This is a genomic window from Duganella aceris, from assembly GCF_011090165.1.
Taxonomy (GTDB): Bacteria; Pseudomonadota; Gammaproteobacteria; order Burkholderiales; family Burkholderiaceae_D; genus Rugamonas; species Rugamonas aceris.
Genome location: NZ_JAADJT010000020.1, coordinates 1 through 56923, shown reverse-complemented (window position 1 = coordinate 56923; position 56923 = coordinate 1). Strand labels below are relative to the sequence as shown.

The following is a 56923-nucleotide window of genomic DNA, read 5'->3' as shown; positions in this document are numbered from 1 at the left end:
TGCTGCCTAACGCGGTGTACGATTTCGCCTTCAGCAAGGCGCCGCACAAACCTCGCAAGACCGCATCATGACCAACTTATCCGCAGCCGCCATCACGGCCCATTGCGCCACCAGCGCCAGTCACGTCGCCATCGAGACGGTGGCCGAAACCGGCTCCACCAACGCCGACCTGCTGGCGCGCGTCGACACGCTGGACGGCCCGGTGCTGCGCATCGCCGACAACCAGACGGCGGGCCGTGGCCGCGCCGGCCGCGCGTGGCTGTCGCAGCCCGGCGCGGCGTTGATGTTCTCGCTGGCGTGGCGCTTCAAGGGGCCGCTGCATCGCATGTCCGGCCTGCCGATGGCGGTCGGCGTGGGGCTGGCCGAGACCATCGCCTCGCTCGGCGTGCCGGTGCAGATCAAATGGCCCAACGACCTGCTGCGCGACGGTAAAAAACTGGCCGGCATCCTGGTCGAAACCCAGACCGCGAAACAGGACAGCGACGGCGCCATCTGGGCCGTGATCGGCGTCGGCCTCAATCTGATCATGCCGGACGAACTGGAAGCGGCCATCGGCCGCGAAGTGGCGGCCGCGCCATGGCTGGCGCAGATGGACCGCAACCAGCTGATGGCCGCGCTGCTGAGCCGTCTGGCCGCCGTGCTGGCCGAATTCGACGACACCGGCTTTGCGCCTTTCGCCGAACGCTGGAACACGCTGCACGCGTGGCAGGGACAGCACGTGGTCCTGCTCGACAACGGCGCGGTGACGCAGCAAGGCGTGGCCGCCGGCGTCGACGCCATCGGCCGCCTGATGCTGGACACGCCGCAAGGCCGGGTCGACGTGCTGTCCGGCGACGTCTCGCTGCGCCTCTCCTCACCTATCGGAACATCATGATTCTACTCATCGACGCCGGCAACACCCGCGTTAAATGGGCGCTGGCCGCACCCGGCGCGGCGCTGGGCGAATGGACCGCGCACGGCGCGGTGGCCCACACCGATCTGCCGCAACTGGAACTGGCGTGGAGCGAAGCGACCGCCGGCCGTGAGGTCAGCGGCATCCTGATCGCCAACGTCGCCGGCAACGCGCTGCACGTACATCTGGAATACGTCCTGCAGCGCACCTTCCCCGCCATGCTGCCGCAGCTGGCGATCGAATGGTTCGCTTCCGTGCCGGCGCTGGCCGGCCTGACCAACGGCTACCGCAACCCGGCGCAACTGGGCTGCGACCGCTTCGCCGCCGCCATCGCCGGCCACGCGCTGGCGCCGGACCGGCCGGTGATCGTGGCCAATTGCGGCACCGCCACCACCATCGACGCGGTCACCGCCGACGGCGTGTTCCTCGGCGGGATGATCCTGCCGGGACTGGGCCTGATGGCTAGTTCGCTGGCGCGCAACACCGCGCAGTTGCCGCAGATCGCGCAAGACGGTAAGCTGCCGGACGGATTCGCCGACAACACCGACGACGCCATCCTGAGCGGCTGCATGACCGCGCAGAGCGGCGCCATCGAACACGCGTTCGCGCTGCACGGCGCGGCCGAGTGCATCATCTCCGGCGGCGCCGCACCCTTCATCGCGCCGATGCTGAAGGTGCCGTACCGGATCGTCGAGAATATCGTGCTGATCGGATTGCATGCCGCCGCCGGCGGCGCCGAATGAGGAAGCCCTTGTGCTGAAATTTATTTTCTGGTCGCTGTTAGCCGTCAACGCCGCGCTGTTCGCGTATGGACAGGGCTATCTCGGCCACTTCAGCGGCAACGAGCGCGAGCCGGAACGCCTGCTCAAGCAGCTCAACGCCGACAAGCTGGTCATCATCCCGGCCGAGAAAGCCAACAGCGCGGCGGCCGCCACCGCCGCTACCGCAAGCGCAGCCGCCGCAGCCAACGGCGCCGCCAAGGCCGCGCCCGAGGTACTGGCCTGCGTGGAGATCGCCAGCTTCGTGCTGGCCGACGCGCGCCGCTTCGAAGCCCAGCTGGCGCCGCTGAACCTGGGCGACCGCCAGTCGCGCCACAACCTGCCCGGCACCGAAGTCTCCGGCTACATCGTGCATATTCCGCCGCAGGGCAACAAGGAAGCCGCTGACAAGAAGGCGGCCGAGTTGCGCGGCCTGGGCGTCAGCAACTACTTCATCATGTCCGACAATTCGCCGCTGCGCTGGGGGATTTCGCTGGGCGTGTTCAAGACCGAAGGCGCGGCGCAGAACCAGCTGGCGATGCTGGTCAAGCAAGGCGTGCGCACCGCGCGCATCACGCCGCGCATGAGCGGCAGCAAGCTGCTGGGCTACCAGTTCCGCGAGGTCGACGCGCCGCTGAAGGCCAAGCTGGAACAGATCCGCGCCGGCTTCCCCAACACCGAAACCCGCGCCTGCAAATAATCAGCGCTGGATCACAATCGGCTTCAGGCTCAGTGACGACGGCAGGCCTTGCGCCGCCAGCAGCGCTTCCTGGCGCGTGGCGAACGGGCCGCTGAACAACCGGTGCACCGAGCCGGCCTGCACCACTTCCAAACCATTCAAGCCAGTGCCGGCAAGCTTGCCGCGCACCGCTTCGGCATTCTCGGCGCGCGAGTACGCGCCCAGCTGGATGTAGAAGCCGGCGGCGGCCGGCGCGCCCAGGCCGGGCATCGCCGGCGTGGCGGACGCGGACGGCGCCGTCGACGCCGTCGGCATGCTGGCCTCGTCCGGCGCCCGGTCCGACAACATCAGCGCCGTGACCTGCGGCGTCAGCGCGCTGGGCACCGGCTGCGGCGACAGCACCAGCGGCTGGATCAGCGACGGCGCCGATGGCGGCGGCGTCGCCGTCACCAGCCGGTCCTTCGACTGCGACTGAAGGCGCGGCTTGGTGGTGCCGGACACGCCTTCGCGCGACGCCTGCATGCGGTCGATCTCGTCGGGCAGGATGCGCTCGATCTTCAGCTCATGACTACCCTTGCCCAGCAAACCCAGTTTCAACGCCGCCGTGTACGAGACATCGATCGCACGGCTGGCATGGAACGGCCCGCGATCATTGATGCGCACCACCACCACCGCCCCGCTGACCATGTTAGTCAAACGCGCATAGGAAGGAATCGGCAGCGTCGGATGCGCCGCCGTCATCTTGTACATATCGTACAGCTCACCGGACGAGGTGCGCTGGCCATGGAACTTCTTGCCATACCAGCTGCCGACACCGATCTGCGAATACGGCTGATTGTCGGTCAACGGCGTATAGGTCTTCCCGAACACCACATACGGACGATTGGAGCGCGGCAGCAGCGGATCGTTGCGCACGTCGGCGTCCGGCACATCGGCCAGGTTGGCAGGCGGCGCATCGCCCGGACCATCGTCCTGGTAGTAGCCGCCGCGCCCGGAATTCGCCGGCGGCAGCACCGGCAGCGTGGTCGCCGGCTTGGTGGTGGACGGCGCCTTGATCACCGGCGGATGCACGCGCGACGACTTGGACAGCGGGCCGCTTTCCTCGGTCGGCAAACTGCCGCAGCCGACCAGCGCCAGCGCCGCCGTCAAGACGGAGACTTTCAACATACAACTTCGGTCCATCCGCATGGTGATCATCCTCATGGTTTCTTCTGCGCCGGTGGCGGCGCGCGCTCCAGCTCAATCGCGGCGGCCTGCTCCTCCAGCGTCTGCCCTTCCACCGGCAGCACGGTCTCGGCGTCTTCCTTCTCCACCTTGGTCGTATCCTTGCCCGCCGGGCGCTTGCCCAGCAAATAATAATCCAGCGCCTTGCGCACGATGGGCGCCGCATGCTCGCCGCCCTTGCCCGCGTTCTCCACCACGATCGCGATCGCGATGCGCGGCTTGTCGGCCGGCGCGAAGGCCGTGAACAGCGCGTTGTCGCGCAAGCGTTCCGCCAGTCGCGCGGCATTGTACTTCTCGCCCTTCCTGATCGTGATGACCTGCGCCGTGCCGGTCTTGCCGCCCACCGTGTAGCCGGCGCCGCCGAAGGCGCGGAAACCGGTGCCACCCGGCTCGCTGGTCACGCCGACCATCGCGTTCTTGACGAAATCAATGTTCTCCCGCTTCAGCGGAATGCGATAGCTTTCCTTCGCCACCGTCAGCGTCCGCGCCCGCGTCGCACCGTCTTCGACGATCTTGACCAGGTGCGGCTTCATCACCACGCCGTCGTTGGCCAGGTTGGCCACCGCATGCGCGATCTGCAGCGGCGTGTAGGCGTTGTAGCCCGAACCGTTGCTGACCGAGATGGTATCACCACCCACCCACTTGCCCGCCGCACCTTTGAAGCGCTTGCGCTTCCATTCCTGCGACGGCAGCACGCCGGACTTCTCGTTATCCAGGTCGATGCCGGTTTTTTCACCGAAGCCGAACGGCTGCATGAAATCGTGGATCGCGTCGATGCCCATGTCGTGGCCGAGCGCATAGTAGTAGGTATTGCAGGACACGATGATCGAGCGGCGCATGTCCACCGAACCGTGGCCGCCGACCACGTCGTCATTGAATTTGTGGCCGCCGAGGTAGTAGTAGCCGGGATCCGGCGTGGTCTGGCCCGGCGTGCGCTTGCCCAGCTCCAGCGCCGCCAGCGCCATGAAGGGCTTGAAAGTGGACCCGGGCGCGTAGGTGCCCGACAGCGGCCGGTTGACCATCGGCCGGTCCAGCGAAGTATTCAGCTCGTTCCAGCTTTGCGCGTCGATGCCGTCGACGAACAGGTTAGGGTCGTAGCCGGGCCGCGAGACGTAGGCCAGGATGTCGCCGGTCGACGGCTCGATCGCCACCAGCGCGCCGCGCCGGTCGCCGAAGGCCTCCTCCACCACCTTCTGCAGCGCGATGTCGATCGACAGTATCAGGTTGCTGCCCTGCGTCGCTCCGGTGCGCGACAGGGTGCGGATGGCGCGGCCGCCGGCCGACACTTCGACTTCCTCGTAGCCGGTCTTGCCATGCAACTGCTGCTCGTAGCTTTTCTCCAGGCCCTCCTTGCCGATATGGTCGGTGCCCTTGTAGTTGGCGGCGTCGTCGCCGTCCTCGATGGCGGCCGCCTCGGCGCGGCTGACGCGGCCGATGTAGCCGATCACGTGCGACGCGGTTTCGCCCAGCGGATACTGGCGGAACAGGCGCGCCTGCACCTCGACGCCGGGGAAGCGGAAGTGCTGCGCCGCGAAGCGCGCCACCTCGTCGTCGGTCAGCCGGGTGCGCAGCGGCACGCTCTCGAAGCCCTTGGATTCCTCCAGCAGCTTCTTGAAGCGCTTGCGGTCCTTGACATCGATCTCCACCAGCGCCGCCAGCTCGTCGATGGTCTGGTCCAGCGACGCCGTCAATTTCGACGGCGTGATCTCCAGCGTGTAGGCCGAGTAATTGCTTGCCAGGACCACGCCGTTGCGGTCGAGGATCAGGCCCCGGTTCGGCACGATGGGCACCAGCGCGATGCGGTTCTCCTCCGCCTTCACCGCGAAGTCCTTGTACTTGATGATCTGCAGCCAGATGAAGCGCGCCGTCAGCAGCGCGAAGCAGATCAGCACCATGCCGCCCAGCGCGGTGACGCGGGCGCGGAAGCGCCGCAGCTCCTGCTCGTTGTCCTTGATCTCCATCATGCGCGCGCTCCCGAGCGCACCGCGCGGCCATGCCGCTGGATGCTCATCAGGATGCCGCCGCCGAGGCCCAGCGTCATCAGCGCGGTGCCGCCGTAGCTCATGAACGGCAGCGGCACGCCGACCACCGGGATGATGCCGCTGACCATGCCCATGTTGACGAAGGCATAGGTGAAGTAGATCATCGTCACCGCGCCGGCCAGCAGCCGCGAGAAAAAGGTCGCGGCGTTGACCGCGATGTGCAGGCCGCGCCAGATCAGCAGCAGGTACAGCACCATCAGCACCAGGTTGCCGGTCAGGCCGAACTCCTCGGAGAACACAGCGAAGATGAAATCGGTGGTGCGCTCGGGGATGAACTCCAGGTGCGCCTGCGTGCCGTGGGTCCAGCCCTTGCCGGCAAAGCCGCCCGAGCCGATGGCGATCATCGACTGGATGATGTGGAAGCCCTTGCCCAGCGGGTCGTGATACGGGTCGATCAAGGTCAGCACGCGCTCGCGCTGGTAGTCGTGCATCACCGCCCACAGCAGCGGCAGCGAGGCGCAGCCGGCCGCCGCCAGCCCGACCATCACCTTCCACGACAGGCCGCTGAGGAAGATCACATAGCAGCCGGCCGCCGTCACCAGCAGCGCCGTGCCCAGGTCCGGCTGGCGCGCGATCAGGCCGGCCGGTATCGCCAGCAGCAGCGCCGCGACGGCGTAGGCGTGCCAGCGCATCTGGCCCTGCTGCCGCTGGAAGAACCAGGCCAGCATCAGCGGCATGGCGATCTTCATCAATTCGGAGGGCTGGATCTGGACGCCGACGTTCAGCCAGCGCCGCGAGCCGCCCTTGACCACGCCGAACAGCGCCACCGCCAGCAGCAGCGCCACGCCCAGCGCGTAGGCCGGCACCGCCAGCCGCATCATCGCCTGCGGCGGCACGTTCGCCACGATCCACATGATCAGGAAGGCAAACAGGATATTGCGCAGCTGGTCCTCGACCTTGCCGGGGATGGCCATGCCGGCCGAGGCCAGCGTCACCAGGCCGACGCACAGCAGCAGCGTGATGATGATGGCCAGCGGCGCGTCGAACACCATCACATAGGGCCGCATCCGCTGCAGCAGCGGGCGGCCGTCGGCGAGGCGCATCAGGTCTGCACCAGTTTGCGGTGCCGTTGGATGCTCATCAGGATGCCGGCGCCCAGGCCCAGCGTCAGCAGCGCGGTGCCGCCGTAGCTCATGAACGGCAGCGGCACGCCGACCACCGGCAGGATGCCGCTGACCATGCCCATGTTGACGAAGGCGTAGGTGAAGTAAATCATCGTCACCGCGCCGGCCAGCAGGCGGGTGAAGAAGTTGGGCGCGTTCCCGGCGATCATCAGGCCGCGGCCGATCAGCAGCAGGTACAGCACCATCAGCAGCAGGTTGCCGGCCAGGCCGAACTCCTCCGAATACACGGCGAAGATGAAGTCGGTGGTGCGCTCCGGGATGAATTCAAGGTGGGCCTGCGTGCCGTGGGTCCAGCCCTTGCCGGTGACGCCGCCCGAGCCGACCGCGATCGTCGACTGGATGATGTGGAAGCCCTTGCCCAGCGGGTCCGAGGTCGGATCGATCAGCGTCATCACGCGCTCGCGCTGGTAGTCGTGCAGCACCGACCAGATCACCGGCAGGCTGGCGGCGCCGGCGATCAGCAAACCCGCCAGCGCCTTCCACGACAGGCCTGCCAGGAAGATCACGCAGAAGCCCGCCGCCACCACCAGCAGCGCCGTGCCCAGGTCGGGCTGGCGCACGATCAGGCCGACCGGCACCGCCAGCAGCACGGCGGCGATGGCATACGATTGCCAGCGCAGCTGGCCGGCGCGGTTCTGGAAGAACCAGGCCAGCATCAGCGGCGTGACGATCTTCATGAATTCGGACGGCTGGATGTCGATGCCGACGTGCAGCCAGCGCCGCGCGCCCAGCTTGATGGTGCCGAACAGCGCCACGCACACCAGCAGCAGCACCCCGATCGCATAGGCCGGCACCGCGATCCGCATCATCATCTGCGGCGAGATGTTGGCCACCACCCACATCACGAAGAACGACAGCACGATGTTGCGCAGCTGGTCCTCCATCTTGCCGGGGATGCCGATGCTGGCCGAGTACAGCGTCACCAGGCTGACCGACAGCAGCATCAGGATGATGAGGGTCAGCGGCCCGTCGAACACGGTGAAGTACGGCCGCAGGCGGCGCCACAGGGAACGCCTTTCGTTGATGCGCATGATGCAGTGGTCCTTATTGTTTTTTCCGCGCCGGCACCGGCGACGCCGGCGCCGTCACGGCGGCCGGGGCTTGCGCCGGGGCCGGGGCGGGTGCCGGGGCCGGCTGCGCGGGTTCGCGCTTGGCTTCGACGGCGGCGGCCGCGGCTTCCACCGCCGCCGGCTCCTCGATCGGATCGAAGGCCACCGCGTCCTCCTTCGGCACCTTGGTGGTTTCCTTGTCGGTCGGGCGCTTGCCCAGCAGGTAGAAGTCGAGCGCCTTGCGCGCGATCGGCGCGGCGATTTCCGCGCCCCAGCCGGCGTTCTCCACCACCATCGCCACCACGATGCGCGGCTTGTCGGCCGGCGCGAAGGCGGTGTACAGCGCGTTGTCGCGCAGCCGCTCGGCCAGCGCCGCCTTGTTGTACTTCTCGTTGGCCTTGATCGCCACCACCTGCGCGGTGCCGGTCTTGCCGCCCGAGGTGTAGCCGGCATTGGCGAAGGCGCGGAAGGCGGTGCCGCCGGCTTCGCTGTTGACGCCCACCATGGCGCTCTTGATGATGTCGATGTTTTCCTGCTTGAGCGGGATGCGGTAGCTTTCCTTCGCCACCGTCAGCTTGCGCGCGCGGGTGCTGCCGTCCTCCAGGATCTTGACCAGGTGCGGCTTCATCACCACGCCGTCGTTGGCCAGGTTGGCCATCGCGTGCGCGATCTGCAGCGGCGTGTACGAGTTGTAGCCCGAGCCGTTGCTGACCGAGATGGTGTCGCCGCCGACCCACTTCTGCGTCGCGGCGGTCTTGAAGCGCTTGCGCTTCCATTCCTTGGACGGCAGCACGCCGCTCTTTTCGTTTTCCAGGTCGATGCCGGTCTTTTCACCGAAGCCGAAAGGCCGCATGAACTGCTCGATCGAGTCGATGCCCATGTCGTTGCCGAGCTGGTAGTAGTAGGTGTTGCAGGAGACGATGATCGAGCGGCGCAGGTCGACGTTGCCGTGGCCGCCCACCTTATCGTCGCGGAACTTGTGGCCGCCCAGGTAGAAGAAGCCGGGATCCGGATAAGCCTGGGCCGGATTGCGCTTGCCCAGCTCCAGCGCGGCCAGCGCCATGAAAGGTTTGAAGGTCGAACCCGGCGCGTAGGTGCCGGACAGCGGACGGTTCACCATCGGCCGGTCCAGCGAGGTATTCAGCTCGTTCCAGCTTTGCGCGTCGATGCCGTCGACGAACAGGTTCGGGTCGTAGCCGGGCCGCGAGACGTAGGCCAGGATGTCGCCGGTCGACGGCTCGATCGCGACGAAGGCGCCGCGCCATTCGCCGAAGGCTTCCTCGACCACCTTCTGCAATTCGATGTCGATCGACAGGATCAGGTTGTTGCCCGGCGTGGCGGGCGTGCGCGACAAGGTGCGGATGGCGCGGCCGCCGGCCGATACTTCGACCTCCTCGTAGCCGGTCTGGCCGTGCAGCTGCTTCTCGTAGCTTTTCTCCAGGCCCTCCTTGCCGATATGGTCGGTGCCCTTGTAGTTGGGCGCGTCGTCGGTGGCGTCGATGGCCTTGATCTCGGACTGGTTGATGCGGCCGATGAAGCCGATCACGTGCGACGCGGTTTCGCCCAGCGGATACTGGCGGAACAGGCGCGCCTGCACCTCGACGCCGGGGAAGCGGAAGCGCTGCGCGGAAAAGCGCGCCACTTCCTCGTCGGTCAGGCGGGTACGCAGCGGCACGCTCTCGAAGCCCTTGGATTCGTCCAGCAGCTTCTTGAAACGCTTGCGGTCCTTGACCTCCACCGACACCAGCTTGGACAGCTCGTCGATGGTTTCATCGAGCGTGGCGCTCAATTTGGACGGGGTGATCTCCAGCGTGAAGGCCGAGTAGTTGCGCGCCAGGACCACGCCGTTGCGGTCCAGGATCAGGCCCCGGTTCGGCACGATGGGCACGATGGCGATGCGGTTCTCTTCCGCCTTCACCGCGAAGTCCTGGTGCTTGATCACCTGCAGCCAGATGAAGCGCGCCAGCAGCAGGCCGAAACAGAAGAACACCATCCCGCCCAGCACCGTCAGGCGCAGGCGGAACTGTTGAAGTTCGCGCTGGTTGTCCTTAATCTCCATGCCGGGACCGGGACGTCAGATGGGACGAGTGTGGTCGCGATCGACCGCGCGCCGCTGCGGCGCCAGCAGGATCCAGGTCGCCAAGGGCCACAGGGCAACCGCGACCACGCTTTCGACGAAATAGAACCAGCCCGGGAGTTTGCCGGAGACGAAGAAGCGCACGATCAGCTGCACCGTTTGCGCCAGCACCAGCAGCGGAAACACGTGCATCGCCTGCGTCAGCATCGGGAACCACAGCACCCGGCGGTGCAGCATGATGGCGAAGTAGGACAGCAGCGTGTACGACAGCGCGTTCTCGCCCAGCAGCGTGGAGTCGTGCACGTCCATCAGCAGGCCGAGGAAGAAGGCGGTGCCGATGCCGACCTTGCGCGGCTGATGCACGCCCCAGAACACCAGCACCAGCGCGACGAAGTCCGGCACGCCGACGAAGCCCCCCCAGGGGAGCAGGTTGAGCAAAAAAGCGCAGAACAGGCTGAACGCGATGAACAGCGGACTGACCGGCAGCAGTATGTAATGGGGACGGTTCATCGTGCCGGTTCTTTCGGTTTGGTGGTCGCGGCCGGCGCGGCGACGGCAGCGGCGGCCGGCGCCGTCGTCGCGCCGGGCGTGGCGGCGGCGGGCGCGGTCGCGGCGTCGGCGGCGGGCGCCGGCTTGGGCGCCGGCGGCATCACCGGGATCAGGCCAGGGGGGCCGTTCGCGACCGGCGCGGCGGCGGCCGGCTGCGGATCGACGCCCTCTTTCGGCGCCTCCTTGATCGGCGCCATCTTGTTGTTATGCTTTTTCAGCGCGCGCTGCTCTTCATCCGGCGGACGCGCCGGCATCTCCGGCGTCGACATCAGGATCAGCAGCTGCGTATTGTTGGAGATGCCGGCCAGCGGCTCGCAGATCACGCCGCCGAAGGAACCGGCGGCGCTGTTCTCCACCTGCGTCACGCGCGCCACCGCCAGCCCGGCCGGATAGACGCCGTCCAGGCCCGAGGTGACCACGATGTCGCCGACCTTGATGTCGGCGTTGGGCGCGGTGAAGCGCAGCTCCAGCGCGCCGGACTTGCCGCGGCCATAGGCCACGCTGCGCAAGCCATTGCGCAGCAGCTGCACCGGGATCGCCTGCTCCTTGTCGGTCAGCAGCGTCACTTCCGACGTGAAAGGGAACACCCGCGTCACCTGGCCGACCACGCCCTGGTTGTCGATCACGGGAAGACCGAGCACCACGTCGTTGCGGGTGCCGCGATCGAGAATGATCTTGCGGCTGTTGACGTCGCGCGCGTCGTACAGCACCTCGGCCAGTTGCGACTTGACCGGCAGGCGCTCGCGTGCGTCCATCAAGCGGCGCAATTGGGCGTTTTCCGCCGTCTGGAGCTGCGCCTGCTGCATCGCCTGGGCGCTGGCGATCTGCTGGCGTTTGAGCTCGCGCACCTGCTTTTCCAGCGCCGACAAGGTGGAGAAGTAATCGCCGACGCCCTTGAGGGCGTCGCGCGGCAGCAGCGCCGCCATTTGCAGCGGGTACAACACGGTGCCGGCGGCCTGGCGCACGGTGGCCAGGGTGCGCATGTGCGAGTCGACCAACAGCAGTGCAATCGATATGCACGCGAACACCGTCATCTTGACCCGGGCCGAAGCGCCTTGCTTGAAAAGTGGCGGAGGACTGTATTCCATGACTTCCAAATAATCCGGCGCTCGCGCGCCAACGAGACTGTCAAGTCACCCTAATGCATCGGGGCCGCTGTTGGCGGCCCCGTCTAGTCAGATCATTCGTAGGAGAAGATCGAACCCAGTTGGTCCATCCGCTCCAGCGCCATGCCGGAGCCGCGCACCACGCAAGTCAGCGGATCCTCCGCCACCAGCACCGGCAAGCCGGTTTCCTCCATCAGCAAGCGATCCAGATCGCGCAGCAGCGCGCCGCCGCCGGTCAGCATCATGCCTTTTTCGGCGATGTCGGCGCCCAGTTCAGGCGGCGTCTGTTCCAGCGCGTTCTTGACGGCGGAGACGATGTTGTTCAGCGGGTCGGTCAGCGCTTCCAGGATCTCGTTGGACGAGATGGTGAACGAACGCGGAATGCCTTCGGACAGGTTGCGGCCCTTGACTTCCATTTCCTTGACTTCAGAACCAGGGAAGGCCGAACCGATGGCCTTCTTGATCGCCTCGGCGGTCTGTTCGCCGATCAGCATGCCGTAGTTGCGGCGGATGTAGTTGACGATCGCCTCGTCGAACTTGTCGCCGCCGACGCGCACCGAACCCTTGTAAACCATGCCGCCCAGCGAGATGATGCCCACCTCGGTGGTGCCGCCGCCGATGTCGACCACCATCGAGCCGGTGGCGTCGGAGACCGGGAGGCCCGCGCCTATCGCGGCCGCCATCGGCTCCTCGATCAGATAGACTTGCGAAGCGCCGGCGCCCAGCGCCGATTCGCGGATCGCGCGGCGCTCGACCTGGGTCGAACCGCACGGCACGCAAATGATGATGCGCGGCGAAGGACGGAAGAATTTGGAGTCGTGCACCATGCGGATGAACTGCTTGAGCATTTGCTCGGTGACGGTGAAGTCGGCGATCACGCCATCTTTCATCGGGCGGATCGCCTCGATGTTGCCGGGAACCTTGCCCAGCATTTGCTTTGCTTCTTTACCAACTGCCTGGATCGTCTTCTTGCCGTTCGGGCCGCCTTCCTGGCGGATCGCGACGACCGATGGTTCATCAAGGACGATGCCTTGGCCGCGGACGTAGATCAGAGTGTTGGCCGTGCCCAAATCGATGGCCAGATCGGTGGAAATATACCTGCGTAAAAAACCAAACATGTGTGTCCTGTGTCGCCACTTATGTGCGCGTAAGCCGTTAAAGGGAATCCTGTCGGACGCGGCGGCAGCAATGATTCAGCGCCGGCAACGCATCAACCCGCCATTCTACCTTATAATTTGAATGCGATTTGCCGAAAATCCAGCCAAAAGTGTGATGGCCGAGACCGCAAATACGCGGCATACGCCGACTTTTGCCGGTAAATAGGCAGAACTTCAAGCTTTTATCATAATCACAACCAAACCCGCGCGGCCCATCCGCGCCATTCGCCATGTCCCTGACCCTATCCGACGTAACACGCATCGCCAAACTGGCCCAACTTGAGATGAGCGAGCAGCAATCCGCCACCGCGCTGGAGCAGTTGAACGGCATTTTCGCGCTGGCCGAACAGATGCAGGCGGTCGACACCGACGGCGTCGCCCCGCTGAGCCACCCATTGGCGGCGCACATGAACAATATCGCGCTGCGCCTGCGCGAGGACACGGCCACCGAAGCCAATCGCCGCGAGGACTACCAGGCCGTCGCACCCAAGACCCAGGACGGTTTGTACCTGGTGCCGAAAGTGATCGAGTAAGGACCAGCCGTCACCGCATCCTCCCCGATCACCGAATCTGAATTGAAACGCCATGCACACCAAAACCCTCAAAGAGCTGTCCGCGCTGCTGCAAAGTAAAGCCATCACCGCCACCGAACTGGCGACGCACTTCCTCGACCGCATCGAACAGAGCGAGTTGAACGCCTTCCTCCACGTCGACCGCGCGCTGACGCTGGCGCAGGCGGCCGAAGCCGACGCCCGCATCGCCGCCGGCACCGCCACGCCGCTGACCGGCGTGCCGATCGCGCACAAGGACATCTTCGTCACCCGCGACTGGCGCTCGACCGCCGGCTCGAAAATGCTGGCCAACTATGTCAGCCCGTTCGACGCCACCGTGGTGCAGAAATTCCGCGACGCCGGCATGGTCACGCTGGGCAAACTCAATTGCGACGAATTCGCCATGGGCTCGGCGAATGAAAACTCGGCCTTCGGTCCGGTGAAGAATCCGTGGGACCACAGCGCCGTGCCGGGCGGCTCGTCGGGCGGTTCCGCCGCCGCCGTGGCCGCGCGCCTGGCGCCGGCCGCCACCGGCACCGACACCGGCGGCTCGATCCGCCAGCCGGCCGCGTTCTGCGGCATCACCGGCATCAAGCCGACCTACGGCCGCGTGTCGCGCTTCGGCATGATCGCCTTCGCCTCGTCGCTGGACCAGGGCGGCCCGATGGCGCAAACCGCCGAAGACTGCGCGCTGCTGCTGAACGCGATGGCCGGCTTCGACGAGCGCGACTCGACCTCGCTGACGCCGGAACTGGGCGGCATCGACGAAGACTACACCCGCGAACTGGGCCAGCCGCTGACCGGCCTGCGTATCGGCGTGCCGAAGGAATACTTCGGCGAAGGCCTGTCGAAAGACGTCGAGGACGCGGTGCGCGCCGCGCTGGCGCAATACGTGGCGCTGGGCGCGACGCTGGTCGACATCTCGCTGCCGAACACCGCGCTGTCGATCCCGGCCTACTACATGATCGCGCCGGCGGAAGCCTCGTCCAACCTGTCGCGCTTCGACGGCGTGCGCTACGGCCACCGCGCGGCCGAGTACAAGGATCTGTCGGACATGTACCGCAAGACCCGCGCCGAAGGCTTCGGCGCCGAGGTCAAGCGCCGCATCATGGTCGGCACCTATGTGCTGTGCCACGGCTACTACGACGCCTACTACCTGAAGGCGCAAAAGATCCGCCGCCTGATCGCGCAGGATTTCGAAGCGGTGCTGAACGGCCCGGACGCCGTCTGCGACGTCATCATGGGACCGGTCGCGCCAAGCGTGGCCTGGGACCTTGGCGACAAGTCGGACGATCCGGTCGCCGCCTACTTGGCCGACATCTACACGCTGTCGACCAGCCTGGCCGGTTTGCCCGGCATGTCGATCCCGGTCGGCTTCGGCGCCAAGGGCCGCCCGGTGGGCCTGCAGATCATCGGCAAGCATTTCGGCGAAGCCAAGCTGCTGAACGTCGCCCACGCCTATCAGCAAGCGACCGACTGGCACACCCGCGCTCCGGCCGGAATTTAATAAAAAAGATAGCGAGAACAATATGGAATGGGAAGTCGTCATCGGTCTTGAGAACCACGTGCAGCTCACGACCGAATCAAAAATTTTCAGCGGATCGCCGATCAAGTTCGGCGCCGAAGCCAACACCCAGGCCAGCCCGGTCGACCTGGCGCTGCCTGGCGTGCTGCCGGTGATGAACAAGCAGGCGGTGGACCGCGCGATCCGCTTCGGCCTGGCCGTCGGCGCCAGGATCGCGCCGGCGTCGATCTTCGCCCGCAAGAACTACTTCTATCCGGACCTGCCGAAGGGCTACCAGATCAGCCAGTTCGAAGACCCGGTGGTGATCGGCGGCTCGCTGACCTTCGGCTTTGAGAAGGACGGCGAATTCGTCACCAAGACCGTCAACCTGACGCGCGCCCACCTGGAAGAAGACGCCGGCAAATCGCTGCACGAAGACTACGCCGGCATGAGCGGCATCGACTTGAACCGCGCCGGCACGCCGCTGCTGGAGATCGTCTCCGAGCCGGAAATCCGCAGCGCCGCCGAAGCGGTGGCCTACGCCAAGGCCCTGCACTCGCTGGTGATGTGGCTCGGGGTCTGCGACGGCAATATGCAGGAAGGCTCGTTCCGCTGCGACGTCAACGTCTCGGTGCGCCCGAAGGGCGAGACCGCGCTCGGCACCCGCTGCGAGATCAAGAACCTGAACTCGTTCCGCTTCATCGAGGAAGCGGTGCACGTCGAAGTGCGCCGTCAGATCGAACTGATCGAAGACGGCGGCAAGGTGGTGCAAGCGACCCGCCTGTACGATCCGGACCGCAAGGAAACGCGCGAAATGCGCAGCAAGGAAGACGCGCAGGATTACCGCTACTTCCCGGATCCGGACCTGCCGCCGCTGATGATCTCCGACGAATGGATCGCCAAGGTCAAGGCCTCGATGCCGGAACTGCCGGCCGCGATGCGCGCCCGCTTCGTCAGCGAATACGCGCTGCCGGAATATGACTCGCTGGTGCTGACCGCATCCAAGGCGATGGCGACCTACTTCGTCGCCGTGGTGGAGAAAGCCGGCAAGGAAAACGCCAAGGCCGCCGCCAACTGGCTGATGGGCGACGTCTCGTCGACGCTGAACCGCGAAGGCGTGGACCTGGCTGATGCGCCGGTATCGGCGCCACAGCTGGCCGCGCTGCTGAAGCGCATCGCCGACGGCACCATCTCCAACAAAGCCGCCAAGGAAGTCTTCGCCGGCATGTGGGAAGCCAAGTCCGCCGACGAGAACCTGGTCGACACCATCATCGAAGCCAAGGGCCTGAAGCAGATCTCGGATACCGGCGCGCTGGAAGCGATCGTCAACGACGTCATCGCCGCCAACGAGAAATCGGTGGAGCAGTACCGCGCAGGTAAAGAAGCGGCGCTGAACGCGCTGATCGGCCAGGCGATGAAAGCCTCGCGCGGCAAGGCCAACCCGGCGCAGCTGACCGAACTGCTGAAAGCCAAGCTGGCCGGCTAGCGCGGCCGCTCTACAATTTTCAAGGACGCCACGGCGTCCTTTTTTTTCGAGTTGATATGAGCTTTTTGATCGAGGACAAATTCTATTTTCTCGCTTCGCAGTAATGTGCTAGTCTTAAAAAACGGAGGCAGTGGTGAACAATCAGCACATCAAAAGCGATCCTGAAATCATGAGCGGAGTGCCTTGCTTTAGAGGCACTCGCGTTCCTGTGCAAAACCTATTCGATTACATTACAGGACAGTCGTCGCTGAGTGATTTTCTGGAGGACTTTCCCTCTGTACCTCGCGACACCGCCATAGCAGTCCTGGAGGCGGCGAAGCAGCACTTGCTAGCCGATGCGCTTGCTTCTTGACGAATCGGTGCCAGCCGGCCTGCGCCGCCACTTGCCCGGCCACGTAGTAAGCACCGTTGGAGAAAAGGGATGGAACGGACTAAAGAACGGACTACTGCTTGCACAGGCCGCTACCAGTTTCGACGCATTCATCACTGTTGATAAAAATCTGCCGTATCAGCAAAACTTGAAGACGCTTCCGATCGCCGTTGTCATCCTTGATACCAACTCCAACGAACTGACCGCTCTACTTCCCATCATCCCTAAACTGACGCAAATACTTTCCAGTCTACAACCCCGCGCGGCGGTTCGCGTCTCTGCATAAAAATGGCAACTGTCCCTATGCTTCAGAGTCGACGATGACGGCTCGGAGTCCCCCGTCGATCAGCGCGAACGGATATTCGAACCGTTCCGCCGGTTAGAGCGCGAGCAGGATCACGGCACCGCCGGCTACGGCCTAGGCCTGGCCATCAGCACCAGGGCGATCGCGCTGCGCGGCGGTGTCATCACCGTCGAGGATTCGCCGCTGGGCAGCGCGCGCTTTACGATTGTATTGTAGCTATTTGCGCCGCAGGGTTTCCGGCAGGGTCCACCACAGCAGGCCGGCCAGCGCGTAGGTGGCGCCGCCGATGTACATCACCGTTTGCAGTCCCGCCTCGTGCGCGATCCAGCCCGACAGCAGGGATCCGAACAGCGACACCACCCGGCCCCAGTTGATGATGGACGCCGCCGTCGCCCGCAGATGCTCGGGATACAGCTCGGCGAAATAAGGTCCCCAGATACCGTGGCTGACGATGCAGAAGCCGTAGCAGAAGCCGGCCACACCCAGCGCCAGCGCATCCGGCGGCACGTTCATGTACACCACCGCCACCGCCGACGCCAGCAGGAAGCCCACCAGGTTGGCGCGACGCCCGAAGCGGTCGCCGACCAGGCCCCACACCACCGCGCCCAGCATCGAGCCGACATGCAGCACCGTCATCAGCTTGCCGACCGTGTCGCTCGGGTAGTGATGCACCTCGCGCAGATACGTCGTCACCCAGCCGTTGAAGGACTGGAAGGCGAAGTAGTTCAAGCCCGACATCAGCGCCAGCCGGCCCGTCAGGCGCCAGCGCCCATGCTCGAACAGCTCGCGCAACGCCGGGCGCTGTCCCAGCTTGCGCGCGGCCAGCGTCCGATGCCGGTCCGACGGCACCACCAGCCACACCGCGATCCCGGCGCAGATCGCGCCGCAGCCGCCGATCTGCAACAGATGCTGCCAGTTGCTGGCGTCGTAGTGGCGTCCGGTCCACGACAGCAGCGCATCGCCGCCGTTGTACACCAGTTGCACCAGGCCGGACAACAAGCCCAGCACCGTGGCGGAAAACAGGCCCACGTACACGCTGACCACGCAGCCGAACACGCCGCCGAGGAAGAAGCCCATCACAAAGCGCTGCAGCAGGGCGGTCTGGAAATCGACAACGAACACCACGCCCAGCGCCGCCAGTCCGATCCCGATGCTGATCGCCACCAGCGTGTTGCGGCGGCTGTAGTGATCGGCGATCTGCGACAGGATGATGGCGCCGAACAGCGCGCCGCTGGCCTGCGCCGTGTAGAACGCCGACACCTCGATCCGCGACAACCCCAGCGCCTGCGCGACATATGGCCGCAGGAAGTTCTCGGTGTTCCAGCAGAACGAATAGAACACATAGACCAGCATGATGGCGGCGAAGGTGCCGTAGCGCCGCGCCTTGCTGATTTCAACCGGCACGGCGGCCACCGGGATTACCTTCAGATCTTCAAGCACCGCGTCTCCCTGTAGTCAGCGTCAGAACGACTTGTAGTTTACCCGCACACCGAAGGTGCGCGGCGGCGCGGCGCTGACCTGCATGCCGCCGCCACCGCCCCAGACGAAGCGATTGATGGTCTGCTTGTCGGTCGCATTATCCACCGAGAACAGCACGCTCCAGCTGTCGTTGACTTCCCAGTTCAGCTTCAAGTCGGTCTTGGCGTAAGCGCCCTGTTTTTCCAGCGCCGAGTTGAACGGCTGGCCATAGTAACCTCCGGAGAAGGTCACCACCGCCAGCGGCACCAGGCGGCCGCCGTTCGGCAGGTCCACTTCATACGACGCCGACACCGAGCCCTGATAGCGCGGCGCATACGGCAAGCGGTTGCCCGACAGGTCGCAGCCGAAGGCCACCGCCGGCTGGCCGACGCCGCCGGTGCCGGCGATCGGGCCGCAGCTGTAGCCGGGGGCGAATACGCGCCGCTGTCCGGCCGGCGCGATGACGACGCCGTTTATCAAGGTCGGCGCGGTGGCGCTGGCGTCGGCCACCAGGATCGAGGTCCCGTAAGGCAGGGCCACGTTCTTGAAGTCGGTGTACTTCGCATCCAGCACCGACAGCCCGGCGCCCAGCGACAGCCGCTCGCTGGCGCGCCACTGGACTTCGGTTTCGACACCGTTGGCGCGCGCCTGGGTGGCGTTGAACACCGTGGTGATGGTGGTGCCGCCCACCGGCGTCTGGCGCTGCTCCTGCAAGTTGGAATACTTGTTATGGAAGGCCGATACGTTCAGCTGAAGCGTGTTGCCCAGGAAGCGATTCTTCGAGCCGACTTCGAACGCTTTCACGTCCTCCGGCAGGAAGCTGCGCACCGTCTGATCGGCCTGTCCCGAGTTGAAGCCGCCGGAGCGGAAGCCGGTCGAATAGCTGCCGTACAGCAGATTGGACTTGGCCAGCTTGTAATCGACGGCGGCGCGCATGGTGGTCTTGGAGAAGGTCTGCTCGTCGTAGGTCGCGCCCCACAATACCGACGGATTGGCCGGATCGCAGTAGAAACCGGGCCCGCGCGCCGGCACGCAGTTCGAGGTGCCGGCCGTGCCGAAGGCGGCGATCCCCGGCGACGGCGTATTGATGGTGATCTTGGTCCCATCCGGCAGCCCGTTGGCGCCGAGCGGCAGGACCGAATTGGCGTTGGCGAAGCGGAAGTTCTTCTTGTCCTCGGTGCGGCGCGCGCCCAGCGTCAGCTTCAGTTGTTCGCTCGGTTTCCACGAACCCTGCGCATAGAAGGCGTTCGACACGGTCTTGGCGTACGGGTCGTCGAAGGTGCCGGCGGAGGCGACCGGCAAGCTCAGTGGCGCGCCCAGCGCTTCGGAATTGATCACGCGCGGCTGCTGCTGGTTGATGAAGGTGCCGCGCAGCTTGTCGTTGAAGTAGTAGTAGCCGGCCACCCACTCCAGCGGACCGCGACCGGTCGACAAGATCTGGAATTCCTGCGACAGCGTCTTGGCCGCGGTGCGCTGGAAGTCGATCGCGATCTGCGACGCCGACATGTCGGAGTCGGCGCTGCGCTGGACTTCGAAGTCGGCATAGCCGGTGATCGACTTCACCGCGAAGCCGTCGAAGCGGTAGGTCATGTCCAGCGACGCGCTCTTGTCGCGCAACTTCATGAAAGGGCGGTAATCGGCATCGATGTTATACGCGCTGCCCGGAGCGTGGATCGGGATGCCCAGGTCGACGCCGGAGCCGACCGCGTTCGCGCCGCTGCCATTTCCCGCCGCGACGGTGCGCTTGCAGTCGGCGACGCCGTCGAAGTTGCCGGGGCGCGGATTCACCAGCGCCACACTGCCGTTGAACAGCTGCTGGCAGGAGGCCGGATCGTAGTAGGTGCCGGCCTGCTTGTAGCCGAAGGCGGAACCGCCATTGCTGTCCTGGCGGGTGTTATCGGCGCGCAGCGTCAGGTCGAAGTCCTTGGTCGGCTTGAACAGCAGCACCATGCGCGCATATTTCAGATCCTGGTCGAACAGATCGCCGGAGGTGTTGAAATCGTTCTTGACGTAGCCGTCGGCGCTTTCGCGCGCCACCACGAAGCGCACCGCCGCCGTCTCGCCCAGCGGCAGGTTGTACACACCCTCGGCGCGCACGCGGCCAAAGCTGCCGGCCAGCAGGCTGGCCTCGGCCTGGGTCTTGTTCAGCACCGGCGCATTGGTGATCACCGAGATATTGCCGCCGAAGGTATTGCGGCCGTACAGCGTGCCTTGCGGTCCGCGCTGGATCTCGACCCGGTCGACGTCGACGAAGCTGGCCAGCGCCTGCTGGGCGCGTGATTTGTAGATGCCGTCGATGAAGAAGCCGATGGTGGTGTCGCCGTTGACCGCGACGTTATCGGTGCGCACGCCGCGCATCGCCGGACGCGCATCGGCGCCGGAGCGGCCGAAGGTGAAGCCGGGCGACACACCCTCCATCTGCGACAGGTCGGTGATGTTGCGCGCGGCCAGCTGTTCCGCCGACACCGACGTCACCGACACCGGCACGTCCTGTGGATTCTCCGCGCGGCGCTGCGCCGTCACCACGACCGATTGCAGTTCGGTCTTGGCCGGCGCGGCGTCGGGCTGCTCCTGCGCCAGCGCCAGGCCGTGGCCGAGCGCGCTGACGGCGCCGATCGAGGCCAACTGCCAAACGAGGGTCTTGGTCTTGAACTTCTTCATGTGATTCTCCAGTATTGGTCGTGATACACGCAAAATCTATGCCGCCTAAGACGATACTTCGCATGCAGTATGAATTGGGACCATCGCGCCCCACTACCGGGGGCTTCTTGATCATCAACTCGCTCAAGTTGATGACTGAATCCTGACTTCGAAGTCACATCGCGTCAAGATATTTTCATGATGGTGGTCAAAATGAAACAGTGTTTAGCCTGTAAATTCAGGACGCACGCCCTCCCCGGCGCTGTGCATCGCGCTTGCAATCGAATGCATGTATTTGATTTATAATCGTCGCATGATCACACCCTGACTGAGATGAAATGGCCACCAAGGCAAACAAGGAAGCACTGGCGGAGAAGCCGGACGGCACCCGCGTCAACTACACGTCCTACGACGTGGCGGTACGCGCCGGCGTGTCGCAATCGGCGGTGTCGCGCTGCTTCAAGGAAGGCGCCTACGCCTCCGACGAAATGCGCGCCCGCGTGATGAAGGCGGCGGCGGAGCTGGGCTACACCCCCAACGCCATAGCGCGCAGCCTGATCACGCGCCGCTCCGACCTGATCGCGGTGCTGATCTCCAACCTGACCAACCTGTACTACCCGGAGGTGCTGTCGGAGCTGAGCCGCCAGTTCAGCCTGAACGGCATGCGCATGCTGCTGTTCACGCTGCCCGGCGATACCGAGGTCGATCGCGTGCTGTCGCAGATCTGGGAATACCAGGTCGGCGGTGTGATCGCCGCCGCCGCCCACATCCTGCCGCGCCACGTCGAGGAATTCGAACGCCGCCGCGTGCCGCTGGTGCTGTACAACCGCACCATGAAGGACAAGGCGGTCAGCGCGGTGGTCTGCGACCAGGTCGACGGCGCACGCACGCTGGTGTCGCGCCTCGCGGCGGCCGGCCACAAGCGCTTCGCCATCATCGACGGCCCGGCGGAATCGGTGGTGGCCCAGGAGCGCACGCGCGGCGCCTGCGAGCGCATCGCCGAACTGAAACTGGCCAAGCCGGTCATCGTGCGCGGCAACTACGATTACGAGAGCGGCGCCGTCGGCATGCGCGAGATCGTGCGCCAGATGGGCCGCGCGCCGGACGCCGTCATTTGCGGCAACGACGTGATGGCGATCGGCTGCGTCGACGCCGCGCGCCACGAACTGGGGCTGGAGGTGCCGCGCAAATTGTCGGTGGCCGGCTTCGACGGCATCGAGCCGGCCAACTGGATGAGCTACCAGCTCACCACGCTGCGCCAGCCGGTGCAGGAAATGGCGCGCGCCGCCACCGAGTTGCTGACGTCGATGATCAACAACCCGGGCGCCGGGCCCGAGAAGCGTTCTTTCTCGGCCCAGCTGATCGAGGGCGCCACCGCGCGCCTGGCTCCGCGCAGCGTTTAACATACCGAGGGCGCCAGCCGGGTGCGCAGGCGCTGCGCACCGTCCAGCAGGAAGCTGTGGTCGGAACCCAGCAAGAACAGGCTGGCGCCCAGCACCTGCCACTGCGCGCAGCTTTCCTGCGGCGTGATGAACATCCCCACCGGCTTGCCATGCCGGCGGCCGGCAGCGCAGATCTGCTCCACCGCCGCCACCACTCGCGCGTCCAGCGGATCGGTGGCGCCCATCGACAGCGTCAGGTCCATGCGGCCGACAAACAGGCAATCGATGCCCGGTGTGGCGGCGATCGCATCCAGCTCCGTCAACGCTTCCTCGTCTTCGATCTGCGCGATCAGCACCGTATGCTCGGCGCTGTGGCGCAGATGCGCCGCCATGGTGCCGGTGGTGTAATGCGCCGCGCGGCTGGAACCGGCGTAGCCGCGCCCGCCCACGCCGCCATAATGCGCGGCCCGCGCCGCCACCGCCGCCTGCGCACCGCTGACCACATGCGGCAGGATCACGCCATTGGCGCCGGCATCGAGCACGCCGAGGATTTCGCCGGCCGTACCGGTGCGCACCCGCACGAGGCTGGGCATGTCGCCGGCGCGCAGGGCGGCCACGCAAGCGTCGATTTCCATCGGCCCGAACGGCGCGTGCTCGGCGTCGATGCAGACGCAATCGAGCGCGGTCAGGCCCAGCACCTCGCACACGATGGCCGACGGGGTCTTCAGGAAGGTGCCCATCATCGGCGCGGCGCCGAGCAGCGCGGCGCGGAAATCTTCGCGGCGGCTCATTTGACCGCCCCCTGCACGACGGCCGGCGTCAGCACCTGCATCCACAGCGCCACGTCGTCCACCAGCACCCATTCGCGCACCACTTTGCCGTCATGCAGCTCGACATGGTTGATGCCCATGATTTCGACCGGCTTGCCGGTGGCGACGCCGAACATGCCGTTGCCGCGATGGATGGCGTGCGCGCGCCAGCGCAAGGCGATGCGGTCGGCGCGGTCACCGCCGCGCTGCAACGCCAGGTGCTCCACCTCGAAGCGCTCGGGCACCAGCGCGGAGAACAGGTCGCTCCAGTAACCGCCGACCTCCTCCTGGCCGTAGCGCGTGGTGCCGCCCGGGCCGATATGGTGCACCGCGACCGCGTACACCAGCGAGGCGTCGCCGCGCTGCTGCGCGAAATCGGCCAGCGAGGCGGCGTAATCCTGCGCCAGCCGCTCCTTGCTGACGGCCGAGACATACCATGACGGCGCGGCGCCGGCCACCGGCTTGTCCCAGCCGCCGCGCTCATTGAGCCAGCGCTGCGCCAGGTCGCGCGGCTGTACGCCGATATGCAGCGCGATCGCCGCCTGGTCGCGGATCAGCCATTCATGCACGATGCGGTTGTCCTTGCAGACGCAATCGGCGATGGCGCGGGCATGCACGCGGCGGCCGCTGGCCAGCCCGAACACGCCGTGCCCCAGATGGGTCATCGCCGAGATGCCGCGGTGCGAGCTGAGAAAGCCGGTTTCGGCATCGCCCGACTGGATCACATCCTCATACAGCGGGCGTCGGTCCGGGAACACGCCCAGCGAGGCGATGGTGCCGTCGACCACGGTCTGAATGCTGCTGGTGACGGAAGTCGGCATCTCGACGATGCAGGGGTCCGAGTAATAACGGTGGATGTCCTCGAACCGCCGCTCGTCCCAGATGCGGCGGGTGATGACCCGGATGTACTCGTCCAGATTGGTGAATTCAAGGTCGAATCCGGCCATGCCGGGGGCGGAATCACTACTCATAAGCCACAGTCCTTTGCGTTGGGTTGATGAATTTCGTACTTCGAAGTCAGAAACTTTCTTCTTTTTTCATGATTACGTCAACACTTTTGTTATACATGCTGTGGTTTTGACGAAAAAGTGATTGCATTCGAAGTCACATCAACTCATACTTTATTTACCGGGACCGCCCGGACCATCCATTTCGCACCTCACCGCAAGGAAAGACCGCGCCATGATTCAGCACCTCAAGCGGGGCAAACCCGCCGACCAACTCGCCCAGATCGACAACAACGTCCGCACCACCGTCGAGGCCATCCTGGCCGACATCGCCGCGCGCGGCGACCAGGCCGTCCGCGAGTACTCCACCAAATTCGACCAGTGGACGCCATCGTCGCTGCGTCTCAGCGACGAAGAAATCGCCGCCTGCATCGCCTCGCTGCCGCAGCAAGCGATCGACGACATCCGCTTCGCCCAGGCGCAGATTCGCCGCTTCGCACAGATCCAGTTGTTGTCGATACGCGACGTCGAAGTCGAGACGCTGCCCGGCGTAGTACTCGGTCACAAGAACATCCCTATGCAGTCGGTTGGCTGCTACGTCCCGGGCGGCAAATATCCGTTGCTGGCGTCGGCGCACATGGGCGTGCTGACCGCGAAGGTGGCCGGCGTCAAGCGCGTGATCGCCTGCGCCCCGCCGTACCAGGGCAAGCCGGCGCCGGCGATCGTCGCGGCGATGGCGATGGCCGGCGCCGACGAGATCTACGTGGTCGGCGGCGTGCAGGCGGTGGCCATGATGGCGCTCGGCACCGAGCATGTCGAACCGGTCGACATGCTGGTCGGTCCCGGCAACGCCTACGTGGCGGAAGCCAAGCGCCAGCTGTATGGGCGCGTCGGCATCGACCTGTTCGCGGGACCGACCGAGACGCTGGTCATCTGCGACGACAGCGTCGACGCGGAGCTGGTGGCGGTCGATCTGCTGGGGCAGGCCGAGCACGGCCCGAATTCGCCGGCCATCTGTCTGACCACCAGCAAGCAGCTGGCCGCCGAGCTGCCGGCGCAGATCGACAACGTGCTGGCGCGCTTGAGCACACGCGAGGTCGCCGGCGCCGCATGGCGCGACTACGGCCAGATCATCCTGTGCGACAGCGACGAGGAAATGCTGGCCGAAGCCGAGCGTCTGTGCTCGGAGCACGTGCAGGTGATGACCCGTGATCCCGCATGGTTCCAGCAACGCATGAGCAACTACGGCGCGCTGTTCCTCGGCCACCGCACCAACGTGTCCTACGGCGACAAGGTCATCGGCACCAACCACACGCTGCCGACCAACCGCGCCGGCCGCTACACCGGCGGTCTGTGGGTCGGCAAGTTCATCAAGACGCATACCTACCAGCGCATCCTGACCGACGAAGCGTCGGTGATGATCGGCGAAGTCTGTTCGCGCCTGTGCGCCTTGGAGCACTTCGCCGGCCACCAGGAACAGGCGGACATCCGCGTCCGCCGCATGAAGGCATGAGCGAGATCGAAGACGTGTCGGCGGCTACGGCTACGGCGGCGGCGGCGGCGGCTCCCGCCCCGGCCTCGGTCGCGGCGAAGGCCCTGAGCGGCCGGGTGGCGCTGGTCACCGGAGGCGCCGGCGGCCTGGGTTCGGCCATCTGCCGCGCGCTGGCGGCGGCCGGCGCCAGTGTGCTGGTCGGCTATCGGGGCGACGCCGCAGCCGCGCAGGCCATCGCAGCCTCGCTGCCCGCCGCCACGCCGCCGCACGCCGCCGTGATGGCGGCCGTCACCGACAGCGCCGCGCTGGCTGCGCTGGCGCAGGACATCGCCGCGCAGCCCGGCCGCCTCGACATCCTGGTCAACTGCGCCGGCACCACCGGCTTCGTCGCGCACGCCGACCTGGATGGCCTGGACGACGCATTGATCGACCGCATCCTGGCGGTCAACCTGCGCGGCCCGTTCGCCGCCGTGCGCGCGATGCACCCTCTGCTGGCGCGCGAAGGCCGCGGCCTGGTGGTCAACGTCTCGTCGATCGCCGGCAGCACCGCCAACGGCAGCAACATCATGTACTGCGCATCCAAGGCGGGCGTCGACAACCTGACCAAATCGCTGGCGCGCGCACTGGCGCCGGCGATACGCGTGGTGGCCGTGGCGCCGGGACTGGTGGACACCGATTTCGTGCAAGGGCTGGACGCCGGCTGGCACGACGCTCAGGTGCAGCGCACGCCGATGCAACGGCTGGCCATGCCGGACGAAGTGGCCCAGGCGGTGCTGGCGCTCGCCACGCAACTCACCTTCTCGACCGGGATCGTGCTGGCCGTCGACGGCGGCCGCAGCCTGGCTTGACTAACAAATTTTGAAAGGTAATCCCATGTCCATTCCCCCCTCGCTGCGCAGCCGGCTGGTGCGCTACGACGAGCTCCAGCCGTGCACCAACGCCTTCATCGACGCCCGCAGTCCCGGCAGCGACCGCAAGGAAAACTTCACCATCATCGGCCCCGGCGTCGCCGAGAATCCGCACCAGCACGTGCATATCCGCGAAGCGCACGGCTTCAACATCGGCGGCGCGCGCCAGCCACCGCATTGCACCAACTCGCTGCACAGCCACCTGACCGAAGAAGTGTTCATCATCCACCAGGGCAGCTGGCGCTTCTTCTGGGGCGAGCATGGCGACGCCGGCGAAGTGCTGCTGCAGCAGGGCGATACGATCTCGATCCCGGTGAACATGTTCCGTGGCTTCGAAAACGTCGGCGACGACACCGCCTTCATGTTCGCGGTGCTGGGCAGCGACGATCCGGGCCGCGTGCTGTGGGCGCCGCACGTGATCGAGAAGGCGCGCGGCCATGGCCTGGTGCTGCTGGATAACGGCTCGCTGGTCGACACCATCGAGGGCGAATCCGTGCCCGCCGGCCGCACACCAGTGGCGCCCGCCGAGCGCGCGGAACTGGCGCATATCCGCACACCGGACGTAGCGCAGATGGCCGCCAACGTGGTGCGCCACCCGCAGGACAGCGCCGCGCTGGCGGCCGGCCAGGCGCGCGAGAGCGCCATCATCGGCGCCGCCCCCGCCACGCTGGCCAAGCACGGATTCACCCTTTACCACCTGGCCTTCGGCGCCGGCGGCGGAACGCCACCACAAGCCTACGAACAGTCCGAGGTGATCATGGTGTATCGCGGCGAAGTGGAGTGGTGCGCGGACGACGGCACCGTCATCCCGCTCGCCACCGGCGACACCTTCAGCGTCCCGCGCGGCATGCGACACCACCTGCGGGCCGCGACGGCGGCGGAAGTGTTCGTGGTGCGCGGCGGCGACAACGCGCTTGCCCTGCTGGCGGCGGGAGCCTGATCTTGGCGACGCTGCTGTTCTTGCCCGGCACGCTGTGCGACGCCCGCGTCTGGGAACCGGTGCGCGCGGCGCTGGCCGGCGACTGGCGCGGCGTGCACGCCGACTACCGCCACGAGACCAGCATCGCCGCCATGGCGCGCCAGGCGCTGGCGGCGGCCGACGGCGAGTTGATTCCCATCGGCCTGTCGATGGGCGCCATCGTCGCGCTGGAGATCTGGCGGCTGGCGCCGCAGCGCGTGCGGGCCCTGGCGCTGTTCGGCGTCAATCCCGCCGCCGACATCGCGGCGCGGCGCGACCGGCGCGACCGCCAGGTGGGCGCGGCGCTGGCCGGCGCGCTCGACGTCGTCGCCCGCAACGAATTGGCGCCAGCGTATTTCACGCCGTCGGACCGTCATCCCGCGCTGGCCGAGCTGGTGGCGTCGATGGCCGTGGCGCACGGTCCGGCGGCGTTCATGGCGCAGTCGGAAGCGCTGGGCGGACGCCGCGACTACTGGCCGATGCTGCCACAGATCGATGCGCCGACCCTGCTGGCCTGCGGCGAACACGATCTGATTTGCCCGCCGGAGCAGCACCGGCGCATGCGCGCGCTGATGCAAGCGGCGCGCTACACCCAAATACCCGATGCCGGCCATCTGGCGCCGGTCGAACAAGCGGAGGCGGTCGGCGCCGCGCTCCGCGAATGGCTGCACCAACTTCCTTAGAAAGCACATCATGTCCATCGACGCACAACTGAACGACCTGCTCCCTTCCGCCTACGCGCCTTACCGCAATCCGCGCGACTACATCACCGGCTGGACCGACCGCATCTGGATCAATCGCGGCCTGGGCCAGATCAACGACATGTACGCGCCGGACGTCAAGGTGCATACCTGCTACGGCGAGACCTACGGCATGCGCGACGTGATCGGCAACTCGATCCAGAAGATGGTGGCCTTCCCGAATCGCGGCGGCGGCCACGACGACGTCATCTGGGAAGCGCGCGGCGACAACAGCTTTATCAGTTCGCACCGCGTCTTCAACAACGCCACCCACACCGGCCACTGGACCTACGGCCCGCCCACCGGCCGCACCTGGTTCAACCGCAGCGTGGCGCACTGCCTGGTGCGCAACAACGTGGTGGTGGAGGAATGGGTGATCCGCGACGAGTTCGCGGTGCTGGAGGGCCTGGGCATCGATCCCTACGTCGTCGCGGCGGAGCTGGCCGACCACTCGCCGGTGCTGGGCAAGGCGATCGAATCGGGCGAGAAGGCATCGTCGTTCGCCGGCGTGATCGCCGATCCGGTGGTGGCCGGCATCTCGGGCGCGCGCCCGGCGCGCTATCGGGAGGACAGCGCGATGATCGTGCGCTACTTCGACGAAGTCTGGAACCAGCGCCACATCGACCGCGTGGCGCATTACTGCAACGAGGCGGTGGTGTGCCAGTCGGTGCGCATGCGGCGTTCGATGCAGATCTCGAACTTTCAGATGGAAGTGATGGCGCTGCTGGCGCCCTTCCCCGACGGCGTGATCGAAGTGCGCGACATCGCGGTGCACGAATCGGCAGACCTTGGCACGCGCATCGCGGTGATCTGGCTGCTGCGCGGCACCTACAGCGGCTCGCCGGTCTACGGCGCGGTGAACCGCGCGCCGGTGAACATCATGGGCGTGTCGCACTTCGAACTCCGCGACGGCAAGATCTCGCGTGAGTACCGCATCTTCGACGAAATCTCGGTCATCGCCCAGATCATCAAGCACGGCAACGGCTGGAAGTCCCCGACCGCTATCGCATCGTAGCCATCCACGCCAGGATGTCGGCGAAGATCTGCTCGCGATTGAGTTCGTTGAAATTCTCGTGGTAGTTGTGCGGGTGGCGTTGGTAGGTCAGCAGCGCCGGCGCGATCATGTGCAGCATCGCTTCGGCGGCATCGGCGTCGGCCAACTTGTCGTCGCCGGCGACCACCACGAACAGCGGGTGCGTCCACGCCGCCATGCGCGATGCCAGCCCCTGCTGCGCCGCCGTCAATGCGTTGCCGAAGCGGACCGTCAGTTCGGTGGCGCGGATGCCGTCGCGCTCGTCGACGTGATGGCGCGCGGTGATGGCGGCGTCGTGGGTCAGCAGATCGGTCAACGGCGTCAGCGGCACCTTCATGCGCGGTGCTACAACGCCCAGCACGCCGGCCAGCGCCAGCAGCAGCGGCGAGACCTTGATGGCGTTGACGTAGTACGGCGAGGACAGGATGTAGCCCTTGATGTCGGCGTCCCCGGCAAACCGGCCGAGGCCCAGGTGGGTGGCGATCAGCGCACCCATCGAATGGCCCATGACGTAGATCGGCAAGCCAGGATAACTGTGCTTGACCCAGGCCAGGAAACGCACGCTGTCGTCGAGGAAGACGTCGAAGCCGGGGATGTCGACCCGGCGCGCATCCTGGTGGCCGCACAGGTCGTAGGCCACGGTGGCGATGCCGTGCGCACGGAAGTACAGCGCCGGGGTGACGTAATCGCCGCCGTGCGCCATGCCGCCGTGGATGGCCAGCATGACCGCGCGCGGCGCGGCCGGTTCCCACACGTGGACGCGGCGTTGCGCGCCGGCTGCACAAGCGAAGCCGGCCAGCCGGTCCTCGGAAAACCGCATCAGGGAGTGATGCTGAGATTGATGCCCATTTGTACCAGCAACGCCAGGTCCGACAAGGCGAAGTCCAGGCTCGGCGTGGCCGCGCCCTGCTCGGTGCTGAAGGAGACGCGCAGCTCGGCCGCCACGTCGGCGCGCTCGAAGTGGATGCCGCGCGCTTCGCACTCGGCCAGGTAGTGGCGAATCTGCTTCAGCAGTTCGTCCGGGTTCTGATCGGTGCCGATCGAGACGTAGAAGCCGGAATCGATGCGCACCCGGCCGTCGGACTTGACGTCGCCCTTTTGCCAATCGCCGTGCGGCTCGCTCGGCAAGCCGTCGCGCACGTCGGCCAGGCCTTCGTCGCCGCCGTGTACCTTCAATGTTGCGATGTTCATTGGATCAGCCTCTATTTTCCCCGGTCTGGACGCCGTGCCAAAAGGTTACACCAAAGAAATTACAAAGTCTACCAACATGGCAAATTAAGCAATGCCGTAGCGGGTGCGGTAGGCGGCCACCGCGTCCTTGTGCTGCAACAGTTGCGGATCGGCGCCGGCGCCGTTCAGGTAGCTGAACAGATCGTCCAGGTTGCCGATCGAAATCACCGGAATATTGTAGGTCTGCGCCACTTCCTGCACCGCCGAATTGGGCGACAGCTGGCCGTCCTTGCCGGAGCGCTCCATGCGGTCCAGCGCGATCAGCACGGCGCAAGGCTCGGCGCCGGCGGCGCGGATCATGTCCACCGATTCGCGCACCGAAGTGCCGGCCGAGATCACGTCGTCGATGATGACGACCTTGCCCTGCAGCTTGGCGCCGACGATGGTGCCGCCTTCGCCGTGGTCCTTGGCTTCCTTGCGGTTGAAGGCGAACGAGGTGTTGCGGCCCTTGCCGGCCAGCGCCACCGCCGTCGCCGACGCCAGCGTGATGCCCTTGTAGGCCGGGCCGAACAGCATGTCGAACTCGACGCCAGAATCGAGCAGCGTCTGCGCGTAGAACTGCGCCAGCTGCGCCAGGGTCGCGCCGTCATGGAACAGGCCGGCGTTGAAGAAGTACGGCGACTGGCGCCCGGCCTTGGTGGTGAACTCGCCGAAGCGCAGCACACCGGTCTGGACCGAAAACGCGATAAATTCCTGACGTAAATTATTCATGGTGCCTCATTTCTATAAAGTACCCGCATTTTACCGCTACACTAATGCATTCCAAAATTTACGCAGCGATATCTCTATGCCAAAAATCATCTCCGCCAATCTGAACGGCATCCGTTCCGCCTCCAGCAAGGGCTTCTTCACCTGGATGGCCAAGCAGGACGCCGACTTCGTCTGCGTGCAGGAACTCAAGGCGCAAGCGCCCGACATGACGCCGGAATTCCTCAACCCGGGCGGCTACCACGGCCACTTCCACTATGCCGAGAAAAAGGGCTATTCCGGCACCGGCGTCTACAGCAAGATCGAACCGGACCGCGTGGTGATCGGCTTCGGCGCGCCGGAGTTCGACGCCGAGGGCCGCTATGTGCAATGCGACTTCGGCAACCTGACGGTGATTTCGGTCTACTGCCCGTCCGGCTCGTCCGGCCCGGAGCGCCAGGAAGCCAAGTTCCGCTTCATGGCGCTGTTCCTGCCGCATCTGCAGCAGCTGCACGCCGAAGGCCGCGAAGTGGTCATCTGCGGCGACTGGAACATCGCCCACAAGGAAATCGACCTGAAGAACTGGAAGGGCAACAAGAAAAATTCCGGCTTCCTGCCGGAAGAGCGCGAATGGATGACGCGCATCTTCGACGAAGTCGGCTACGTCGACGTGCACCGAGGCCTCGACCCGCGCGAGGAGCAGTACACATGGTGGAGCAACCGCGGCCAGGCCTACGCCAAAAACGTCGGCTGGCGCATCGACTATCACGTCGCCACCCCCGGCATCGCCGCCAAGGCCACCACCGTGGCGATCTACAAGGAAGAGAAATTCTCCGACCACGCCCCGCTGACCATCGAGTATCTGGCCTGAATCCGCCGGCGCCGCCCGGAGCGTTGTTTCGCAGCACAAAACCGGGCGGATAAAATTTACCAAATGGAAATTAGCGTGTGTAATTTGCTATCATGTGACTTTACTCCGTCCTTGATAGCCTTGAGACTTTTATGCCCACGCCTACCCTGCAATCGATCTCCCAGACCGGAAACACCATCGTACTGACCTTCGACCAGGCGATGAATTTGGGCAATGGCAATATCGTTATCAGCGACGGCCACAGCCAGGCTTATCTCAGCGGCGGACGCTTGCTGAACCGCATCGTCGGCGCCACCGACAGCCGCAGCGTCACGCTCAGCCAGGGCGCCAATGCGGGCGGCGACGACGGCCAGGTCAGCTACAGCGGCAACACCGTCACCATCACGCTGTCGAGCGCGCTCAAGGCCGGCCTGAGCTACAGCGTCACGATGAACAACGGCGCTCTCCACGCCGACAGCGGCGGCGCCGACTACGGCATCCTTTCCACCACGCTGACCCATTTCACCGTCGCCGGCGGCGTCGCCCCCAGCGCGCCCACTGCGGTGGCCGGCGCCGCCATCCACTTCATCGACAACGGCGACAGCAGCTCCGACTATGTCACCAGCGTCGCCGCGCAAACGGTCACCGGCACCATCACCGGCGCGCTGGGGGCCAACGACTTCGTCCAGGTGTCGCTGGACAACGGCGCCCACTGGCACCAGGCCACCACCAGTGGCAACACCTGGACCTACGTCGGCGGCATCGAAACGGCCAACCTGAGCAGCGTGAGCGGCGGCATGGCCGGCGTGATGCTGGCGCGCGTGAGCAATACCAGCGCGCTCAGCACGCAGACGGCCAGCCAGAGCTATGTGTACGCCGCCGCCACCGCCAACACCGCCGCGCTGACCGGGCACACGCTGACCTTGTCCCACGACAGCGACAGCGGCGCCTTCGACGACGACGGCATCACCCAGGACGCCACCAAGGTCGATGTCGACGTGCTGCAGGTGCATGGCTTCCATGTCGGCGATACGCTGCGCATCATCGATACCAGCAACGGCGACATGGTGGTGGGCCACTACGTCATCCAGGCCAGCGACCTGCTCTACGGCAGCGGCGACTATATTTCCAAGGACCAGAACAACCCAGGCTTCCGCGACAGCCTGTCGGTGACCCTGGACGCGCCGCTGAGCGCCGGCGCCCACAACCTGGCGGCGGTGATGGTGGACGCGAACGGCGTCGTCAGCGCGGCGCCCACCTCGGCCGCGACGATCACCGTGGACAACATCGCGCCAGTCCTGGCGAGCAGCTCGCCGACCGGGGACGACACCATGGTCGGCGCCGACATCACCCAGCTGGTGTTGCAATTCGACGAGTTCATCACCATCGAGAATGGTGCCACGATCATCATCAGGGACGACAACAACGCCGACAATTCCCAGACATTGACGCTGAACAGCGACAACGTCAGCGGCGGCACGCTGACCGTGGCGCTGCAGGCCGCGCTGACCGGCGGCACCCACTACACGGTCAGCGGCCTCGAAGTCAGGGATTTGGCCGGCAACGACGCCCACCCGGTGCTGCACTTCACCACCAGCGGCGACCACCCGCAGCCGGCCGAGGTCTACAGCGATTTCACTTTTTCCGCCGACGCCGGCGACAGCGACAACGACCTGATCACCAACGTGGCAGTGCAAACCGTCAGCGGCCGCTACACCGGCTTGCTGGATGCCGGACAAACCATACAAGTGTCGGCGGACGGCGGTTCGACCTGGACCGACGCCATCGCCGCCAACGGCCTCTGGCACGCGGACGACGTCACCTTGTTGAGCGGCAGCCATGATATGGTGGTGCGCTTAAGCAATGGCAACGAGCTCTACCGCGAGTATTTGCTGGACACCAGCATCACTTCGCTCGACGGCCACGCGCTCAGCCTTGCCGTCGGCAGCGACAGCGGCCGCTCGGACAGCGACAACATCACCAGCAGCGTGCAGAAGGTGTCGCTGAACGTGGCCGGCCTGCATGGATTCCACGCCGGCGACAAGATTCTGATTCTGGACACCAACAACAGCAGCACGCAGGTGGGCAGCTATGTGATCCAGTCCGGCGACCTGTACTACGGCGATGATTACTTCAGCGTCGGCCCGCAACTCTCCGGCCAACGCGAGAGCGTCGACATCGACATCAGCACGCCGCTGGGCGACGGCTACCACTATCTGGTCGCGCTGCTGGCTGATGCCGCCGGCAACGTCGGTACGCCTTACAGCGGCACCGTCACCGTCAAGGTCGAAACCCAGGCCTACAACAGCGACACGCTGACCGGCAACCACTTCATCGAGACCACCAGCAGCCTCACCGGCACGCTGACCGCCGCCGCCGCCGAAATAACGGACCAGATCGTCGAGGTGACCTTGGACCATGGCGTCCATTGGCAACAGGCGACGCTCACCGGCACCGACCCGAAACACGCCAACTGGAGCTTGGCCGCCGATCTGTCGACGCAAATCGAATACGGCGTGCGCATCGCCAACCCGGCCGACCACGTCACCGCGACCGCCTATTACCTGACCTCCAGGGACGGCGGCTACACCCATCCGGAGTATGACGACATCACGCTATACGCCGGCGGCGGCATCGACTACATCACCGTCGGCGCGCGCGCCTGGGTCGATGGCGGCGGCGGCTACGGCGACCAGATCGTGACCGGCGACGACTCCTTCGTTTCGGTGGGCAACGACAGCAGGGTCACCACCGGCAACGGCAACAACACCGTCAGCACCGGCTTCGGCGCCAACGTCACCACCGGCAACGGCGACGACACCATCTATTGCAGCACCATCGACGGCGTCACCATCCGCGCCGGCCTGGGCAACGACAAACTGACGGTCAATACGCGCGTCAACGAGCTGACGGTGGGCGGCCAGACCACCGATATCCGCGGCGTCGAAGCGCTGCACTTCGGCTACAGCGGGAACAATGATTTGACGATCAACAGCGCCGCCAGTGTGCGTACCTTCAGCGACACCGGCACGCTGACCATCACCGCAGCCTTTGCCGGCTCGCATATCCATCTGAACGGTTTGGTATGGATCTCGGATGGCATTCAGAACAACTACCAGTCTTACCACAGCAGCAGCAATGAAATCCTGTTGATCGGCCAGAACATCGCGGTCGACACGCTGGTCGGATCGGACTAGACCTTACAGGCTGCGCCGCGAGCGGAACTCGCGCCACTCGCCGCTGAGCGGATCGATGAAGCTGATGGCGCGCGCCAGCAGCTGCAGCGGCTGCGACACGTCGTCCTGCTTGCACGGCAGCGCCACCGGATAGAACGCGTCGTTGACGATCGGGATGCCGAGCGAGGCCAGGTGCAGCCGCAGCTGGTGCTTGCGGCCGGTGTGCGGATACAGCCGGTACAAGGTGTGCTCGGCGCGGTGCTCGATGACGTCGACCAGTGTTTCCGAATTCGGCTCGCCCGGCTCCTCCTTCATGATGAAGAACTTGTCGCCGTCGACCATGCGGCTGCGGTAGGTGAACGGAAATGCGCGGCCATGCAGGCGCGGCGCCAGCGCTTCGTATTCCTTCTCGATCACGCGCTTCTGGAACATCGACTGGTAGGCGCCCCGGCTGGCCTCGTTGCGTGAGAAGATCACCACCCCGGCAGTCTCGCGGTCGAGCCGGTGGATCGGCGTCAACGCCGCCTCGCCCAGGGTTTTCTTCAGCCGCACCAGCAGCGTCTCGTGCAGGAAGCGGCCGGTCGGAATCATCGGCAGGAAATGCGGCTTGTCGACCACCACCAGATGCTCGTCCATGAACAGGATCTCTTCCTTAAACGGAATCGGCGTCTCGGCCTCCAGCTCGCGGTAGTAGAAGATGCGCAGCCCGCGCTTGAAGGCGCTGTGCGGCGCCAGCACCTTGCCGTCGCCGTCCACCACTTCGTTGCGCGCCATGCGCTCGCGCCACGACGCTTCCGCCACATCGGGAAAGCGCGCCACCAGGAAGGTGATCAGGTCCGGCCAGCGTCCTTCCGGCAGATACAGATAGCTGGGCGCGACGCCGTCGCGCATCGGCAGCGGAGCCTGCGGCATTATGAGCGCGGCAGGGCCAGCGAGTGATACGCCGGCAGCGCGGCCGGATCCAGCCCCTTGGCCTTGGCGTACACCGGCAACACCAGGTGCATATTCTTGTTCATCTCGTTGATGCGGTCCTTGCCGCTCGGGTGCGTCGACAGGAAGGGCAAGGGCTGGCTCTTGTTGACGGAACCCATCTTCTGCCACAGCGCGATCCCGGCGCGCGGATCGAAGCCGGCGCGCGCGGCCAGGTCCATGCCGACCAGGTCGGCCTCGGTCTCGTCGCCGCGCGAGTATTTCAGCGCCAACCCCTGCGCCGCCATGCCGGCCGCCGCGTCGCCGACGCGTGGGTCGACGCCGAAATAGGCCGAGCCGACCGCGCCGAGGATGCGCGCGCCGACCGAGGTGACGGTGTTCTTGCCGGCCTGCTCGCGCGCGTGCTCGCGCAGCGCGTGTGCGATCTCGTGGCCCATGACCATCGCCACCTCGTCGTCGGTCAGATTCAGCTTGGTCAGGATGCCGTTGTAGAAGGCGATGCGCCCGCCCGGCATGCAGAAGGCGTTGACCGTCGGCGAGTTGAGCAGGTTGACTTCCCACTGCCATTTGGCGGCGTCCGGATTCCAGCGCGCGGTGAAGGGGATCAAGCGCTTGGCGATGGCGCGCAGGCGGATCAGTTGCGGATTGCGGTCGGTGGCGACGGCGTCTTTCTTGTGCGCCTCGCTGAGCATCTGGTTGTATTGCAGCTTCGACTGCTGGTCGAACTGGCTGGCGTCGCCGCCCAGGCCGCGCAGACGCGACATGCTGGTGACGGGAATGCCATCGTTCTGGGCGTAGACCCCGGTGCAGACGAGCAGCGCCAGCAAGGCGGCGTTCAATTTAAGCTTTTTCATGTCGACTATTCCAAGGAGCGATTTTTGGCAGCATCATCATTGCAGGAAACGCCAAAACAAAGCACACGATAAAGAACCAGAACCATCCGGTTTCAGCAACAATATACCCCACCGAGGAATTGATGAATGTGCGCGGCACCGCCGCCAGGCTGGAAAACAGCGCGTACTGGGTGGCGGTGTAGCGCGGGTCGGTGGCGCGCGACATGAAGGCCACCAGCGCGGCCGAGCCCAGCCCCAGGCTGGCGAAAGCTTCGAAGCCGAACACGGCACTCAGCAGCACCGGATCCGGGCCGACGTTGGCCAGCCAGGCGAAACCGAGTATCGCCAGCGCCTGTAACACACCGAACACCCACAGCGCGCGGTTGATGCCCAGCTTGATCATCCAGATGCCGCCAACCGCGCCGCCGGCCAGGCTGGCCCACCAGCCGGTGGCGTTGGCCGCCAGCCCGATCTGCTTGGTGGTGAAGCCGATGTCGAGGAAGAACTTGGTCGACAGCGCGGTGGTCATGGTGTCGCCGATCTTGTACAGCAGCACGAAGCCGATGATCATCAGCGCCGAGTTCCAGCCGTCGCGCCGCACGAACTCGCGGAACGGCAGCACCACCGCCTCCTCCAGGTTCTTCGGCGGCGCGCCGTACACGGCGGGCTCCTTGGACATCAGCGTGCAGATGAAGCCCGGCAGCATAAAGGCCGCCACCACCCAGAACACCACTTGCCACGGCTGGCTGTCGGCCAGCACCAGGCCCAGCGCGCTCGGGATCAGGCTGGCCGCCTTGTAGGCGTTGACGATGATGGCCGCGCCCAGGCCCTGCTCTTCCTCGGCCAGGATCTCTCGGCGGTAGGCGTCGATCACCACGTCCTGGCTGGCCGACAGGAAGGCGATCACGCCGACGAACAAGGCGATCAGCGCCAGCTCGCTTTTCGGATCCAGCATGCCCAGCGCGCCGATCACCACGAACAGGCCGAGCTGGGTCAGCGCCATCCAGCCGCGCCGCCGGCCCAGCGAGCCGATGGCATACCGGTCCATCAGCGGCGCCCACAGGAATTTGAAGGTGTACGGAAAAGTCACCAGGCCGAACAGGCCCAGCGCCTTGACGTCCAGCCCGGCCTTGGCCAGCCACGCCTGCATCAGGTAGATCAGCGTGTACAGCGGCAGGCCGGAGCTGAAGCCGAGGAACAGGATGGAGACGGTGCGCTTGTTGAGGTAGCTGTACCACGGACGCGCCGCGCCGCCGCCCCGCTCCACGCCGGCCATCAGTTCGCCGCCTTGGTTTTTTTACGCAGGCGGAACACCGCCAGGTCGCCGCGCAGGTTGGGCAGGAAGGAGACGCGGCGGCCTTCGGCCAGCGCCACGCATTCGATCACTTCCAGGCCGCAGTCCTCGGCCAGGTCGCGGAAGTCGTTGATGGTGGCGCAGCGCACGTTGGGCGTGTCGTACCATTCGTACGGCAGCGATTCCGACACCGGCATGCGTCCCTTCAGCAAGGCCACGCGGTGCGGCCAGTAGGCGAAGTTCGGGAACGAGACGATGGCCTCCTTGCCGACCCGGACGATGTCGCGCAGCAGCGCCTCGACGTGCTTCATCATCTGCAGCGACGACAGGCACAGCACGGTGTCGAAAGAATTGTCGCCGAAGATCGACAGCCCGTTCTCCATGTCCTGCTGGATCACGCGCACGCCGCGCCGGGTGCTGTCGAGGACCTTGTCGTCGGCGATCTCGATGCCGTAGCCGCTGCACTGCTTGTCGCTTTGCAGATAGTCCATCATCACGCCGTCGCCGCAGCCGACGTCCAGCACGTGCGCGTTCTCGGGCACCCAGTGGGCGATGAAGGCCAGGTCCGGCCGGGCGGTGCTCAGTTCATTGAAGTTCATGCTGCGTCCTTTATCTCGTTCCACACCTGGCCGTAGTAGGCGCGCACCATGTTCATGTAGCGCGGATCCTCCAGTAGGAAGGCGTCGTGGCCGTGCGGCGCGTCGATCTCGGCGTAGGTCACCTGGCGCCGGTTGCACACCAGCGCCTGCACGATCTCCTGGCTGCGCTCCGGCGAGAAGCGCCAGTCGGTGGTGAACGAGGCCAGGAAGAACTTGGCGGTGGTGCCGGCCAGCGTCTTGGCCAGGTCGCCGCCGTGGCCGCGCGCCGGGTCGAAGTAATCGAGCGCCTTGGTGATCAGCAGGTAGGTGTTGGCGTCGAAGTATTCGCTGAACTTGTCGCCCTGGTAGCGCAGGTAGGATTCGATCTCGAAGTCGACGCCGAAGTCGAACTTGTAGTCGCCCGATTCGCCGATATCGCGCAGCTTGCGGCCGAACTTCTCCGCCATGTCGTCGTCCGACAGGTAGGTGATGTGGCCGACCATGCGCGCCACCCGCAGGCCGTTCTTCGGCACCACGCCGTGTTCGTAGAAATCGCCGCCGTGGTAGTCCGGATCGGACAGGATGGCCTGGCGCGCCACGTCGTTGAAGGCGATGTTCTGCGCCGACAGCTTGGCGGTCGAGGCGATCACCACGCAGTGGCGCAACCGGTCCGGGTACATGATGGACCAGGCCAGCGCCTGCATGCCGCCCAGCGAACCACCCATGACGGCGGCGAATTGCGTGATGCCCAGCTCGTCGGCCAGGCGCGCCTGCGCCGCCACCCAGTCCTCCACCGTCACCACCGGGAAGGCGGCGCCGTACGGTTTGCCGGTGGCCGGATTGCCGTGCATCGGCCCGGTCGAGCCGAAGCAGGAGCCGAGGTTGTTGATGCCGATGACGAAGAATTTATCGGTATCCAGCGGCTTGCCGGGACCGACCATATTGTCCCACCAGCCCAGGCTTTTCGGCTGGCCTTCGTATTCGCCCGCGACGTGGTGCGAGGCGTTTAGCGCGTGGCACACCAGCACCGCGTTGGATTTGTCGGCATTCAGGGTGCCGTAGGTTTCGTACATCAGCATGTAGTCGCGCAGCGAGGCGCCGCTTTGCAGCAGCAGCGGCTGCGCGAAATGCATGGTTTGCGGAGAGACGTATCCTAAGGATGGCATTGTGGTTGAGTTTTTTTATTGGGGCGGCCCCACGGGCCATCTATCAAGGCGGCGCCGCGAGGATGGGCGCCGCCAACTTACATCGACTGCAATTGTTCGACCGCGTCTGCAATTACATTCGGTTCCATCGAGCGCATGATCTTGCGGGTCTGCGGCACGATGCGCGCAAGGTCGCTGTTCAGGATTTCCTGCTTGACCGACAACAGCTGCGCCGGGTGCATCGAGAATTCCCGCAGCCCCATGCCCAGCAGCAGGCGGGTCAACTTGACGTCGCCCGCCATTTCGCCGCATACCGCGACGTCGATCCCGGCTTTATGGCCGGCCGCGATCGTCATCGAGATCAATTGCAGCACCGCCGGATGCAGCGGATTGTAAAGGTGCGCGACCTCATAATCAACCCGGTCGATCGCCAGCGTGTACTGGATCAAGTCGTTGGTGCCGATCGACAGGAAGTCCATGCGCTTGACGAACATCGGCAGCGCCAGCGCGGCGGCCGGGATTTCGATCATCGCGCCGACGTCGACCTGGTCGTCGAACTTGACGTTGGCCTCGCGCAGCTCGGCCTTGGCCTGGGCCACCATCGCCAGCGACTGGTCGATCTCGAAGGCGTGCGCCAGCATCGGGATCAGGATCCGCACCTTGCCGAACGCCGAGGCGCGCAGGATGGCGCGCAGCTGCGTCAGGAAGATCTGCGGCTCGGCCAGGCAGTAGCGGATCGCGCGCAGGCCCAGCGCCGGATTCAGCGCGGTGTGCTCGCTCTGGTCGAGCGGCTTGTCGGCGCCGATGTCGAGCGTGCGGATCACCACCGGGCGGCCCTTCATCGCCACCACGGCACGCTTGTACTGCTCGAACTGCTCGTCCTCGGACGGGATCTTGTTGTTGCGGCCCATGAACAGGAACTCGGAGCGGAACAGGCCGACGCCGTTGGCGCCCGCCTCCATCGCGGCCGCGCAATCGTCCGGCAGCTCGATGTTGGCCAGCAGCGTGATCTCGGTGCCGTCCTTGGTGACGGCCGGGGTCTTCTTCAGCTTTTGCAGCTTCTTGCGGGCGCGCAGCGCGGCCGCCTGGCGTTCGCGGTACTGCTCCAGCACCAGCGCGCTCGGATTGGCGATCACCACGCCGGCTTCGCCGTCGATGATCAGCCAGTCGTCCTGCTCGATCAGGGTCGAGGCGCCGGACATGCCGACCGCCGCCGGAATGTCGAGCGAACGCGCCACGATCGCGGTGTGCGAGTTCTGGCCGCCGACGTCGGTGACGAAGCCGATGAAGGAACGGTCGCGGAACTGCAGCATGTCGGCCGGCGAGATGTCGTGCGCGACGATGATCATCTGCGGCTGCGGCTCGTCGTCGCCGCCGTTGCCCGGCAGCGGCAGCTGCTCGGTGCCCATCAACACCTTCAGCACGCGCTCGGCGACTTGCTGGATGTCGGCCTTGCGCTCGCGCAGGTACAGGTCTTCGATTTCGTCGAACTGCGCCGACAGCTCGTCGATCTGGGTCAGCAGCGCCCATTCGGCGTTGTAGTGGCGGGCGCGGATGATGTCCAGCGGCGCCTCCGAGATCATCGGGTCGGACAGGATCAGCGCGTGGACGTCGATGAAGGCGCCCAGTTCGGTCGGGGCGTCCTTCGGCAATTCATTCCACAGGGTCTGCAGTTCCTTGTGCACCTGGGCCAGCGCCTGCTGCAGGCGCGCGACCTCGGCCTCGACCTGCTCCTCGGCCACCAGGTAGTGCTTGACGTCGAGCGCGGCCGGCGCCATCAGGTGGGCGCGGCCGATGGCGATGCCGCGCGAAACCGGAATGCCATGCAGCGTGAACGAGGCCATGGGTGGCCCCGAGAGGGAACGGGGGCGGCTGCGTTCCGACGGCATTACTCGCCTTCGCCGAACTTGTCGTTGACCAGCGCGCTGAGCGCGGCGACGCAATCGGCTTCGTCGGGACCGTCGGCTTCCAGCGTGACTTTGGCGCCCTTGCCGGCGGCCAGCATCATCACGCCCATGATCGACTTGGCGTTGATGCGGCGCGCGTTGCGCGTCAGCCAGACGTCGCTTTGAAATTTTGCTGCCAGTTGGGTGAATTTGGCGGAGGCACGCGCATGCAAACCAAGCTTGTTGATAATCTCAAGTTCTTGTTGAATCATTTTTCTTTTGTCTCAATCAGAAATGCGCACTGCAAAAAAAACGTCAGGGTTCCCCGACGCGTATCCGGTTATCGACTCGCACCGCTCCGCTCTGTGCGCCAGCCAAGGCCATTTCCACCACCACGTCCAGCGAGTCGCGGCGATAGGTGATGGCGCGCAGCAGCATCGGCAAGCTGATGCCCGCGATCACCTCCACCCGGCCGGCGTCGGCCAGGCGGTTGCAGCAATTGGCGGGCGTGCCGCCTTTGACGTCGGTGATCACCAGGACGCCATCGCCGGCGTCGAGGCGCTTGATCGCCGCTGCTGCCAGGGCCTGGACTTCGCCGAGGTCCTGGTCGGCGATCACGTCGATCGCCTCCAGCCGCTCGGTGGGACCACGGAACACATGGGCGCAGGCCGCGATAAAGGCCTGCCCCAGTGGTGCGTGCGTCATAAGCAGTATGCCAACCATATTCTTAAACCGCCAGTGTGATTAAACAATTATTATCGGCCCTGCGCCACGGCCGCTTCGACCGCGTCGATGAACATGGCGGCGACCGGGAAGCCGGCCTGCTGCGTGATCTCCTGGAAACAGGTCGGGCTGGTGACGTTTACTTCCGTAAGGAAATCACCGATAACATCCAATCCTACCAGCAACAGGCCACGGGCGGCCAGTATCGGTCCCAGCGTGGTGGCGATTTCGAGGTCGCGCTCGGTCAGCGGCTGGGCCACGCCGATGCCGCCGGCCGCCAGGTTGCCGCGCACTTCGCCGTTTTGCGGGATGCGCGCCAGCGAAAACGGCACCGGCTTGCCGCCGATCACCAGAATCCGCTTGTCGCCCTTGACGATGTCCGGGATGTAGCGCTGCGCCATGATGGTCTGGCGGCCGTTGTCGGTCAGCGTTTCGATGATGGAACCAAGGTTCATGCCGTCGGCGGTGACGCGGAACACGCCGGCGCCGCCCATGCCGTCCAGCGGCTTCAGGATGACTTCCTGGTGCAACGCGTGGAAGGCGCGGATGCGCGCCTCGTCGGACGTCACCAGGGTCGGCGAGGTGAATTCGCTGAACTGGGCGATGGAGAGCTTCTCGTTGTGGTCGCGGATCGCGGACGGCTTGTTGAACACGTTCGCGCCCTGGCGCTCGGCCAGTTCCAGCAGATAGGTGCCGTAGACGTATTCCATGTCGAACGGCGGATCCTTGCGCTGCACGATGGCGTCGAACTCGCCCAGCTTGACTTCCTGCTGCGGCGCGGCGCGGTACCAGTCGTCGGCGTCGCCGGTCATGGTGATTTCGGCCACCTCGGCGTAAACCACGCCGCCGTCGAGCGCCATGTCTTTTTGCTCGAAGGCGTAGACGGTATGGCCGCGCTTGGCCGCCTCCACCATCATGGCGTAGGTCGAATCCTTGTAAGTCTTAAAGGTCGACAAGGGATCGGCGAGGAAAGCTATTTTCATGGGCGCATCCGTAAGGGGTAATGCCTGATTTTAGCCGAGATTGGCAACTCAAGCCCGCGCCGGCCGGCGAGTGAGCCGCGGCCTGACCCGGTGAGGCGGGGTCAGACCCCGTCCGGGGTCTGACCCTTGTACGCCGCCGTGCGGGTTTTTAATACACTTCCGGGTTCGGATCGGTGCGTTCCATCTCCAGCGACGCCGCAAGCAGCGCCAGCCGCGCCACCACGCCGTACACATAAAAGCGGTTCGGCGCCGCCGTGCCCGGCTTGGCCTTGAGGTCCGGCACCGCGTGCTGCTGCGCGAACGCCAGCGGAATGTACTGCGACCCCGGCGCGTTCAGGTTCTGGTCGATGCCCTTCTCGGCGTGCACGCGGTAGAAACCGCCGACCACATAACGGTCGATCATGTACACCACCGGCTCGGCCACCGCGTCCTTGATGCTCTCGAAGGTCGGCACGCCCTCCTGGATGATGAAGTCGGTCACTTCCTTGCCATCCTTGATGACGATCATCTTGTCGCGCTGGGCCTGGCTCAAGTCCTTGATTTCACTGGAATCCTTGATCGTCAGGATGCTGGTGCCGTAGGTTCCGGCGTCCGGCTTGACGATCACGAACGGCTTCTGGTCCTTCATGCCGTATTCCTTGTACTTCTTCTTGATCTTGGCCAGCAGCGCGTCGACGTTGGCGGCCAGGCAATCGTAGCCCTCGCCGGTGCGGAAGTTGACCGCGTCGCACTTGGCGTGGAACGGGTTCAGCATCCACGGATCGACGCCGATCAGCTTGCCGAACTTCTTGACCACTTCGTCGTACGCGTTCATGTGGTTGCTCTTGCGGCGCAGCGCCCAGCCGGCGTGCAGCGGCGGCAGCAGGCTTTGCTCATGGATGTTTTGCAGGATGTCCGGAATCCCGGCCGACAGGTCGTTGTTCAGCAAAATCGTGCACGGATCGAAATCCTTCAGCCCGACGCGGCGCCCGTTCGGCGAACGCACCAGCGGCTCGACCACCAGCATGTTGCCGTCCGGCAAAGCGATCGGCGTCGGCTGGGTGACGTCCGGCGACAGCGAGCCGAGCCGCACGTGCAAGCCGGTCTGGCGGAAGATCTGCATCAGCCGCGCCACGTTTTGCCAGTAGGCCGGGTGGCGCTGGGTCACTTCCGGGATCAGCAGCAGATTGCGCGCGTCGGGACAATACTTGTCGATCGCCGCCATCGCCGCCTGCACCGACAGCGGCAGCATTTCAGTGGCCAGGAAGTTGAAGCCGCCCGGGAACAGATTGGTGTCGACCGGCGCCAGCTTGTAGCCGGCGTTGCGCATATCGACCGAGCAATAAAATGGCGGCGTGTGCTCCTGCCACTCCAGGCGGAACCAACGCTCGATGGCGGGGGTCGAAGCCAGGATTTTTTCTTCGAGGTCGAGTAGCGGTCCGGTCAGGGCCGTGGCGAGGTGGGGAACCATGATTACTTCCTTAAATGATGCGGGAGGACGACCCTCCAGGCACACAGAACACCGAATATTACCGTGTAGATACCCCAAATCGGGGCAAAAACCCTATTTTAAAGGCGGGCAATAAAAAAAGCGCCTCTTTGAAGGCGCTTTTTGCTCCCGCCGTGGCGGGACGTTACTACAAGATCAATTAAGCGTGGTAAGCGGACTCGCCGTGGGTGGTGATGTCCAGGCCTTCGCGCTCTTCTTCTTCCGGAACGCGCAGACCGATGACGATATCGACCAGCTTGTAGGCGATGATCGAGACGATGCCCGACCACAGGATGGTGACGCCGACGCCGGTCGCCTGGGTGATCACCTGGGCGGTCATGTCGTAGTCAGCCGATGCCTTGTTGGCAACGTAGTCGAAGACGCCCTGGCCACCCAGCGACGGTGCGGCGAACACACCGGTCAGGATCGCGCCCAGGATACCGCCGACGCCGTGCACGCCGAACACGTCCAGCGAGTCGTCCGCGCCCAGCAGTTTTTTCAGGCCGTTCACGCCCCACAGGCAGATCACGCCGGCCAGCAGGCCCAGCACCAGTGCACCCATCGGACCGACAAAGCCGCAGGCCGGGGTAATGGCGACCAGACCGGCCACCGCACCCGAAGCGCCACCCAGCATCGATGGTTTGCCTTTGAAGATCCATTCAGCGAATACCCAGGCCACGGTCGCGGCGGCGGTCGCCAGCAGCGTGTTGACGAAGGCCAGCGCGGCGATGTCGCCGGCTTCCAGCGACGAGCCGGCGTTGAAGCCGAACCAGCCGACCCACAGCAACGATGCGCCGATCATGGTCATGGTGACCGAGTGCGGCGCCATCGATTCGCGGCCGTAGCCGACGCGTTTGCCGATCATGTAGGCACCCACCAGGCCGGCGACTGCGGCGTTGATGTGCACCACGGTGCCGCCGGCGAAGTCCAGCGCGCCTTTTTGGAACAGGAAACCGGCTTTCGCGGTTTCGGTCGCCAGCGTGGCGGCGTCCTTGATCGCGTCCGGACCGGTCCAGAACCAAACCATGTGGGCCATCGGCAGGTAAGCGAAGGTGAACCAGATCACGATGAAGGCCAGCACGGCGGTGAACTTGGCGCGCTCGGCAAAGGCGCCGATGATCAGGCCGCAGGTGATGGCGGCGAACGTGCCCTGGAAGGCGACGAACACGAACTCAGGAATCACCACGCCTTTGCTGAAGGTGGCGGCGTAGGCGAAGGTGCCTTTGACCGGATCCCAGATGTTGTTCAGGAAGGTGCGGTCATGCAGGTTGCCGAAGAACGCATTGCCTTCGGTGAACGCCAGCGAGTAACCGTAGATGCACCACAGCACGATGATCACGGCGAACACCATGAACACTTGCATCAGGATCGACAGCATGTTTTTGGAACGGACCAGGCCGCCGTAGAACAGCGCCAGGCCGGGAATCGTCATCAGGATCACCAGCAGGGTCGAGACCATCATCCAGGCGGTGTCGCCTTTTTGCGGCGTCGGCGCGGCGGCGGCGGGAGCGGCTTCGGCGGCGGCCGGGGCCGCAGGCGCGGCTGCGGCGGGCGCGGCTTCAGGAGCGGCGGGTGCGGATGCGGCGGCGGCGGCTACCGGCGCTTCGGCTGCCGGCTTGGCATCCTGAGCGTGAACCGGCGCGGCGAGTGCGAACAGGATGGATACCCCAGCTAGCAAGCTTGTTATAGTTTTCTTCATCAATCTTCCCCTTAAAGAGCTTCGTTGCCGGTTTCACCGGTACGAATGCGGATCACTTGTTCCAGGTTGTACACGAAGATCTTGCCGTCACCGATTTTGCCGGTGCGGGCAGCGCCTTCGATCGCTTCGATAGCCTGTTCGACGATGGAATCGTCCACCGCCGCTTCGATCTTGGTCTTCGGCAGGAAGTCCACTACATACTCCGCACCGCGATACAGCTCGGTGTGGCCTTTTTGACGACCGAAGCCCTTGACCTCGGTCACGGTAATGCCTTGCACGTTGATCGCCGAAAGGGCCTCGCGGACCTCGTCTAGCTTGAACGGCTTGATAATGGCGGTAATCATTTTCATACTGGCCTCGCTTAGAAGGTTTTGGAAATAGTAAGTACAGCCCCGCCTTTGCCGAGGTTCTTACCTTGTCCGACGTAGGCATCGGTATTGGTCTTGAAGCCGGCCAACGCCACCGTCACTACGCCGAAATCTTTGGTCACGCCGACTTTGTAATCGCTATAGCTGGCCGCGCCGTTGTTGCGCACGTTCTGATGACCCGCGTGCAGGTTCAGGGTGTAGCCGTCATAGATCTCGCCGTTGAACTGGGCATCGAAGTAACCGGAATTCTTGCTGTCCGCAAAGCCGAACAGATTGCTGGTCGATTGCGAATACTTGACCGAGAACGGGCCGGCCGAGATCTGCGCATACAGCTCGAAGGTGTTGGCGCTCGGGTGCAGCTTGTTCGATGGGTAGGCGTAGTACAGGCCGCCGACGTCGTAGGCCAGGTCATCGGTGATCTGGCCGCGCTTGCCCGCATAGATGTCCCACTCGACGCTGCCGTCGCCGCCGCCGTCCTTGATCCATTTGATGTTGGACAGCCAGGTGCCCGCATACAGACCCGAAGGGTTGTTCACATAGTCGGCGCCGCCCTGCACCGCCGGCTTGAAGCGGGTCTGCGAGATGCCACGGAAACGGTATTCGCTGACACCGGCGATGTTGTAGGTGACGACGTTGTCCGGGACCGGTTCGGCTGCGGCCGCGGCCGGGGCGGCTTCCTGGGCTTGCGCCATGGAGGCGAATGCTAACGTCAATGCTGCGATCAGGGTAAAGTTCTTGGCCAGTTTCATTTTGTTTTCCTAGTGAGTTGAACTTAGTTGGCAGTTGCGGTTTAAAATCCGTATGAAGCGAAGCAATGAAAAGCATCCATGGCTTCTTTAGCAGAATGCGTGCCAGCTAATGTTGTCTAGGAGATAGCTGGCATATCATCAACGACAATGGGTCTATTCACCCCAAAGTGGGAATCGGCGCCGGTGCGGCGTTGGATTTGCAGGATTTCGCACCACATTGACGCCGATGCGCACCGAAATAGTGCGTCAGCGGCCCAACCAGATCAAGGAATATTATGGATATGAACACTTTTTTTAACGACTTGCAAAACAAGATCAGCCAAGCAATCGAAAACTCACCAGCAAAGGACATTGAGAAGAACGTCAAGTCCATGATGACGCAGGGCTTCTCCAAGCTGGATCTGGTCACGCGCGAGGAATTCGATATCCAGACGCAAGTGCTGGCCAAGACCCGCGCCAAGCTGGAAGCGCTGGAAACCCGCCTGGCGGAGCTGGAAAGCAAAGCGGACGGCAAGGTCGACGGCAAGATCGTCTAAGTTGACGCTCGCGCCCGCCCGTTTGGGCTAGCGCAAGGCGACGCGGCGGGCTTGGGCTACGCTGGCGGCTGGATCCCCTTGTCCGCGCGCCATCCCATGAGCCTAGCCGTACTCAAAAGCCGCGCCCTGGCCGGTATGAAGGCGCAGGAAGTCAGCGTCGAAGTGCATCTGGCCAACGGCTTGCCCAGTTTCGCCATCGTCGGCCTGGCCGACACCGAGGTCAAGGAAGCCAAGGACCGGGTCCGCGCCGCGATCCAGAACGGCGGCTTCGAATTTCCCGCGCAACGCATCACCGTCAACCTGGCGCCGGCCGACCTGCCCAAGGAATCGGGCCGCTTCGATTTGCCGATCGCGCTCGGCATCCTTGCCGCCTCCAAACAAATCCCCTCCACCCGACTGCACCAATACGAGTTCGCCGGCGAGCTGTCGCTGTCAGGCGAATTGCGGCCGATCCGTGGCGCGCTGGCGATGTCGCTGGCCACCCGGCGCGACGGCGGCCGGCGCGCCTTCATCCTGCCGCAGGCCAACGCCGACGAAGCGGCGCTGGTCGCCACTGCCGCCATCTATCCGGCCGGCTCGCTGTTGCAGGTCTGCGGCCACTTCGCCGCCAAGTCGGTGGACGCCATGCTGTCGCGACACGAAGCGGCGCCGCAGCCGGTGCCGCCGGAATATCCCGACTTCGCCGACGTCAAGGGCCAGGTGCTGGTCAAGCGCGCACTGGAAGTGGCGGCGGCCGGCAACCACAGCATTTTGCTGGTCGGCCCGCCCGGCACCGGCAAGACCATGCTGGCGGCGCGCTTCGCCGGCCTGTTGCCGATGATGACCGACGAGGAAGCGCTGGAGGCGGCGGCGGTGCAATCGCTGACCGGCGAGTTCCGCATCGAGCAGTGGAAGCGCCGGCCGTTCCGCTCGCCGCACCATACGTCTTCCGGCGCCGCGCTGGTCGGCGGCGGCAGCGTGCCGCGTCCCGGCGAGATTTCGCTGGCGCATCGCGGCGTGCTGTTCCTGGACGAATTGCCGGAATTCGACCGGCGCGTGCTGGACGTGTTGCGCGAGCCGATGGAATCCGGCCGCATCACCATTTCGCGCGCGGCGCGGCAGTCCGACTTCCCGGCCCACTTCCAGCTGATCGCCGCCATGAACCCGTGCCCGTGCGGCTACGAAGGCCACCCCAACGGCGTGTGCCACTGCTCGCCCGACCTCATCAACCGCTACCAGGGCCGCGTCTCCGGCCCGCTGCTGGACCGGATCGACATGCAGATGGTGGTCGGCCCGGTGCCGCCGGAAATCCTGGCCGCCGACGCCGACGGCGAATCGTCGCTGGCGATCGCGGCCCGCGTGCAGGCGGCGGCCGAGCTACAGCTGCGGCGCCAGGGCAAGCGCAACCAATACCTGAGCACGCGCGAAATCGACCAGTTGTGCAAGCCGGACAAGGGCGGCAAGGCCAAACTCAAGCAGAGCATGGAACACTTCCAATGGTCGGGCCGCGCCTACCACCGCATCCTGCGCGTGGCGCGCACCATCGCCGACCTGTCGGGCAGCGAACGCATCCTGGAAAAACACGTCATGGAGGCGATGCAATACCGCCGCGCGCTGCACCCGCGCTGACGCGCCGTTTTAAATTCTGCCGATCGGCGCGCCTAACATTCCCTCTTCGTTAGTCATGCTGCTATATTGTCCGCAGAACATTTATAACCCGCCAGGAAGCCCATGACCCGCCTGCCTCTCTATCTCGCCGCCAGCGCCGTGCTGGCCGGCTGCGCCAGCACCCAAGCCCCCGTCACCGAATTCACCTCCAACTCCGGCAATCCGCGCGCGCCGGAGCAGCTGGCGGTGACGTTTGAAACCGTCGACCTGGCGCTGCGCGTCGACCCGGCCACGCAAAGCATCAGCGGCGACGCCGCGCTGACCTTTCTGCTGAAGGAACCGCTGACCCGCATCGCGGTCGAACTCGACCGCAATCTGCCGGTGGATGCCGCCAGCGTGGACGGCGTGGCGCTGGCGCCGTCGGCGATCAGCAACCCGGACGGCCGTCTCTACCTGACCCTGCCGACGCCGCTGGCGGCCGGCGCCCGCACCACCGTGCGCATCCGCTATCACGGCGTGCCGCACGTGGCCAAGCGCGCGCCATGGGACGGCGCCTTCATGTGGAGCAAGACCGAGGACGGCCAGCCATGGATCTCGACCACCGTCGAAGGCGAAGGCTGCGACATGTTCTGGCCGTGCATCGACCATCCGATGGGCAAGCCGCAACTGATCGACCTGCACATCAGCGTGCCGTCGCCGCTGGTGGTGGCCGGCAACGGCATCGCGCTCGGCATGGACGAGAAGGATGGCTGGCGCACCTACAACTGGCGCGCCAAGAATCCCAGCACCTACGGCGTCGCGCTCAACATCGGCCCGTATGAAATGCTGTCGGCCGACTACGCCAGTCGCTACGGCAACACCATTCCGCTGCGCATGTGGTACCTGAAAGGCCACGATAAACAGGCGCAGGGCTTGTTCAGCGAATTCGCGCCGATGCTGGATTTCTTCGAACGCCGCATCGGTCCCTACCCGTTCGGCGACGAGAAAATGGGCGTGGTCGAAACGCCGCACCTGGGCATGGAGCACCAGACCATCAACGCCTACGGCAACGGCTACGCCAAGTCCGCCTACGGCTACGACTGGCTGCTGCACCATGAACTGTCGCACGAGTGGTTCGGCAACCAGATGACCAACGCCGACTGGGACGACATGTGGCTGCACGAGGGCTTCGGCAGCTACATGCAGCCCCTGTATCTGCAATCGCTGCGCGGCGAGATGGAGTTCCAGGCCGAACTGTTCAACCAGCGCAAGGCGATCAAGAACAAGGCCGCCGTGGTCAGCGGCAAGTCGATGCGCATCGAGGACGTCTACGACGCCGAACGCGGCGGCCCCGGCAACGACATCTACGTCAAGGGCTCGCTGATCCTGCATACGCTGCGCAACCTGATCGGCGACGACGCCTTCTTCCGCGCCACCCGCCGCATGGTCTACGGCAGCGAGACGCCGGCGCCGGGCAACTTCCAGCCGCGCTGGAGCAGCAGCAAGGAATTCATCGGCTTCGCCAACCAGGCCAGCGGCCGCGACCTGGGCTGGTTCTTCGACGCCTATCTGTACCATGCCGCGCTGCCGGAGCTGGTGGAGGAACGCAGCGGCGACAAGCTCAAGCTGAGCTGGAAGCTGAAGGACGGCGGCGCCTTCCCGATGCCGCTGGAAGTGCGCGTCGACGAGCGCGTCGAAAAACTGGCGATGACCGATGGCAAAGGCGAGCTGACCCTGCCGGCCGGCGCCGGCTACACCATCGATCCGGCGTCGCGCGTGCTGCGCCAGCAAGCCCATATCGAGGAATGGCAGCGCGCCGAGGAAGCGCGCAAGAAGAAGGCGAAAAAATCGTGACGCGACTTTCCGTGGCGCTGCTGCTGGCGGTCGCATTGTCCGCCTGCAGTCCGAAGTACGATTGGCGCGATTACCGCAGCAACGACGCGCCGTACGCGGTGCTGTTTCCCGGCAAGCCCGCGAGCCAGACCCGCAGCGTCAAGCTCGACCAGCTGGAGGTCAGCATGACGATGGCGGCGGCCGAGGTCGACGGCGTGATCTTCGCCGTCGGCAGCGCGCAGCTGCCGGACGCGGCGCTGGCGCCGGCGGCGTTGACGGCGATGCAAACCGCGCTGATGAACAACATCGGCGCCAGCGTCGCCGGCAATCAGTCCTCAGCCGCCGGCACGCTCGACGTCACCGGCACCGGCAGCGGCAACGGCGAGGCGATGCGGCTGATCGGCCGCTTCCTCGCCAAGGACAAGAGGATCTATCAGGTGATCGTCATGGGACGCGCCGGCAAGATCGAGCAGGAGAGCGTCGAGACCTATCTGAGTTCGTTCAAATTAAACTGAATTCATGTCTTGGCTTAGAAAATGCTTAATGGATGTGCGGCAGCGTCCATACAGCTGAGCGCGCACCTTGTAAAGTCGCAGCCATGACCTAATGTCTAATGTGACGGAAAGCACCGTTGCCATCGAGAACCGGCGCGCCGTGGAAACATTCACCAATAAGACTAAGAAAGCGCTCTATGTTAATTGCATTCAAATCCAAATCCAGTCCAGAAGTCCTGATGTATCAGGAGCATGCCCAGCGCATTCTCGACCTGCTGCATAAAAATCCGACCCGTGGCGTCATCACGGCGGCCGAGGCGGCGGAAGCGCTGTCCGTGCTGGAGCATGAAGTGTCCGAGAGCAAGCTGCACCCGGAAAACGACGTCGAACGCGATGTGCACGCGCACGAAAAAGAAGAAGGCGAGACGGTGGAACACGCCGTGATGCAACGCGTGCATTTCTCGGCGCGCGCCTTCCCATTGCTGGAGATGCTGCGCGCCGCCAAGCAGGACAACGAGAGCATCATCTGGGGCGTCTAAGCCGCGTCCGCTCAGTCTCCCGCTAGAGAAGCCTTCAGCGGGAGATCCATCGTAAAGCGGGTGCCGACGCCGACCACGCTGTCGACCCGTATCGTGCCGTCCAGCAGCGACGTGACGATGTTGTAGGTGATGCTCAAGCCGAGGCCATTGCCGCCCTGCCCCAGTTTGGTGGTGAAGAAGGGATCGAAGATGCGCGCCTGGTGTTCGATGGCGATGCCCCTGCCGTTATCCTGGAACACGATACGCACCTGATCCGAGCCCAGGCGCACCGCCCACAAACGGATCTCGCCGCCGCTGCGGTCATCGAAGGCGTGCAACAGCGCGTTGTTGATCAGGTTGATGACCACCTGCCCATACGGTCCCGGGAAGCTGTCCATCGAAATATCGTCCGGCATGTCCAGTTCGATCTGATGACCCGCCTTGCGGATCTGGTTCTTCATCGTGGTCACGATTTCCTGGCTGGCTTGGTTCAGGTTGAACTCGCGCCGCTTGGCGCTGGCCTGGTCCACCGCCACCTGCTTGAAGCTGTTGACCAACTCCGCCGCATTGCGCAGGCTGCGCATCAACAACGTCGACGCTTCGCGCGCGGCTTCGATGAAGCTGTTCAGATCGGAGCGGCGCATCGCGTTCTGGTTGTTGCGCGACTCGATCTCGGTGGTCCGGTCCTCCAGCGTGCTGGCGATCACCAGGCTGTTGCCGATCGGCGTGTTCAGCTCATGCGCGACACCCGCCACCAGCGAGCCCAGCGCCGCCAGCTTTTCGCGTTCCACCAGCTGCTGCTGGGTGTCCAGTAATTTGCGGTATGAATCGGCGTTGGCGAACGCCACCGCCACATACGAAGCCAGCGTGGTCAGCATGTCGAGGTCGATGCGCTGGTAGGCGTCGGCGCGATAGCTATGCACGGTGATCACGCCGCGCACCTGGCCGCTGACGGAAATCGGCACATAGATCAACGAGCGCGGCTCGGTCGGCAGCGAACCGTCCTCCAGCGTTCCCATGTGGTCGGCGCCGGACACCATGTCGAGGTTGGCGATGTAATGCTGGTATTCCTGCTCCAGGTCGTTGATGAATACTTCCCGCGCCTGCAGGATGCACCACACCGCCAACTGGTTGGGCTCGCGCATGCTGCGCGTGTAAGGCGTATAGCGCTTGCCCTGCTCCATCGCGAACGGATACTCGATCAGCTCCTGCTCCGGCCGGTAGATGCCGATGCCGAAGACGCTGGCGTCCATCAATGCGTGCACCTGCTGGTACAGCATCGACATGATGGCTTCGCTGTCGAGGTTGGCGGTGATACGGCGGCCGATGTCGGACAGCAGTGAAATATTCCGGTGCGCCAGTTCCACGCTTTCCTTCTGCCGCTCGACCTCCTGTTTCTGCCGCTCGACCGAGGCGTTTTGCAGCACCAGCTCGCGGGTGCGGCTGCCGACCTGCACTTCCAGTTCCTGTTTTTGCCGCATCAGCCGGCGGATGCGCAGGCGGAACAGCAGGTAGGCGCCGCCCAGCACCAGGCTGGCCACCAGCAGGCGGAACCACCAGGTCTTCCAGAACGGCGGCGCGATGGTCAGCTCCAGCGACACCGGCTCGGTGCTCCACACGCCGTCCTTGTTGGCCGCCTTGACGCGGAACACGTAGCGGCCGGGGTCGAGATTGGTGTAGGTGGCGAAGCGCTTGCTGGCGTCCGCCATGACCCATTGCGGATCGAAGCCCTGCAACTGGTAGGCGTAGCGGTTACGCTGTGGATCGGCGTGATGCACGCCGGCGAACTCGAACGAAAACACCGCGTCGCGATAGGTCAGCGCCAGCGACTTCGCTTCATAAATCGGCCCTTGCGGCAGCACGTCGGGGCGCGCCACATCGCTCAGGATCGATTGGTTGAAAATCGAAAAATCGGTGATCGACACCAGCGGCGGATACGGGTTGTCGTGGATGTCCGCCGGCTTGAACGCGGTCATGCCCTCCAGGCCGCCGAAATACAGCGTGCCGTCCGGCGCGCGGTGGCCCGAGCCGATGAAATACGAGCCGTCGATCAAGCCGTCCTTGGAGGTGTACTCCTTGAATCGGCCGGTCTCCGGATTGAACAGCGAAATACCGGCCGTGGTGCTGATCCACAGCTGGCCCTTGTCGTCGGGCAGGATGGCGCCGACCGGATTGGAGGCCCGGCCGCCGCTGGCCGGATAAAAGCGGAAATGCAGCGCGCCTTCGGCGCCTTGTTGCGCCATGCACAGGCCGGCCGCCGTGCCGATCCACAGTCGCCGCTGCGCGTCCTGGTACAGGAAGTGCACGCGCTTGTGGCTCAGGCTGTCCGGATTGCGCGGGTCATGGCGGTAATGCTGGAACTTGCCGCCGGCGGGATCAAAACGATCCAGGCCGTTCTCAGTGCCGATCCACAGGATGCCGTCGCCGTCCTGCATCAAGGCGTAGATGCGCCCGCTTACGGTGGCGTCTTCATCCGGATCGATGGGATAGGTGTGGACCGCCAGCGTGCTCGGATCGATGCGGTGCAGCCCGGCGCGCGTACCGGCCCAGATCACGCCGGCGCGGTCGACCAGCACCCGCTGCACGGAACTGGCCGCCGTCCCTTCGCCCAGCGATACCCGCGAGAACATGCCGGTGACCGGATCGCGCCACACCAGGCCGCCGATGGCGCCGATCCACAGTCGGCCCTGCTGGTCGGTGTCGAGCGACATCAACTGGTCGACCGGGAGGCCGCCCGGCGACCGTCCGTCGCGCCGCCACACCTCGATGCCGCGTTGCACGGTATCCAGCCGCACCAGCCCTTCCGCCGTGCCCAGCCACAGCTTGCTGCCGCCGGCGCTGGTGATGGTGCGCACTTTGCTGCTGAGGATGCCTGGCATGACGCCGGGCGACTCGGAGTAGCGCTCGAAGCCGCCACTGCTGAGGTCGACGCGGTCCACGCCCGCGTACCAGTTGCCGACCCACAGGGTGCCGGTGCGGTCCTGGTATAGCGCGCTGATCTGGTTGTCGCTGATGCCGTGACGGTTCACGCCGTCCCGGCGGTAGCTGTAGAAATGGCCGGTGGCGGCATCGCGCCGTTTCAGGCCGTCGACAAAGGTGGCGGCCCACAGTGTGCCGTCATGATCGTGCAGCAACCTGGTGACGCGTTGCTCGGGCAGCGCATCGGCGGCGGGTAGCTGGATGGCTTCGGCGGCGGTGCCGTTCACGCGCCATGCTTGCAGGCCGTTCAGCGTGCCGGCCCACAGCACGCCGTCGGCGCCCAGCGACAGCGACAAGATGTGATTTGCCGGCAGCGCCTCGCGCGTGCCGAAGTGGCGGAACTTGTCGCCGCCGGCCGGCATCATCTCCAGGCCGCTGGCGGTGCCTATCCACAGGTTGCCCTGCTGGTCGCGCGCCAGCGCGTTGACGCGCTCGTCACTGATGCTGTCGTGATCATTGTCGGCGTGGCGCAAGGTCCTGACCTGGCCGCTGGCGATATCGAAGTGCTGCAAGCCGTCGCTGGTGGTCAGCCACAAGCCGTTGGCGCCGTCGCCGACGATGTTGGTGACGGACAGGTTGCTGTCCTTGCTCAAATAATGGACGAAGGACCCGGCCGCCGCGTCGTAGCGGTCCAGGCCGCCTTTGCTGCCGATCCAGATCCGGCCGGCCGCATCCTCGAACAGCGCCTGCACATAATTGTCGAGCAGGCTGCGCGGATTGGCGGGATCGTTCTTGAACGCCGTCACGCGGTAACCGTCGTAGCGGTTCAATCCGGCCTGCGTTCCCAGCCAGATGTAGCCGTACTTGTCCTGCAACACGCTGGTGACGGATTCCTGGGTCAAGCCCTGTTCGACGCCCAACGGTTCGAACCGCAGGCTCAGCGACGACGCCTGGCTCAGGGTGCATATCGCGCCCAGCAGAAGCGCACACAGATGGATGGCACGTATTACAAAAGGCATAGGGTTGCATCTCCGAGATCAGCCCATTTTAATGCACAAAAGCAAAAAACCCCCAACCAGGTTCACCTGGAAGGGGGTTTTTCTATATAACTAGCTTGACGATAACCTACTTTCACACTGGTTGCAGCACTATCATCGGCGCAGAGTTGTTTCACGGTCCTGTTCGGGATGGGAAGGGGTGGGACCAACTTGCTATGGTC

The 56923-nt window shown here is 65.0% G+C and carries 52 protein-coding genes and 1 rRNA gene (1 of these 53 cut by a window edge); 23 read left to right on the top strand and 30 right to left on the bottom strand.

Going from position 1 to position 56923, the window contains the following annotated elements; all coding sequences use genetic code 11:
• The 4 genes in view from GW587_RS29330 to GW587_RS29315 are tightly spaced (at most 10 nt apart) and all read left to right on the top strand, a layout consistent with a single transcriptional unit that may run on beyond the window.
• Positions 1-71: the 3' portion of an SDR family oxidoreductase gene (locus tag GW587_RS29330; RefSeq protein ID WP_166108444.1), read on the top strand. The gene continues 709 nt to the left of window position 1, outside the view; 71 of the gene's 780 nt are visible here — the last part of the coding sequence; its start codon lies beyond the left edge, outside the window; the stop codon is at positions 69-71.
• A complete protein-coding gene (locus tag GW587_RS29325; RefSeq protein ID WP_166108443.1) occupies positions 68-874 on the top strand; it encodes a biotin--[acetyl-CoA-carboxylase] ligase in 807 nt (268 codons plus the stop codon). The genes GW587_RS29330 and GW587_RS29325 overlap by 4 nt, the downstream gene beginning before the upstream one ends.
• Positions 871-1635 carry a type III pantothenate kinase gene (locus GW587_RS29320; RefSeq protein ID WP_166108442.1) on the top strand — a complete coding sequence of 255 codons (765 nt, stop codon included), beginning with the start codon at positions 871-873 and terminating at the stop codon, positions 1633-1635. Before GW587_RS29325 ends, GW587_RS29320 begins: the two co-directional genes overlap by 4 nt.
• A gap of 10 nt (positions 1636-1645) precedes the next feature.
• Positions 1646-2350 (top strand): SPOR domain-containing protein, encoded by a 705-nt coding sequence (locus GW587_RS29315; RefSeq protein ID WP_166108441.1) that lies wholly within the window; start codon positions 1646-1648, stop codon positions 2348-2350.
• Here GW587_RS29315 and GW587_RS29310 read toward each other — a convergent pair whose 3' ends face one another.
• The 8 genes from GW587_RS29310 to GW587_RS29275 form a co-directional block, all read right to left on the bottom strand.
• The gene (locus tag GW587_RS29310; RefSeq protein ID WP_229259711.1) at positions 2351-3496 is read right to left on the bottom strand and encodes a septal ring lytic transglycosylase RlpA family protein; all 1146 of its coding nucleotides are present in this window, start codon (positions 3494-3496) and stop codon (positions 2351-2353) included.
• Positions 3497-3528: 32 nt separating this feature from the next.
• A complete protein-coding gene (gene mrdA, locus GW587_RS29305) occupies positions 3529-5517 on the bottom strand; it encodes a penicillin-binding protein 2 (protein ID WP_166108440.1) in 1989 nt (662 codons plus the stop codon).
• Positions 5514-6638 carry a rod shape-determining protein RodA gene (gene rodA, locus GW587_RS29300; RefSeq protein WP_166108439.1) on the bottom strand — a complete coding sequence of 375 codons (1125 nt, stop codon included), beginning with the start codon at positions 6636-6638 and terminating at the stop codon, positions 5514-5516. Before rodA (GW587_RS29300) ends, mrdA (GW587_RS29305) begins: the two co-directional genes overlap by 4 nt.
• Positions 6638-7750, bottom strand: coding sequence for a rod shape-determining protein RodA (gene rodA / locus GW587_RS29295; RefSeq protein WP_166108438.1), 1113 nt, complete (start codon positions 7748-7750; stop codon positions 6638-6640). Before rodA (GW587_RS29295) ends, rodA (GW587_RS29300) begins: the two co-directional genes overlap by 1 nt.
• Before the next feature lie 13 nt (positions 7751-7763).
• Positions 7764-9827, bottom strand: a complete 2064-nt coding sequence (gene mrdA / locus GW587_RS29290) for a penicillin-binding protein 2 (RefSeq protein ID WP_166108437.1) — start codon at positions 9825-9827, stop codon at positions 7764-7766.
• A gap of 15 nt (positions 9828-9842) precedes the next feature.
• Positions 9843-10355 carry a rod shape-determining protein MreD gene (gene mreD / locus GW587_RS29285; protein ID WP_166108436.1) on the bottom strand — a complete coding sequence of 171 codons (513 nt, stop codon included), beginning with the start codon at positions 10353-10355 and terminating at the stop codon, positions 9843-9845.
• Positions 10352-11482 (bottom strand): rod shape-determining protein MreC, encoded by a 1131-nt coding sequence (mreC, locus tag GW587_RS29280; protein WP_166108435.1) that lies wholly within the window; start codon positions 11480-11482, stop codon positions 10352-10354. The genes mreD and mreC overlap by 4 nt, the downstream gene beginning before the upstream one ends.
• Before the next feature lie 92 nt (positions 11483-11574).
• On the bottom strand, positions 11575-12618 hold the full coding sequence (locus GW587_RS29275; protein ID WP_008445008.1) for a rod shape-determining protein: 1044 nt from the start codon (positions 12616-12618) through the stop codon (positions 11575-11577).
• A 269-nt stretch (positions 12619-12887) separates the two neighbouring features.
• On the opposite strand from GW587_RS29275, the gene gatC reads away from it, so the two are divergent.
• From gatC to GW587_RS29245, 6 genes are all read left to right on the top strand, one after another.
• Positions 12888-13190, top strand: a complete 303-nt coding sequence (gatC, locus tag GW587_RS29270; RefSeq protein WP_166108434.1) for an Asp-tRNA(Asn)/Glu-tRNA(Gln) amidotransferase subunit GatC — start codon at positions 12888-12890, stop codon at positions 13188-13190.
• A gap of 52 nt (positions 13191-13242) precedes the next feature.
• Complete coding sequence (gatA, locus tag GW587_RS29265) at positions 13243-14715, top strand: Asp-tRNA(Asn)/Glu-tRNA(Gln) amidotransferase subunit GatA (protein ID WP_166108433.1); 1473 nt, start codon at positions 13243-13245, stop codon at positions 14713-14715.
• Between the two features lie 22 nt (positions 14716-14737).
• Positions 14738-16198, top strand: coding sequence for an Asp-tRNA(Asn)/Glu-tRNA(Gln) amidotransferase subunit GatB (gene gatB, locus GW587_RS29260; protein WP_166108432.1), 1461 nt, complete (start codon positions 14738-14740; stop codon positions 16196-16198).
• Between the two features lie 133 nt (positions 16199-16331).
• Positions 16332-16550 carry a DUF433 domain-containing protein gene (locus GW587_RS29255; RefSeq protein ID WP_371875662.1) on the top strand — a complete coding sequence of 73 codons (219 nt, stop codon included), beginning with the start codon at positions 16332-16334 and terminating at the stop codon, positions 16548-16550.
• On the top strand, positions 16540-16854 hold the full coding sequence (locus GW587_RS29250) for a hypothetical protein (protein WP_207393693.1): 315 nt from the start codon (positions 16540-16542) through the stop codon (positions 16852-16854). Before GW587_RS29255 ends, GW587_RS29250 begins: the two co-directional genes overlap by 11 nt.
• 9 nt (positions 16855-16863) lie before the next feature.
• Positions 16864-17088, top strand: a complete 225-nt coding sequence (locus tag GW587_RS29245) for an ATP-binding protein (RefSeq protein WP_166108460.1) — start codon at positions 16864-16866, stop codon at positions 17086-17088.
• Here the strand turns inward: GW587_RS29245 and GW587_RS29240 are convergent, their stop codons facing one another.
• Positions 17089-18312 (bottom strand): MFS transporter, encoded by a 1224-nt coding sequence (locus tag GW587_RS29240; protein WP_166108430.1) that lies wholly within the window; start codon positions 18310-18312, stop codon positions 17089-17091. It abuts the gene before it with no gap.
• A 21-nt stretch (positions 18313-18333) separates the two neighbouring features.
• Positions 18334-20991: a TonB-dependent receptor gene (locus GW587_RS29235; RefSeq protein ID WP_166108429.1), complete on the bottom strand. Its 2658-nt coding sequence runs from the start codon at positions 20989-20991 to the stop codon at positions 18334-18336.
• Between the two features lie 317 nt (positions 20992-21308).
• On the opposite strand from GW587_RS29235, the gene GW587_RS29230 reads away from it, so the two are divergent.
• The gene (locus tag GW587_RS29230) at positions 21309-22373 is read left to right on the top strand and encodes a LacI family DNA-binding transcriptional regulator (protein WP_166108428.1); all 1065 of its coding nucleotides are present in this window, start codon (positions 21309-21311) and stop codon (positions 22371-22373) included.
• Here the strand turns inward: GW587_RS29230 and GW587_RS29225 are convergent.
• Both GW587_RS29225 and GW587_RS29220 read right to left on the bottom strand, forming a co-directional pair.
• Positions 22370-23143, bottom strand: a complete 774-nt coding sequence (locus GW587_RS29225) for an HpcH/HpaI aldolase family protein (protein WP_207393692.1) — start codon at positions 23141-23143, stop codon at positions 22370-22372. The two genes, GW587_RS29230 and GW587_RS29225, sit on opposite strands and share 4 nt — an antisense overlap.
• Positions 23140-24132 (bottom strand): nuclear transport factor 2 family protein, encoded by a 993-nt coding sequence (locus tag GW587_RS29220; protein ID WP_166108427.1) that lies wholly within the window; start codon positions 24130-24132, stop codon positions 23140-23142. The genes GW587_RS29225 and GW587_RS29220 overlap by 4 nt, the downstream gene beginning before the upstream one ends.
• A gap of 211 nt (positions 24133-24343) precedes the next feature.
• On the opposite strand from GW587_RS29220, the gene hisD reads away from it, so the two are divergent.
• The 5 genes from hisD to GW587_RS29195 are packed head-to-tail and all read left to right on the top strand — an operon-like array spanning position 24344 to position 29221.
• Positions 24344-25621: a histidinol dehydrogenase gene (hisD, locus tag GW587_RS29215; protein ID WP_166108426.1), complete on the top strand. Its 1278-nt coding sequence runs from the start codon at positions 24344-24346 to the stop codon at positions 25619-25621.
• Entirely contained in the window at positions 25618-26448 is an 831-nt protein-coding gene (locus tag GW587_RS29210) for an SDR family NAD(P)-dependent oxidoreductase (protein WP_166108425.1), read from the top strand. Before hisD ends, GW587_RS29210 begins: the two co-directional genes overlap by 4 nt.
• A gap of 25 nt (positions 26449-26473) precedes the next feature.
• Positions 26474-27448, top strand: a complete 975-nt coding sequence (locus GW587_RS29205) for a cupin domain-containing protein (RefSeq protein ID WP_166108424.1) — start codon at positions 26474-26476, stop codon at positions 27446-27448.
• 2 nt (positions 27449-27450) lie between these two features.
• Positions 27451-28149: an alpha/beta fold hydrolase gene (locus GW587_RS29200; RefSeq protein WP_166108423.1), complete on the top strand. Its 699-nt coding sequence runs from the start codon at positions 27451-27453 to the stop codon at positions 28147-28149.
• Positions 28150-28159: 10 nt separating this feature from the next.
• Entirely contained in the window at positions 28160-29221 is a 1062-nt protein-coding gene (locus GW587_RS29195; RefSeq protein ID WP_166108422.1) for a nuclear transport factor 2 family protein, read from the top strand.
• On the opposite strand, the gene GW587_RS29190 is transcribed toward GW587_RS29195, so the two are convergent.
• The 3 genes from GW587_RS29190 to pyrE form a co-directional block, all read right to left on the bottom strand.
• Positions 29208-30059, bottom strand: coding sequence for an alpha/beta fold hydrolase (locus tag GW587_RS29190; protein WP_166108421.1), 852 nt, complete (start codon positions 30057-30059; stop codon positions 29208-29210). The two genes, GW587_RS29195 and GW587_RS29190, sit on opposite strands and share 14 nt — an antisense overlap.
• Complete coding sequence (locus tag GW587_RS29185) at positions 30059-30430, bottom strand: hypothetical protein (protein WP_166108420.1); 372 nt, start codon at positions 30428-30430, stop codon at positions 30059-30061. The genes GW587_RS29190 and GW587_RS29185 overlap by 1 nt, the downstream gene beginning before the upstream one ends.
• Before the next feature lie 84 nt (positions 30431-30514).
• Entirely contained in the window at positions 30515-31180 is a 666-nt protein-coding gene (pyrE, locus tag GW587_RS29180; RefSeq protein ID WP_166108419.1) for an orotate phosphoribosyltransferase, read from the bottom strand.
• Positions 31181-31256: 76 nt separating this feature from the next.
• Here pyrE and GW587_RS29175 point away from each other — a divergent pair, with 76 nt between their 5' ends.
• Together GW587_RS29175 and GW587_RS29170 are read left to right on the top strand one after the other, a co-directional pair.
• Complete coding sequence (locus GW587_RS29175) at positions 31257-32027, top strand: exodeoxyribonuclease III (protein ID WP_166108418.1); 771 nt, start codon at positions 31257-31259, stop codon at positions 32025-32027.
• Between the two features lie 131 nt (positions 32028-32158).
• Positions 32159-35203, top strand: a complete 3045-nt coding sequence (locus GW587_RS29170) for an Ig-like domain-containing domain (protein WP_166108417.1) — start codon at positions 32159-32161, stop codon at positions 35201-35203.
• Positions 35204-35206: 3 nt separating this feature from the next.
• Here the strand turns inward: GW587_RS29170 and GW587_RS29165 are convergent, their stop codons facing one another.
• From GW587_RS29165 to GW587_RS29105, 13 genes are all read right to left on the bottom strand, one after another.
• Complete coding sequence (locus tag GW587_RS29165) at positions 35207-36094, bottom strand: pseudouridine synthase (protein WP_166108416.1); 888 nt, start codon at positions 36092-36094, stop codon at positions 35207-35209.
• A complete protein-coding gene (locus GW587_RS29160) occupies positions 36094-36966 on the bottom strand; it encodes a M48 family metallopeptidase (protein ID WP_166108415.1) in 873 nt (290 codons plus the stop codon). Before GW587_RS29160 ends, GW587_RS29165 begins: the two co-directional genes overlap by 1 nt.
• The gene (locus GW587_RS29155; protein ID WP_166108414.1) at positions 36953-38221 is read right to left on the bottom strand and encodes an AmpG family muropeptide MFS transporter; all 1269 of its coding nucleotides are present in this window, start codon (positions 38219-38221) and stop codon (positions 36953-36955) included. Before GW587_RS29155 ends, GW587_RS29160 begins: the two co-directional genes overlap by 14 nt.
• Positions 38221-38838 (bottom strand): methionine biosynthesis protein MetW, encoded by a 618-nt coding sequence (metW, locus tag GW587_RS29150; RefSeq protein ID WP_166108413.1) that lies wholly within the window; start codon positions 38836-38838, stop codon positions 38221-38223. Before metW ends, GW587_RS29155 begins: the two co-directional genes overlap by 1 nt.
• Entirely contained in the window at positions 38835-39950 is a 1116-nt protein-coding gene (metX, locus tag GW587_RS29145; RefSeq protein ID WP_229259710.1) for a homoserine O-succinyltransferase MetX, read from the bottom strand. The genes metW and metX overlap by 4 nt, the downstream gene beginning before the upstream one ends.
• A gap of 110 nt (positions 39951-40060) precedes the next feature.
• Positions 40061-41806, bottom strand: coding sequence for a phosphoenolpyruvate--protein phosphotransferase (gene ptsP / locus GW587_RS29140; protein WP_166108411.1), 1746 nt, complete (start codon positions 41804-41806; stop codon positions 40061-40063).
• 44 nt (positions 41807-41850) lie between these two features.
• The gene (locus tag GW587_RS29135) at positions 41851-42120 is read right to left on the bottom strand and encodes an HPr family phosphocarrier protein (protein ID WP_166108410.1); all 270 of its coding nucleotides are present in this window, start codon (positions 42118-42120) and stop codon (positions 41851-41853) included.
• Between the two features lie 43 nt (positions 42121-42163).
• A complete protein-coding gene (locus GW587_RS29130; RefSeq protein ID WP_166108409.1) occupies positions 42164-42571 on the bottom strand; it encodes a PTS sugar transporter subunit IIA in 408 nt (135 codons plus the stop codon).
• Positions 42572-42603: 32 nt separating this feature from the next.
• On the bottom strand, positions 42604-43554 hold the full coding sequence (gene gshB / locus GW587_RS29125; protein ID WP_166108408.1) for a glutathione synthase: 951 nt from the start codon (positions 43552-43554) through the stop codon (positions 42604-42606).
• Positions 43555-43702: 148 nt separating this feature from the next.
• The gene (gene gshA, locus GW587_RS29120; protein WP_166108407.1) at positions 43703-45004 is read right to left on the bottom strand and encodes a glutamate--cysteine ligase; all 1302 of its coding nucleotides are present in this window, start codon (positions 45002-45004) and stop codon (positions 43703-43705) included.
• A 178-nt stretch (positions 45005-45182) separates the two neighbouring features.
• Entirely contained in the window at positions 45183-46721 is a 1539-nt protein-coding gene (locus GW587_RS29115; RefSeq protein WP_166108406.1) for an ammonium transporter, read from the bottom strand.
• 11 nt (positions 46722-46732) lie between these two features.
• Entirely contained in the window at positions 46733-47071 is a 339-nt protein-coding gene (locus GW587_RS29110; protein WP_008444920.1) for a P-II family nitrogen regulator, read from the bottom strand.
• Between the two features lie 11 nt (positions 47072-47082).
• The gene (locus GW587_RS29105) at positions 47083-47838 is read right to left on the bottom strand and encodes a TorF family putative porin (protein WP_166108405.1); all 756 of its coding nucleotides are present in this window, start codon (positions 47836-47838) and stop codon (positions 47083-47085) included.
• Between the two features lie 275 nt (positions 47839-48113).
• Here GW587_RS29105 and GW587_RS29100 point away from each other — a divergent pair, with 275 nt between their 5' ends.
• The 5 genes from GW587_RS29100 (at position 48114) to GW587_RS29080 (ending at position 52806) form a co-directional block, all read left to right on the top strand.
• Positions 48114-48374, top strand: a complete 261-nt coding sequence (locus tag GW587_RS29100; protein ID WP_166108404.1) for an accessory factor UbiK family protein — start codon at positions 48114-48116, stop codon at positions 48372-48374.
• 96 nt (positions 48375-48470) lie between these two features.
• Positions 48471-49982, top strand: a complete 1512-nt coding sequence (locus GW587_RS29095) for a YifB family Mg chelatase-like AAA ATPase (protein WP_166108403.1) — start codon at positions 48471-48473, stop codon at positions 49980-49982.
• Between the two features lie 102 nt (positions 49983-50084).
• Positions 50085-51794, top strand: coding sequence for a M1 family metallopeptidase (locus GW587_RS29090; RefSeq protein WP_166108402.1), 1710 nt, complete (start codon positions 50085-50087; stop codon positions 51792-51794).
• Positions 51791-52288 carry a hypothetical protein gene (locus GW587_RS29085; protein WP_166108401.1) on the top strand — a complete coding sequence of 166 codons (498 nt, stop codon included), beginning with the start codon at positions 51791-51793 and terminating at the stop codon, positions 52286-52288. The genes GW587_RS29090 and GW587_RS29085 overlap by 4 nt, the downstream gene beginning before the upstream one ends.
• A gap of 176 nt (positions 52289-52464) precedes the next feature.
• Positions 52465-52806, top strand: a complete 342-nt coding sequence (locus tag GW587_RS29080) for a DUF1840 domain-containing protein (RefSeq protein ID WP_166108400.1) — start codon at positions 52465-52467, stop codon at positions 52804-52806.
• 11 nt (positions 52807-52817) lie between these two features.
• Here GW587_RS29080 and GW587_RS29075 read toward each other — a convergent pair whose 3' ends face one another.
• Positions 52818-56723: a sensor histidine kinase gene (locus GW587_RS29075; protein WP_166108399.1), complete on the bottom strand. Its 3906-nt coding sequence runs from the start codon at positions 56721-56723 to the stop codon at positions 52818-52820.
• A gap of 93 nt (positions 56724-56816) precedes the next feature.
• Positions 56817-56923, bottom strand: a 5S ribosomal RNA gene (gene rrf, locus GW587_RS29070); the annotation flags it as partial.

Excerpts from the sequence above, each read along its gene's own strand:
- GW587_RS29105 (WP_166108405.1), bottom strand. The coding sequence starts at position 47,838 with ATGAAACTGGCCAAGAACTTTACCCTGATCGCAGCATTGACGTTAGCA.
- gshB (WP_166108408.1), bottom strand. The coding sequence starts at position 43,554 with ATGAAAATAGCTTTCCTCGCCGATCCCTTGTCGACCTTTAAGACTTAC.
- GW587_RS29095 (WP_166108403.1), top strand. The coding sequence starts at position 48,471 with ATGAGCCTAGCCGTACTCAAAAGCCGCGCCCTGGCCGGTATGAAGGCG.
- GW587_RS29185 (WP_166108420.1), bottom strand. The coding sequence starts at position 30,430 with ATGAACATCGCAACATTGAAGGTACACGGCGGCGACGAAGGCCTGGCC.
- GW587_RS29220 (WP_166108427.1), bottom strand. The coding sequence starts at position 24,132 with ATGAGTAGTGATTCCGCCCCCGGCATGGCCGGATTCGACCTTGAATTC.
- GW587_RS29130 (WP_166108409.1), bottom strand. The coding sequence starts at position 42,571 with ATGGTTGGCATACTGCTTATGACGCACGCACCACTGGGGCAGGCCTTT.
- GW587_RS29275 (WP_008445008.1), bottom strand. The coding sequence starts at position 12,618 with ATGTTTGGTTTTTTACGCAGGTATATTTCCACCGATCTGGCCATCGAT.
- GW587_RS29115 (WP_166108406.1), bottom strand. The coding sequence starts at position 46,721 with ATGAAGAAAACTATAACAAGCTTGCTAGCTGGGGTATCCATCCTGTTC.
- rodA (WP_166108438.1), bottom strand. The coding sequence starts at position 7,750 with ATGCGCATCAACGAAAGGCGTTCCCTGTGGCGCCGCCTGCGGCCGTAC.
- gatA (WP_166108433.1), top strand. The coding sequence starts at position 13,243 with ATGCACACCAAAACCCTCAAAGAGCTGTCCGCGCTGCTGCAAAGTAAA.
- gatB (WP_166108432.1), top strand. The coding sequence starts at position 14,738 with ATGGAATGGGAAGTCGTCATCGGTCTTGAGAACCACGTGCAGCTCACG.
- pyrE (WP_166108419.1), bottom strand. The coding sequence starts at position 31,180 with ATGAATAATTTACGTCAGGAATTTATCGCGTTTTCGGTCCAGACCGGT.
- GW587_RS29170 (WP_166108417.1), top strand. The coding sequence starts at position 32,159 with ATGCCCACGCCTACCCTGCAATCGATCTCCCAGACCGGAAACACCATC.
- gshA (WP_166108407.1), bottom strand. The coding sequence starts at position 45,004 with ATGGTTCCCCACCTCGCCACGGCCCTGACCGGACCGCTACTCGACCTC.
- GW587_RS29160 (WP_166108415.1), bottom strand. The coding sequence starts at position 36,966 with ATGAAAAAGCTTAAATTGAACGCCGCCTTGCTGGCGCTGCTCGTCTGC.
- mrdA (WP_166108437.1), bottom strand. The coding sequence starts at position 9,827 with ATGGAGATTAAGGACAACCAGCGCGAACTTCAACAGTTCCGCCTGCGC.
- GW587_RS29225 (WP_207393692.1), bottom strand. The coding sequence starts at position 23,143 with ATGAGCCGCCGCGAAGATTTCCGCGCCGCGCTGCTCGGCGCCGCGCCG.
- GW587_RS29110 (WP_008444920.1), bottom strand. The coding sequence starts at position 47,071 with ATGAAAATGATTACCGCCATTATCAAGCCGTTCAAGCTAGACGAGGTC.
- GW587_RS29175 (WP_166108418.1), top strand. The coding sequence starts at position 31,257 with ATGCCAAAAATCATCTCCGCCAATCTGAACGGCATCCGTTCCGCCTCC.
- GW587_RS29235 (WP_166108429.1), bottom strand. The coding sequence starts at position 20,991 with ATGAAGAAGTTCAAGACCAAGACCCTCGTTTGGCAGTTGGCCTCGATC.
- ptsP (WP_166108411.1), bottom strand. The coding sequence starts at position 41,806 with ATGGCCTCGTTCACGCTGCATGGCATTCCGGTTTCGCGCGGCATCGCC.
- mreD (WP_166108436.1), bottom strand. The coding sequence starts at position 10,355 with ATGAACCGTCCCCATTACATACTGCTGCCGGTCAGTCCGCTGTTCATC.
- GW587_RS29205 (WP_166108424.1), top strand. The coding sequence starts at position 26,474 with ATGTCCATTCCCCCCTCGCTGCGCAGCCGGCTGGTGCGCTACGACGAG.
- gatC (WP_166108434.1), top strand. The coding sequence starts at position 12,888 with ATGTCCCTGACCCTATCCGACGTAACACGCATCGCCAAACTGGCCCAA.
- metX (WP_229259710.1), bottom strand. The coding sequence starts at position 39,950 with ATGCATTTCGCGCAGCCGCTGCTGCTGCAAAGCGGCGCCTCGCTGCGC.
- GW587_RS29155 (WP_166108414.1), bottom strand. The coding sequence starts at position 38,221 with ATGGCCGGCGTGGAGCGGGGCGGCGGCGCGGCGCGTCCGTGGTACAGC.
- GW587_RS29090 (WP_166108402.1), top strand. The coding sequence starts at position 50,085 with ATGACCCGCCTGCCTCTCTATCTCGCCGCCAGCGCCGTGCTGGCCGGC.
- GW587_RS29165 (WP_166108416.1), bottom strand. The coding sequence starts at position 36,094 with ATGCCGCAGGCTCCGCTGCCGATGCGCGACGGCGTCGCGCCCAGCTAT.
- GW587_RS29210 (WP_166108425.1), top strand. The coding sequence starts at position 25,618 with ATGAGCGAGATCGAAGACGTGTCGGCGGCTACGGCTACGGCGGCGGCG.
- GW587_RS29310 (WP_229259711.1), bottom strand. The coding sequence starts at position 3,496 with ATGTTGAAAGTCTCCGTCTTGACGGCGGCGCTGGCGCTGGTCGGCTGC.
- GW587_RS29075 (WP_166108399.1), bottom strand. The coding sequence starts at position 56,723 with ATGCCTTTTGTAATACGTGCCATCCATCTGTGTGCGCTTCTGCTGGGC.
- GW587_RS29190 (WP_166108421.1), bottom strand. The coding sequence starts at position 30,059 with ATGCGGTTTTCCGAGGACCGGCTGGCCGGCTTCGCTTGTGCAGCCGGC.
- GW587_RS29195 (WP_166108422.1), top strand. The coding sequence starts at position 28,160 with ATGTCCATCGACGCACAACTGAACGACCTGCTCCCTTCCGCCTACGCG.
- mrdA (WP_166108440.1), bottom strand. The coding sequence starts at position 5,517 with ATGATGGAGATCAAGGACAACGAGCAGGAGCTGCGGCGCTTCCGCGCC.
- metW (WP_166108413.1), bottom strand. The coding sequence starts at position 38,838 with ATGAACTTCAATGAACTGAGCACCGCCCGGCCGGACCTGGCCTTCATC.
- rodA (WP_166108439.1), bottom strand. The coding sequence starts at position 6,638 with ATGCGCCTCGCCGACGGCCGCCCGCTGCTGCAGCGGATGCGGCCCTAT.
- hisD (WP_166108426.1), top strand. The coding sequence starts at position 24,344 with ATGATTCAGCACCTCAAGCGGGGCAAACCCGCCGACCAACTCGCCCAG.
- mreC (WP_166108435.1), bottom strand. The coding sequence starts at position 11,482 with ATGGAATACAGTCCTCCGCCACTTTTCAAGCAAGGCGCTTCGGCCCGG.
- GW587_RS29135 (WP_166108410.1), bottom strand. The coding sequence starts at position 42,120 with ATGATTCAACAAGAACTTGAGATTATCAACAAGCTTGGTTTGCATGCG.
- GW587_RS29230 (WP_166108428.1), top strand. The coding sequence starts at position 21,309 with ATGGCCACCAAGGCAAACAAGGAAGCACTGGCGGAGAAGCCGGACGGC.
- GW587_RS29080 (WP_166108400.1), top strand. The coding sequence starts at position 52,465 with ATGTTAATTGCATTCAAATCCAAATCCAGTCCAGAAGTCCTGATGTAT.
- GW587_RS29325 (WP_166108443.1), top strand. The coding sequence starts at position 68 with ATGACCAACTTATCCGCAGCCGCCATCACGGCCCATTGCGCCACCAGC.
- GW587_RS29100 (WP_166108404.1), top strand. The coding sequence starts at position 48,114 with ATGGATATGAACACTTTTTTTAACGACTTGCAAAACAAGATCAGCCAA.
- GW587_RS29320 (WP_166108442.1), top strand. The coding sequence starts at position 871 with ATGATTCTACTCATCGACGCCGGCAACACCCGCGTTAAATGGGCGCTG.